Origin of the sequence: Streptomyces sp. NPDC021356 (assembly GCF_040641015.1) — a bacterium.
Classification (GTDB): Bacteria; Actinomycetota; Actinomycetes; order Streptomycetales; family Streptomycetaceae; genus Streptomyces.
Genome location: NZ_JBFACU010000003.1, coordinates 230,448 through 288,118 on the forward strand (window position 1 = coordinate 230,448; position 57,671 = coordinate 288,118).

The 57,671-nt window shown below is 70.8% G+C and carries 33 protein-coding genes and 1 pseudogene (2 of these 34 cut by a window edge); 26 read left to right on the forward strand and 8 right to left on the reverse strand.

The window, feature by feature from the left end:
- The 7 genes from AB0G56_RS05165 to AB0G56_RS05195 all read left to right on the forward strand — a co-directional run.
- Positions 1-743: the end of a TIGR02677 family protein gene (locus tag AB0G56_RS05165; RefSeq protein WP_360963851.1), read on the forward strand. 856 nt of this gene lie to the left of the window's left edge; the window shows 743 of its 1,599 coding nt (coding positions 857-1,599); its start codon lies off the left edge, out of view; the stop codon is at positions 741-743.
- Positions 740-2,023, forward strand: coding sequence for a TIGR02678 family protein (locus AB0G56_RS05170; RefSeq protein WP_360963853.1), 1,284 nt, complete (start codon positions 740-742; stop codon positions 2,021-2,023). The genes AB0G56_RS05165 and AB0G56_RS05170 overlap by 4 nt, the downstream gene beginning before the upstream one ends.
- A gap of 8 nt (positions 2,024-2,031) precedes the next feature.
- Positions 2,032-6,273, forward strand: coding sequence for a TIGR02680 family protein (locus AB0G56_RS05175; protein WP_360963856.1), 4,242 nt, complete (start codon positions 2,032-2,034; stop codon positions 6,271-6,273).
- Positions 6,270-7,673 carry a TIGR02679 family protein gene (locus AB0G56_RS05180; RefSeq protein ID WP_360963859.1) on the forward strand — a complete coding sequence of 468 codons (1,404 nt, stop codon included), beginning with the start codon at positions 6,270-6,272 and terminating at the stop codon, positions 7,671-7,673. Before AB0G56_RS05175 ends, AB0G56_RS05180 begins: the two co-directional genes overlap by 4 nt.
- Positions 7,674-8,412: 739 nt before the next feature.
- Positions 8,413-9,582: a DUF262 domain-containing protein gene (locus tag AB0G56_RS05185; protein ID WP_360963862.1), complete on the forward strand. Its 1,170-nt coding sequence runs from the start codon at positions 8,413-8,415 to the stop codon at positions 9,580-9,582.
- Positions 9,579-10,691: a DUF3696 domain-containing protein gene (locus AB0G56_RS05190; RefSeq protein ID WP_360963865.1), complete on the forward strand. Its 1,113-nt coding sequence runs from the start codon at positions 9,579-9,581 to the stop codon at positions 10,689-10,691. Before AB0G56_RS05185 ends, AB0G56_RS05190 begins: the two co-directional genes overlap by 4 nt.
- Before the next feature lie 16 nt (positions 10,692-10,707).
- The gene (locus tag AB0G56_RS05195; RefSeq protein WP_360963868.1) at positions 10,708-11,646 is read left to right on the forward strand and encodes a hypothetical protein; all 939 of its coding nucleotides are present in this window, start codon (positions 10,708-10,710) and stop codon (positions 11,644-11,646) included.
- A 708-nt stretch (positions 11,647-12,354) separates the two neighbouring features.
- Here AB0G56_RS05195 and AB0G56_RS05200 read toward each other — a convergent pair.
- Together AB0G56_RS05200 and AB0G56_RS05205 are read right to left on the reverse strand one after the other, a co-directional pair.
- Positions 12,355-13,884, reverse strand: a complete 1,530-nt coding sequence (locus tag AB0G56_RS05200) for a UDP-N-acetylglucosamine 1-carboxyvinyltransferase (protein WP_360963870.1) — start codon at positions 13,882-13,884, stop codon at positions 12,355-12,357.
- A 94-nt stretch (positions 13,885-13,978) separates the two neighbouring features.
- Positions 13,979-14,147 (reverse strand): annotated as a pseudogene (locus AB0G56_RS05205) (DUF4236 domain-containing protein).
- Between the two features lie 412 nt (positions 14,148-14,559).
- On the opposite strand from AB0G56_RS05205, the gene AB0G56_RS05210 reads away from it, so the two are divergent.
- From AB0G56_RS05210 to AB0G56_RS05220, 3 genes are all read left to right on the forward strand, one after another.
- The gene (locus AB0G56_RS05210; RefSeq protein ID WP_360963873.1) at positions 14,560-16,632 is read left to right on the forward strand and encodes a PIG-L family deacetylase; all 2,073 of its coding nucleotides are present in this window, start codon (positions 14,560-14,562) and stop codon (positions 16,630-16,632) included.
- 496 nt (positions 16,633-17,128) lie between these two features.
- Positions 17,129-19,846, forward strand: coding sequence for an aconitate hydratase AcnA (gene acnA / locus AB0G56_RS05215; RefSeq protein WP_360963876.1), 2,718 nt, complete (start codon positions 17,129-17,131; stop codon positions 19,844-19,846).
- Positions 19,847-20,294: 448 nt separating this feature from the next.
- Positions 20,295-23,579 (forward strand): GH92 family glycosyl hydrolase, encoded by a 3,285-nt coding sequence (locus AB0G56_RS05220; protein WP_360963879.1) that lies wholly within the window; start codon positions 20,295-20,297, stop codon positions 23,577-23,579.
- 101 nt (positions 23,580-23,680) lie between these two features.
- Here the strand turns inward: AB0G56_RS05220 and AB0G56_RS05225 are convergent, their stop codons facing one another.
- Positions 23,681-27,484 carry a GH92 family glycosyl hydrolase gene (locus AB0G56_RS05225; RefSeq protein WP_360963882.1) on the reverse strand — a complete coding sequence of 1,268 codons (3,804 nt, stop codon included), beginning with the start codon at positions 27,482-27,484 and terminating at the stop codon, positions 23,681-23,683.
- A 462-nt stretch (positions 27,485-27,946) separates the two neighbouring features.
- Between AB0G56_RS05225 and ngcE the strand changes: the two genes are divergently transcribed.
- The 9 genes from ngcE (at position 27,947) to AB0G56_RS05270 (ending at position 40,214) form a co-directional block, all read left to right on the forward strand.
- Entirely contained in the window at positions 27,947-29,392 is a 1,446-nt protein-coding gene (ngcE, locus tag AB0G56_RS05230; RefSeq protein ID WP_360963885.1) for an N-acetylglucosamine/diacetylchitobiose ABC transporter substrate-binding protein, read from the forward strand.
- 94 nt (positions 29,393-29,486) lie between these two features.
- Positions 29,487-30,413, forward strand: coding sequence for a sugar ABC transporter permease (locus AB0G56_RS05235; protein WP_360963888.1), 927 nt, complete (start codon positions 29,487-29,489; stop codon positions 30,411-30,413).
- A 2-nt stretch (positions 30,414-30,415) separates the two neighbouring features.
- Complete coding sequence (locus AB0G56_RS05240; RefSeq protein WP_360963891.1) at positions 30,416-31,339, forward strand: carbohydrate ABC transporter permease; 924 nt, start codon at positions 30,416-30,418, stop codon at positions 31,337-31,339.
- A 248-nt stretch (positions 31,340-31,587) separates the two neighbouring features.
- A complete protein-coding gene (locus AB0G56_RS05245; protein ID WP_360963894.1) occupies positions 31,588-32,787 on the forward strand; it encodes an ROK family transcriptional regulator in 1,200 nt (399 codons plus the stop codon).
- A gap of 134 nt (positions 32,788-32,921) precedes the next feature.
- Entirely contained in the window at positions 32,922-34,031 is a 1,110-nt protein-coding gene (locus tag AB0G56_RS05250) for a substrate-binding domain-containing protein (protein ID WP_360964257.1), read from the forward strand.
- Positions 34,032-34,290: 259 nt separating this feature from the next.
- On the forward strand, positions 34,291-35,082 hold the full coding sequence (locus tag AB0G56_RS05255; protein ID WP_360963897.1) for an ATP-binding cassette domain-containing protein: 792 nt from the start codon (positions 34,291-34,293) through the stop codon (positions 35,080-35,082).
- Complete coding sequence (locus tag AB0G56_RS05260; RefSeq protein ID WP_360963900.1) at positions 35,079-36,374, forward strand: sugar ABC transporter permease; 1,296 nt, start codon at positions 35,079-35,081, stop codon at positions 36,372-36,374. The genes AB0G56_RS05255 and AB0G56_RS05260 overlap by 4 nt, the downstream gene beginning before the upstream one ends.
- 217 nt (positions 36,375-36,591) lie before the next feature.
- Entirely contained in the window at positions 36,592-38,523 is a 1,932-nt protein-coding gene (gene dxs / locus AB0G56_RS05265) for a 1-deoxy-D-xylulose-5-phosphate synthase (protein WP_360963902.1), read from the forward strand.
- A gap of 167 nt (positions 38,524-38,690) precedes the next feature.
- A complete protein-coding gene (locus tag AB0G56_RS05270) occupies positions 38,691-40,214 on the forward strand; it encodes an amino acid permease (RefSeq protein ID WP_360963905.1) in 1,524 nt (507 codons plus the stop codon).
- Positions 40,215-40,301: 87 nt separating this feature from the next.
- Here AB0G56_RS05270 and AB0G56_RS05275 read toward each other — a convergent pair whose 3' ends face one another.
- Both AB0G56_RS05275 and AB0G56_RS05280 read right to left on the reverse strand, forming a co-directional pair.
- The gene (locus AB0G56_RS05275) at positions 40,302-40,673 is read right to left on the reverse strand and encodes an NTP pyrophosphohydrolase (protein ID WP_360963908.1); all 372 of its coding nucleotides are present in this window, start codon (positions 40,671-40,673) and stop codon (positions 40,302-40,304) included.
- A gap of 278 nt (positions 40,674-40,951) precedes the next feature.
- Positions 40,952-42,046, reverse strand: coding sequence for an LCP family protein (locus tag AB0G56_RS05280; protein ID WP_360963911.1), 1,095 nt, complete (start codon positions 42,044-42,046; stop codon positions 40,952-40,954).
- Positions 42,047-42,383: 337 nt separating this feature from the next.
- Between AB0G56_RS05280 and AB0G56_RS05285 the strand changes: the two genes are divergently transcribed.
- The 7 genes from AB0G56_RS05285 to AB0G56_RS05315 all read left to right on the forward strand — a co-directional run bounded on the left by AB0G56_RS05285 (position 42,384) and on the right by AB0G56_RS05315 (position 53,710).
- Positions 42,384-43,391: a hypothetical protein gene (locus AB0G56_RS05285; protein WP_360963914.1), complete on the forward strand. Its 1,008-nt coding sequence runs from the start codon at positions 42,384-42,386 to the stop codon at positions 43,389-43,391.
- A 40-nt stretch (positions 43,392-43,431) separates the two neighbouring features.
- Positions 43,432-44,997, forward strand: coding sequence for a hypothetical protein (locus tag AB0G56_RS05290; protein ID WP_360963917.1), 1,566 nt, complete (start codon positions 43,432-43,434; stop codon positions 44,995-44,997).
- 255 nt (positions 44,998-45,252) lie between these two features.
- A complete protein-coding gene (locus AB0G56_RS05295; RefSeq protein WP_360963920.1) occupies positions 45,253-46,392 on the forward strand; it encodes a CDP-alcohol phosphatidyltransferase family protein in 1,140 nt (379 codons plus the stop codon).
- Entirely contained in the window at positions 46,389-50,924 is a 4,536-nt protein-coding gene (locus tag AB0G56_RS05300; protein ID WP_360963923.1) for a glycosyltransferase, read from the forward strand. The genes AB0G56_RS05295 and AB0G56_RS05300 overlap by 4 nt, the downstream gene beginning before the upstream one ends.
- Complete coding sequence (locus AB0G56_RS05305) at positions 50,921-51,712, forward strand: rhamnogalacturonan acetylesterase (RefSeq protein ID WP_360963926.1); 792 nt, start codon at positions 50,921-50,923, stop codon at positions 51,710-51,712. The genes AB0G56_RS05300 and AB0G56_RS05305 overlap by 4 nt, the downstream gene beginning before the upstream one ends.
- Entirely contained in the window at positions 51,709-52,437 is a 729-nt protein-coding gene (locus AB0G56_RS05310; RefSeq protein ID WP_360963929.1) for a hypothetical protein, read from the forward strand. Before AB0G56_RS05305 ends, AB0G56_RS05310 begins: the two co-directional genes overlap by 4 nt.
- Positions 52,430-53,710, forward strand: a complete 1,281-nt coding sequence (locus AB0G56_RS05315) for a phosphodiester glycosidase family protein (RefSeq protein WP_360963932.1) — start codon at positions 52,430-52,432, stop codon at positions 53,708-53,710. The genes AB0G56_RS05310 and AB0G56_RS05315 overlap by 8 nt, the downstream gene beginning before the upstream one ends.
- A 137-nt stretch (positions 53,711-53,847) precedes the next feature.
- Here AB0G56_RS05315 and AB0G56_RS05320 read toward each other — a convergent pair whose 3' ends face one another.
- From AB0G56_RS05320 to AB0G56_RS05330, 3 genes are all read right to left on the reverse strand, one after another.
- A complete protein-coding gene (locus tag AB0G56_RS05320; RefSeq protein WP_360963935.1) occupies positions 53,848-55,977 on the reverse strand; it encodes a 3-hydroxyacyl-CoA dehydrogenase NAD-binding domain-containing protein in 2,130 nt (709 codons plus the stop codon).
- Positions 55,974-57,203, reverse strand: a complete 1,230-nt coding sequence (locus tag AB0G56_RS05325; RefSeq protein ID WP_360963937.1) for an acetyl-CoA C-acyltransferase — start codon at positions 57,201-57,203, stop codon at positions 55,974-55,976. The genes AB0G56_RS05320 and AB0G56_RS05325 overlap by 4 nt, the downstream gene beginning before the upstream one ends.
- A gap of 295 nt (positions 57,204-57,498) precedes the next feature.
- Positions 57,499-57,671, reverse strand: the 3' portion of a protein-coding gene (locus AB0G56_RS05330; RefSeq protein WP_360963940.1) for a ribonuclease D. 1,129 nt of this gene lie beyond the right edge of the window; the window shows 173 of its 1,302 coding nt (coding positions 1,130-1,302); its start codon lies off the right edge, out of view — the gene reads right to left on this strand; its stop codon occupies positions 57,499-57,501.

Genomic DNA, 57,671 nt, shown 5'->3' on the forward strand with positions numbered 1-57,671 from the left:
TGGGCTCGATCCCGCAGCTCCTGGCGGTCGTACGGCAGCTCAACGAGCGGCGGGCCGGACGCTCCGACCGTTCGGCCGACTTCCGTACCCTGGCGCGCTGGTTCGCCCAGGCGCCGGACGACGAGGTGCGGCACCGGCTGTGGCGGGTGGCGTTCGGGCTGCACTCCTCACGGCACCTCACCGTCGACGCCGACACCCTCACCGAACGGGCGGCCTCCCCGGAGCCGGCCTCCACCCCGTGGAGCGAGGCGCGACCGCTCAGAATCAGCCCCCAGTTGCGCCGCACCGGCAGCTACGAGCGGCGCGGCCGGCCGCGCCGGGTGGCCGATCGTGGCGAGGCGAAGCGCCGGCTCGCCGAGATCGCCGCCCGGCAGACGGAGGAGACCAGGAGGGCCCGGGACCGCCTCGTGACGGGCGGGCCGGTGCGGCTGTCCCGGCTCGGCGAGCTCGACCCGCTCGCCTTCCAGTTGTTCCTGCGGCTGCTCGGTGACGCGCTCGCCTCCTGGCGGCCGGGTACGACCACCACCGCGGCCACCAGCGGGGACGGTTCGATGGAGATCAGGCTGACCGTCCTCGACGACGGATCGACCGCCGAAGTACACACCTGCGAGGGGGTGTTCAGCGGCCCCGACCACCTGATCGACATCGTCGACCTCACGGTGGGGCCCGGCGACCGGACCGTACCGGCATCGGCACCCGTCCCCCGGCGGGACACCGCTCCCCGGCTCGCGGAGGACCGATGAGCGGCCCTCTCGCCGAGGTCCTCGACGGCCAGCGGCAGGCCGACCTCCAGAAGGCCGCACGCGCCCTGCTGAAGGAGCCGCTGCTCACCGCCGACGGGCCGTACGCCGACGAGTTCCGGCTGGTGCGCCGGCACACCGCCGAACTGCGGGAGTGGTTCGAACGCAACGTCGGCTGGGCGCTGCGCACGGACGCCGACGCCGCACGGCTGCGCAAGACGCCGGGCACCCTCACCGACGCCACACACCCGGCGCGCGAGGCCGCCCGCCGCGCCCTGCCCTTCACCCGGCGGCGTTATGTCCTTCTCTGCCTGGCCCTGGCCGCGCTGGAACGGGGCGAGGCGCAGGTGGCGCTCGGACGCCTAGCCGAGCAGGTCGTCCTGGCCGCCGCCGATCCCGAACTCGTCGCCGCCGGGATCACGTTCAGCCTGGAGCGGCGCGACGAGCGCCTCGACCTCGCGGCCGTCGTCCGCCTGCTGCTGCGGCTCGGGGTGCTGCGGCGGGTGGCCGGCGACGAGGACGCCTACGTCAGCGGATCGGGCGACGTGCTGTACGACGTGCGGCGGCGCGTGCTCGCCGGGATGCCCGCGTCCCTGCGGGGCCCCTCCATGGTCGAGGCCGAGGGCTTCGAGGAGCGCCTGGTGGAGATGACCGCGTGGACCGCGCTCGACAGCGACGAACTCAGGTTCCGGGCGGTCCGCTGGAAGCTGACCCGCATCCTCCTGGACGAACCGGTGCTGTACTACGACGACCTGACCGACGACGAACTGGTCTACCTCACCCGGCAGCGCGGCTTCATCACCGCCCGCATCCACGAACTGACCGGACTCGTCCCGGAGGTGCGGGCCGAGGGCATCGCCATGGTCGACCCGATGGACGACCTCACGGACGCGCGCATGCCGGAACAGGGCACCCACGGCCACATCACCTTGCTGCTGGCAGGGCACCTGGCCCGGGCGACCGGGCCCGTCGAACCGGCAGAGCTGGCGGCCCGCGTACGGGAACTGGCCGTTGAGCACGGCGGATTCTGGTCCAAGTCGGCGCGGGAACCGGGTGCGGAACCCGAACTCGTCGAGCAGGCGCTGACCAAGCTGGTGGCGCTGGGACTCGCCGAACGCACCGAACGGGGCGTCGTACCGCGGCCGGCCCTCGCGCGGTACGCGGTCGGCGAGCCCGTCGTCAGGGAACCCGGACGGCCACGCCGGCCCGCCGCCACGACCTCGCAGCCAGTGCGGCCCATGCAGTCAGTGCAGCCCGTGCAGCCCGTGCAGGACGAAAGGTGAACCGCTCCGTGACCGCGCTCCCCGGCCCCCAGTACTCCGGGCCCGCGTTCCCCGCTCCCGCGCCCGGCCGGTGGCGACCCCTGCGCATCGGACTCGTCGACCTCTTCCACTACGACGTCGAGGAGTTCTGGTTCCGCGACGGCCGGCTGCTGCTGCGCGGCAACAACGGCACCGGCAAGTCCAAGGTGCTCGCCCTCACCCTGCCGTTCCTCCTGGACGGCGACCTCTCCGCCCGCCGCGTCGAACCCGACGGCGACCCGGGTAAGCGCATGGAGTGGAACCTGCTCCTGGGCGGCGCGCACCCGCACCCCGAACGGCTCGGTTACACCTGGATCGAGTTCGGACGCCTCGACGGCGCCACCGGCGAGGCGTACTTCCGCACGCTGCTGTGCGGGCTGAAGGCGGTCGCCGGACGCGGCATCGCCCGCCACTGGTTCGCGGTCACCGACCAGCGCATCGGCGCCGGCCTCGACCTGCTGGACGCGACCGGGACGGCACTCTCCCGGGACCGGCTCGCCGAGGCCGTAGGCGGCCACGGCATGGTGTACGACACGGCGAAGGCCTACCGCAGGGCGGTCGACGAAGCGCTCTTCGGACTCGGGGAGCGGCGCTACGGCGCCCTCGTCGACCTCCTGATCCAGCTGCGCCAGCCCCAGCTGTCCAAGCGCCCCAGCGAGGCCGCCCTGTCCCGGGCGCTGACCGAGGCGCTGCCGCCGATGGACCAGGCGGTCGTCGCCGACGCGGCGGAGGCGTTCCGGTCGCTGGACGAGGAGAAGGAGGAACTGCGGGCGGCCCGCGAGGCCGAACAGGCGTCCTCGGCCTTCCTCGACCACTACCGCCGCTACGCCCGCCTCGCCTCCCGGCGCCGCGCCCGCCTGCCCCGCCGCGAACACGCCCGGTACGAGAACCTGCAACGGGAACTCGCCAGGGCACAGGCCGACCGGGACCGGGCCGTGGCGGACCGCGAGGAGGCCCGGGCGAGGGACACCGCCCTCGGCGAGCGGGCCGCGCGGCTGGCCGCCCAGGACGCCACGCTGCGGGCCCGGCCCGAGATGCGCGACGCCCGCGCGCTCGACCAGGCGGCGGACGACGCCGCCCGCACGGCCGGAGAGCTGAAACGGGCCGAGGCGGACCGGCGTACGGCCGCCGAGGCACACACCCGGGCCCTGGGCCGGCTCGCCACCGCGGACAACCGGCTCACGGCCGCCCGGGAGCTGCTGGACGGCATCCGGGGCCGGGCGGCCGAGAGCGCCACGGCCGCCCGGCTCGACGCCCCCAGGACGGAGGGAGCCCCCGACGCCGTCCTGCGACGGGAAGCGGACGAGGCGACGGCGAGCAGGCGGCGCGCCGTCGAGCACGTGACGGAACTCGCCACGCAGGCCGAGAAGGCGGAAGAACAGCAGCGGGCCGCGCGGCTGCGTGCCGACGAGGCCGACGAGGAGGCCGTGCACGCACAGGAGCGGCTGGCCGAGGCGGAGGAGAGCGTCGCCCGGGAGGCACGGGCACTGACCGCGGCCGTGCGGGAGCACCTCTCCGGATGCGTGGAGCTGCGGGTGCCCGGGCTGCCGGGAGTCCTGGACGCCGTACAGGACTGGGCCCGCTCTCTGGACGGCCCGCTGCCGGCCCGCACGGCGGCGACCGAAGCGCATCGCGCCGCGGCCTCCCACCTGGCCGACCGGGCAGCCGGACTGGCCCACCGTGAGACGGTGACGGCGGAGCGGCAGCGGCAGGCGGAGCAGGAACTGACCGACCTCGAAACGGGCGGGGAGCGCGGCCCGTCGGCCCCCCACACCCGCGCACCCGGTGTGCGGGACCGGGGCCCCGGCGCACCGCTGTGGCGCTTGGTCGACTTCCGTCCGCACGTCACCGAGGCCGACCGTGCGGGACTGGAAGCCGCGCTGGAGGCCTCGGGACTCCTCGACGCCTGGGTGCGGCCGGACGGCTCCGCGGTCGCCGCGGACGGCCACGACGTGCTGCTCGACCCGGTCGGACTGCTCGGCGGAACCGGCCTCGACCGCGCCCTGTGCCCGGCGGTCGACCCCGCGGACGCGGGTGCCGCCGCCGTGGGGGAGGAGACGGTCGCACGCCTGCTCTCCTCGATCGGACTGGCCGCGGGCGGCGTGCAGCACGCCCCCGGCGAAGCCCCTTGGGAAGGCAGCGGCCACGACACCTGGATCTGCGCGGACGGGCGCTTCCGCGTCGGAGCGCTCATCGGTAGCTGGGTCAAGGACAGCGCCCAGTACGTGGGGGAAGGAGCGCGGGAGCAGGCGCGTCGCGTCCGCATCGGAGAACTGCGCGCCGAGATCGACGGCTTGGCGGCGGAGCGCGAGCAACTGGCCGAGGAGTCCCGCGTCGTGGCCGGAAGCCGTGCCGTGCTGGACGCCGAGCTCGCCGCACTGCCGGGCGACGACGACCTGCGGCACGCCCACGCACGCGTCACCGCCGCGACCGAAGCGGTCCGCCGCGCCCGCGCCCGGCGGGACGAACGGGCCGCGGAACTGGCTCCGGCGGCACAGCGGGCCGACCGCGCGACGGCCGAACTCGCCGACACCGCAGCCGCCCTGAACCTCCCCACCGAGCCCACGGCACTGGGCGCCGTGCGCCAGGCGCTCGCCGACCACACCGCCCTCCTCGCAGCTCTGTGGCCGGCACTGCGCGAACGAGCGGAGGCCGAGCGCGCGGTGACCGGTGAGCGGGAGGAGACCCAGCGGGCCGAACTCCTCGTGTCCGAGCTGGCGGAGCGCGCTGCGCAGGCGGCCCGGACGGCTGCCGCGGCGGACGAACACCTCACGACGCTCCGCTCCACCGTCGGAGCGGCCGTCGCCGAGCTTCAGCGGCAGTTGGAGGAGACGGCCGAGGCAGCCCGGGCATGCGAGCAGGAACAGCGGCAGGCCCGGGCGGCGTTCGGTGACGCCGACCGGCGGGCCGGCCGCGCCGAGGGACGCATCGAGCGGCTCGCCGAGGAGGTCACCGAAGCGATCGCCGCGCGCGAGGAAGCCGTCGCGGCGCTCCAGCGGTTCGCCGCGACGGGACTGCTCGCCGTCGCGCTGCCCGATCTCGCCGTACCGGACGACGGCGCGGGAACGTGGGCGGCGACCCCCGCCATCGCCCTCGCGCGGGCCGTGGAGTCCCACCTCTCCTCTGTCGATGACACCGACGCGGCCTGGGAACGCGTGCAGAAGCGGCTGAGCGAGGAGTTCGGCAGGCTCCAGGACGCGCTGTCGCGGCACGGCCACACCGCCACCGCCCGCCCGAGCGAGGACGGCATGCGGGTCGACATCGTCTACCAGGGCCGGGAACGGGCCGTGCCCGAACTCGCCGAGGCCCTGGCCGTCGAGGTCGCGGAACTGACCCGCATCCTGTCCGCACGCGAGCGCGAGATCCTCCAGACCCATCTGATCACCGAGGTCGCCGGGACGCTGCAGGAACTGATCGGGGCGGCCGAACGGCAGGTGGCCGCCATGAATCGGGAGCTGGAGGAGCGCCCGACCTCCACAGGTATGAAGCTGCGGCTGGTGTGGCGAGCGTCCCGCCGAGCCCCGCAAGGACTGGCCCAGGCCCGCGAACGGCTGCGCCAGTCCGCCGACGCGTGGTCGCCCGAGGACCGGGCCGCGGTCGGCGCGTTCCTCCAGGAGCAGATCGCCCGCCGGCAGGCCGACGACAGCGCCGGCAGCTGGCTGGAGGACCTCACCGCCGCCCTCGACTACCGGTCCTGGCACGAGTTCGGCGTCGAACGCCACCAGCACGGCAAGTGGGTGCCTGCCACCGGCCCCGCCTCGGGCGGGGAACGGGTACTGGCCGCGTCCGTGCCCCTGTTCGCCGCCGCGTCCTCCCACTACGCGAGCGCGCGCGGCGCGCACGCCCCGCGCCTGGTCACCCTGGACGAGGCGTTCGCCGGCGTCGACGACGACTCGCGCGCCAAGTGCCTCGGGCTGCTGCGCGCCTTCGACCTCGACGTCGTGATGACCAGCGAACGCGAGTGGGCCTGCTACCCCCAGGTGCCGGGCATCGCCATCGCCCAGCTCGCCCGCGTCGACGACATCGACGCCGTGCTGGTGACGCGGTGGGAATGGGACGGCAGCGAACGGCGGCGCGGCACGGAGCCCGGTGCCCGACCGGACGCGCTCGGGGCGTCTGTCGGCACCGCCGACTCCGGCGAGAGGGCCGACAGGCCGGTGCGTCCCTTCGGTGAGCCAGGGTGGACCGCCGTCGTCGACGGCACCGACGGGCAGGGGCCCCTGTGGACGTGAAGCATTCGGAGACCCTGCCTGACCGCGACGGATGCCTGGCGGCGGCCGGACGCACAACACCGCCGGACGCCACCGCGGACGCGGTGCCGACCGGGCCGCCACCGGCAGAAGCCGAGACCGACGTGGATACCGAGCGCCTCGGACGTCTGCTCGGCGATCCCGGGCTTGCCTGGTTCGTGGACCGCGTGCGGCAGCGCATGGCACGGGGCCGGCCGCTCACCGGCTCCGTCACCCTCTCCGACCCCGACGCATCCCAACGGCGCGCTGCCGAACGCCTGCTGGGACGGGCACCACGATCCAGCGGCTCCCTCGGCATTCGCCTCGCCACCGTGGACGAGATCCTGCGGCGCTGCGGTGTCAGCCCCGACGGACTGGCGGTGGCCGTCGTCGCCCTCACCGGCCCGGTCGTACTCCAGGCCGAGACAAGGAACAGGGAGGAGCAGGCCTGGGAGGAGGCGTACGCCCCGCTGGGCATCCTCGACGCGGCGCTGGCCCACTGGGCCGAGCGGATCCGCCGTGACGGTCTCGTACGGCGCCTCGCCCGTACGCCGGAGGCCGCGGGCCCGCTGGTTAAGGCCGCTGTGCGCGCGCTGCGTTCGTTGCCCGCGTCGCCCCCGACAGCGCGGGCGACGTTCGCGGCACGGAACCTCTCGGGCGCCCATGCGCTGGACGAGGGGACGCCGCTCGCCACTCTCGTCCTGTCCGGCATCCGCTGCCTCACCGGCTTCCCCGACGGCTCCGGTGCCCAGTGGCGGCGGGAGGCGTGGGCCTCGGCGGGCTTGCTCAAGGACGACCTGTCCTCGACCGTCCTCACCCTCAACCTGCGCGGTACTCCACCGCTCGACTGGATGGCCGACGCGGGGGAGCCGACGGTGCTGACGCTCCGTTCCCTCGCCGGTCGGGCACCGGTAGCCTCCGTTCCCACGACGGGAACCGTTCACGTCTGCGAGAACCCGGCCGTGCTGTCCGCCGCCGCCGACTCCCTCGGCCCGGCGTGCCCGCCCATGGTGTGCCTCCAGGGGCAACCGTCGGCCGCCGCGCTCACCTTGCTGCGCGAACTGTCCACGCGTGGCACCCGCCTGCTCTACCACGGCGATTTCGACTGGGGCGGTGTACGCATCGCCGCGGCACTGGCGAGAAGCGTCCCTTGGCGGCCGTGGCGCTACACGGCCGTCGACTACCGAGCAGCAGTGCCGGCAGTAGCCGGAGCCCCGGGCCTGACGGGCCCGCCCGCCGCGACGCCCTGGGATCCTGCCCTGGCCGTCGCGCTTGCCGAGTGCGGTGTCCGGGTCGAGGAGGAAACGGTGCTGGACGACCTGCTCACAGACCTTGAACCGGCTTGCTCTGAGGCGGCTTCGAAGCGCGGCGGGCGCAGAATCGGACGAGTACCGAGTCATTGAAAGGCGGAGCTCTGTCACCTCGGAAGCGTTCCGGGGACGCGCCATGTGGAATCGCGCGGCGACCGGAAGCCTTCGGTTCCCGGACGAAAGTCCCAGAGAAGTCCCACAGGCGCGCCGCTTTCCGCACCGTCTTCGCCGCGTGGTCAGCAGAGTCGGCCAAGTTCCGGAGTGTGCGGGAGACCCGGCTGAGGAACTCCACAACGTGGTCGGCGAGGTTGTCCTGCTTGGTGCTGGTGCGGAAGGTGGTGCTCTGGGTCATGGTCGGCTCCTCGAAAAAGGGGTGCTGGGTGTGCTGCGGCCACTGTGGCACTGGGGACTGGCATGTCGGGCGGAAACAGGACATCTCCCACCCGAACCGGGCAGGGAGCTCTGGCGCCAGGTGACGCAGCGCCGGGCGGTCAGCGGCGGCCGATGGATCACGCCTCATGCCCCCCGCGGCACGAGAAGGGCTCGGGCAGCCCTTCGGGTCCTCTTCCAGGTGAGCCGGGGGTGAGTACCGATGGCCAGCAGAGCACGTGAGCCTCGACCAGGGCCCGGACCTTCTGCTGGGCGTCGGCGTACGACGACATCCTGCCCGGCACCGGCCCTCTCGCCTCGGACCCTCTTCCCCGTGCCCTTTTCGACGGCAGCGGACAGGTTGAAGCACTGAGCGAGGTCCTCAAGGACTCCACGGGGCTAGACATGGGCTGGGCCCTGATTCCCCACGCGTCCGAGGGAGTCGCCCGGCTACGATCAACCCATGACGACCTCGGACATCCCAGAGCTGCCGAAGATCACGGAGGAGCACTTCCTCGACACGGGTACCGGAGTCGAGGCGGAGACCGAGGTGGAGGAAGCGCCACCGGCGATTGCGCGGCCGTGGAATCCGGAACAGATCCGGGTCAACACCAAGCAGTTCTCGCTGCGTAACGCCCTGGACATGATCGAGGACGGATCCCTGGAGCTGGCCCCGGATTTCCAGCGCGGCATCGTATGGAAACCGGTGCAGAAGTCCCGGCTCATCGAGTCGGTGCTCCTGCAGATCCCGCTTCCCGCCTTCTACTTCGCCGAGGACACCGACGGGCTCATGCGCGTGGTCGACGGCCTCCAGCGCCTGTCGACCATCCGCGACTTCGTCCGCGGGGGAGACGAGCGCGGGTTCGAGCTGAAGGGCCTGGAGTACCTCCAGAGCGCGGTGGAGGGCAAGCGTTTCGAGGACCTTCCCGCACCGTGGAAGCGGCGCATCTACAACACCCAGATCGTCACCAACGTTATCGACCCGACGACGCCGTCGGATGTCATGTACGACATCTTCAAGCGCATCAACACGGGCGGTACGCCGCTGAACGCACAGGAGATCCGGCACTGCATGAGCAAGGAGCGCAGCCGGACCATCCTGCGGGTGATGACCTCCACCGTGGAGTTCAACGCGGCGACCAACAACATGGGGGGCCACATCCGGATGAACGACCGGGAGATGGCCCTGCGTTTCGCCGCATTCTGGCTGATGGGTACAGACGGCTACGCGAAGTACGCCGCGATGGACCCTTTCCTCCAGCGCACCACCATCATGCTGGACAACGTGAAGGACGTGAACGACGCCAGAGTGGAAGACCTCCTGGGGGCGTTCCGCAAGGCCATGGTGAACGCCCGTCTGGTCTTCGACGAGCAGGCGTTCCGTAAATGGCCGCTGGACTCGTCCGGCCGGAACCCGATCAACCGGGCACTCTTCGAGGCCTGGTCGATCACCCTCGCCAAGTACGAGACCGAAGACCTCGGACGGCGCCGCGAGGCGATCGTGGATGCCGCGCGTTTCCTGATGACGAACGACTACCAGTACCTGGAAGCCATCACCTCCTCCACGGGTGACGTCCGCCGGGTGATGCTCCGGTTCGACGTCACCGCCCAGGCTGCGGAGGCCGGTAAGTGATCACCTCCCTGCGCGTCCGGCACTTCAAACGCTTCACTGACGCGTCCTTCGCCTTGCGCCCTCTCACCGTCCTCACCGGACTCAACGGCACGGGGAAGAGCACCACCATCCAGAGCCTGCTGCTGACCCGCCAGCTCGCTGACGCATCGGCTGGCCGAGTGGTACAGCTCAACGGACCCTACGGACTCGCCCTGGGCGAGGCACACGAGGTGTTGCACCCCGATGCCCCAGACTCCACCATCGAGATCCAGATCGGCGGCGACGGCAGTCAGGTGCCGAGTGTGCACCGCTTCACGGTGCCCGACGAGCAGGCGCTCTACCTGCGGGTGGCCGATAACAGCGGGCCACCACCTGCCGAACTGCGCGGCCAAGGAGCCGCGTTCACCTATCTGTGCGCCGAGCGCCTCGGTCCCCGCGACCAACTCGGCGTCTCCGCTGAGCATCCCGATCGCATCGGAGTCGGTGTGCAAGGGCAGTACACCGCGCAGTTACTCGCCCTGCACGAGACCCGGGCGGTGCGTGAGCCGCTGCTCCACCCGACGACCCGGAACACCCACAACGTTACGACCTTGCGCACACAGGTGGAGACCTGGGCCTCCGACATCATCCGTCCCATCAAGATCATGGCGCAGTGGCCGCCAGGCATCACGGCGAGCACCATCCGTTTCCAGGAACCAGGACTGCTGAGCGAGCCGATCCGCCCGACCAACATGGGCTTCGGATTCTCCTACGCCCTGCCGGTGATCGTCGCCGGTCTCCTCACCGGTCCCGGAGACTTGCTGATCGTCGAGAACCCAGAGGCGCACCTCCATCCCGGTGGTCAGTCCAAGCTGGGCCGCTTCCTGGCCCGGGTCGCCGGAGCTGGAGCTCAGGTGATCGTGGAGACGCACAGCGACCACGTGCTCAACGGAGCTCGGCTGGCCGTGGCGGAGGAGCGGAGCCTGCGGCCCGAGGACGCGGTCGTGCACTACTTCGGCGAGGAGGAAGCCGGTTCCGCACCCATCGAGTTCACGGCGAAGGGCGAACTGACCGAGTGGCCGCAGGGCTTCTTCGACCAGATCGAACAGGACCTGGGGAGGCTGGCACGTGCCAGGCGCAGGGGGCGGTAAGCAGTACCGGATCGTCGTGGACGAGTCATCCTTCGACTTCCGAGGGCTGACGGAGGTGCGGTTGACGGACCTGCTGGACGAATTCAGCGACACGCTGGAGGAGTTATCCGAACAGCAGGCGGTCGCAGTCTCGCCGTTGTGGATGGAGGTGGAGTGCGCGGACGACCGTGAGCTCTACGACGTTCTGTACGAGGGGGAGACGCCGCGTGCCGGACGGGACGCGCGGCTGAGAATGATCCGTCTCATGGACCGCTGCCCCACCTGGGACACGGACGTGCCCGGCCTGCCCGACCACGTCGAAGTGGCCGGCGACGGCCGGGACCTCGCCTGGTCCCTCTGCTACGCCTGGTGGCGGACGCGGCAGCGGCACCACGTCGCATGTCTGGTCTTCCCGGCCGGAGACCGCCGCGGCTGGCTCCCGGTCTCCGCGATCGACGGAGCTACGGGTGAGGGGGCGACCGAGGAGGTCTTCCACTTCGTCGAGGCGCCCGCGCTGTCCGAGTTCTGGCGCTCCCTCTTCGAACGGGAGAACGTCACGGAGCAGGACTTCTTCCACCGCGCCCGCCAGAGCTTCCCGCAGCTGGTCTTCGCCGGCTCCCTCTCCTTCCGCAAGTTCGACGGCACCTACGCAGAGATGCGTGACTGGGTCGTACGGCTCCTGAGCGTGGTGCACGACCACTTCGCCGACGCCCTGGCCCTGCACTCGGGGCAGCCGCACCAGGTGCAGGCGGAGCTGGGCCGTTTCGGCCTGGACCTGTCCCCGGAGAGTCCCAACACCCGGTCCAAACCCTCGGTCATGAAGCAGCGGGACGTCGAGCACGAGGGCGAGACCTACCGGTGCGAGTGGCATGGCAAGAAGGAACGACACCGCAATCGCGTCCACTTCAGCCTGCCCCAGCCCCGTCTCGGCGATCGCATACTCATCGGCATCTTCGTGGACCACCTGGACACCTGAGCGCAGGAAGGGGGAAGCGCGGCTCCGCACTGCGCGTACACGTCCCCGGTACCTCGTACAGCCCGGTTCGTCAGCGCGTCCTGCCTGGTCGGTGACGTGTCACGCCCGCCACCGTGGTGGGCGTGACCCATGAAACCCCGCAGCATCGCGCGAGGCACCCTGTGGCGGCCCCGACTGGCAGACCGAGATGCGGGCCTTCGTCGCCCTGATCAAGGAGTGCCGGGCCCTGGGGTTCCAGTGGGTGCTCATCACGGGTGCGAACGACGGCCGAATCTCCGCACCAGCGCATCGAGCGATACCGGCTCACCAGGCCCGACCGGCCTCGTCAGGAGGAAGAGCGCGCCAAGTCACTGGTGTTCGTGGCGGCCACTCACACCCGCGATGAGCTCGTCGTTACTTGGAGCGGCAGCCCGAGCCGCTTTCTGCCCGAAAGCGCGACTCGTACGGCAAACAACGCCGCAGGACTCCTCTCACCCGAGGGCCCTGGCAGGGGCGGCGGCCTGACGGAGGGAGCGGCCGGAATTCTTGCAAGGCCCGTGTCCTCGACGCCATCCGGGCCAGTCGACGCGATGATCGGGCACCGGAGACCGGGTAAGCCCAGCTCCGGTCAAAAGTCCCAGGAACGTCCCAAAGGCGCCGCCACCTCCCTTCCCGCCTTGCATCCATGCACGTCAAACAGGGGGGTGACGACGCTTTTCCTGAAGGCTTTCAGATGTCCCGGAAGATCTCGATCTGCGCCCCCACGGAGTTCAGCCGCTCCGCCAGGTCCTCGTACCCCCGGTTGATGACGTACACGTTGCGCAGCACCGATGTGCCCTCGGCGGCCATCATGGCCAGGAGGACGACGACGGCGGGGCGCAGGGCGGGCGGGCACATCATCTCGGCGGCGCGCCAGCGGGTGGGGCCCTCGACCAGGACGCGGTGCGGGTCGAGCAACTGCAGGCGTCCGCCGAGGCGGTTGAGGTCCGTCAGGTAGATGGCGCGGTTGTCGTAGACCCAGTCGTGGATCAGGGTCTTGCCCTGCGCGGTGGCCGCGATGGCCGCGAAGAAGGGGACGTTGTCGATGTTCAGGCCGGGGAACGGCATCGGGTGGATCTTGTCGATCGGCGCCTCCAGCTTGGAGGGGCGCACCGTGAGGTCGACCAGGCGGGTGCGGCCGTTGTCCGCGACGTACTCGGGGCTGCGGTCGTGGTCGAGGCCCATCTCCTCCAGGACCGCCAGCTCGATCTCCAGGAATTCGATCGGGACCCGGCGGACCGTCAGCTCGGACTCGGTGACGACGGCGGCGGCCAGCAGGCTCATCGCCTCCACCGGGTCCTCGGAGGGGGAGTAGTCGACGTCGACGTCGATGACCGGCACGCCGTGCACAGTGAGCGTGGTGGTGCCGATGCCCTCGACCCGCACGCCCAGCGCCTCCAGGAAGAAACACAGGTCCTGGACCATGTAGTTGGAGGAGGCGTTGCGGATGACGGTCACGCCGTCGTGGCGGGCGGCGGCCAGCAGCGCGTTCTCGGTCACCGTGTCGCCGCGCTCGGTCAGCACGATCGGACGGTCCGGGCGGACCGACCGGTCCACCACGGCGTGGTACTGCCCCTCGGTGGCGGCCACGTCCAGGCCGAACCGGCGCAGCGCGATCATGTGCGGCTCGATGGTGCGCGTACCGAGGTCGCAGCCGCCGGCGTAGGGCAGCTTGAAGTGGTCCAGGCGGTGCAGCAGCGGGCCGAGGAACATGATGATGGAGCGGGTGCGGACGGCGGCCTCGGCGTCGATGGCGTCCAGGTCGAGGTCGGCCGGGGGCACGATCTCCAGGTCGGTGCCGTCGTTGATCCACCGGGTGCGTACACCGATGGAGCCCAGCACCTCCAGGAGGCGGTAGACCTCCTCGATCCGGGCGACCCGGCGCAGCACCGTGCGGCCCTTGTTGAGCAGCGAGGCGCACAGCAGGGCGACGCACGCGTTCTTGCTCGTCTTCACGTCGATGGCGCCGGACAGCCGGCGGCCGCCGACCACGCGCAGGTGCATCGGGCCGGCGTAGCCCAGAGAGACGATTTCGCTGTCGAGCGCTTCACCGATGCGGGCGATCATCTCAAGGCTGATGTTCTGGTTGCCGCGCTCGATGCGGTTGACGGCGCTCTGGCTGGTGCCGAGCGCCTCGGCGAGCTGCGCCTGCGTCCAGCCGCGGTGCTGCCGGGCGTCACGGATGAGCTTGCCGATGCGTACGAGGTAGTCGTCTGCCATGAGGTTGAGGTTATCTCAGATATGAGATGGCACCTCTCGGGGGGTCCGTTCGGGTGAGGTGCCGTCAGTCTTCCCTGCTCACAAGAGTTTGCGGTCACCCGAACAGGTCAGGCAAATCAACCGATGTCGTATGACATCCCCTGTTGTGGTGGGTGTGTCGCGGTCCGTCTCTTCCCGCCGACGGCGACGGACCAGGAGTACTTGTCGGTGCTGAGCCGCACTCCGGGAAGAATTCGAAAACCCTTGCGGAACGTCGGCGGCATGCGGTGCCTCCTTCCTGGCCGCCATGCCCTGAGGCGTTGCACGTCCACTGCCACGTGCTCTCCGGATACCCCGCCTCGGCCTACTGATGGCCGGGCGACGGGAGTTCGCCGCCGACCGGGCGGTCCCGGGCTTCTTCCAGGCCATCCGTCGGCCGGCGCGTCGAGACGAGTACGCCCGACGTCCGCAAGCCGTGCGGACGGCCTCTCACCGTCGGCCGACGGTGCACACCCCGCGACTCGGCGCATGTGTTGCGGATCACCGTGCGCCGTGAAACCCGGCATTCTTCCCGCCGCTCTTCTTCCGTGAATGGGGTGGTGGGGACGGCTGTCCCGCGCGTGAACGGGGTCCGAACGAGTGAGTCGTCCGACAGATGTGAGGCCGTTGCCCGGGCGACGTACGGTCATGGGCTCCATGGCAGGAGCCATGGCGGCCGCGCTGGTCGGCTGTTCCGGTGCGAGGAAGCCGAAGCCGGCTTCGAACAGCACCGAGCCGCTGACGCCGCCCGTTGCCACCCGGGTCGGGTTCGGCGCGGCGGGACGCCCGGTGGTGATGCAGGTGGTCGCCCACCCGGACGACGACCTGCACTTCATGAACCCGGACACGCTCGGCGGACTCGACCAGACCGTCCCCCTGGTGTCGGTGTACGTGACCGGCGGCGGTTCGTACGGCGTCAACGCCGTCCCCGGCCGGCCCAAGCCCCTGCCCAATGTCCCCGCCTACGTCTCGGCCCGCCGGCAGGGTCTGCGCCAGGCGTACGCGGCGATGCTCGGGCTCGGCCTCTTCGCGCCCTGGACCCGGTCCACCCTGACCGTGCCGGACGGCGGTGAGGTCGAGGTGCAGAGCCTCGCCCACCAAGGCAGGCGTGTCGATCTCGTGTTCCTCAGCATCGACATGCACACCCGGGTGGGACCCCACACCCAGGTCGGTATGACGCAACTCTGGGCGGACTCCAGCGCCCAGATCGCCACCGTGGTCGTCCCGGGTTCTCCGGTCACCGGGTTGCGCCACTACAGCCGGGACCAGTTGATCGACACCCTCACCCATCTCCTCGACCGGTTCCGGCCCACGGTCATACGCACGCTGGACCCGGACCCCGACGTGCAGGTGCACGACGCGCACCACCCCAGGGGCAGCGATCAGCGCGGTTACTCGGACCACCCGGACCACACCGCGGTCGCCCTGTTCACCTGGGCCGCCATGACCCAGTGGGTGGGACACCGCACATCCTCCGGGGGCAAGGCCCCGGTGTTCCTGACCGAGGTGTACCGCGGCTACTACAACCAGCGGTGGCCGGTCAACCTGCCCGGCACCCTCGTCCAGCAGAAGGCCCGCTATCTCGACGACTACGGCGGCAGCCCCGACTGGCACTGCGGCAATCCCAGCGGTTGCGGCGACTACAGTGTCGGATCGGGCGCCTCACTGCGCGACAAACGCAACTGGGTGCGCAGCACCCACTACCGGTACCCCACCTCCGGACCGCAGGGCGTCGCCGGACCGGGAGGCGAGCTGACCGTCTACGGCGTGCTCGGCATGCGGGCCGCCCGCTGGACGCGCAGCACGGCGGGCAAGACAGCATGGAGCGCCCCGGAAGACCTCGGGGGCGGCCCGCTGGCCCCGGCGCTGAGCGTCGTCACGATCTCCGGCAGGCGGGATGTGTTGTTCGGGCTTCGCTTCTCCGGGCTCGGCGCCGCGTCGGCCGACAACACGCGGGAAGTCGTCTTCCTCGAGCAGCGGTCCGCCGGGGGGCCGTTCCCTGACACGTGGAGCAGCCTCGGCAACCCCGAGCGCAACCCGGTCCGTGGCCGCCGGGTCGGGCCGCCGACGGCGGTCCTGGGCCGCGACGGCCGCGTCCACGTCTTCGCGCGGAACGCGTCCAAGGGCCTCAGTACGCGGGTCCGGGACACGGCGGGGCACTGGTCGCCGTGGCAGAACCTGGCCGGCGGCCAGGTGCAGGAGGGGCTCACCCCCGCCGTCGACGGCACCGGTCGCATCCATGTCTTCGCCGCCGGGCGCGGCGCCGTCCACGAGTGGGCCCAGTCCGCCCCCGAAGCCGCGGTGCGCTACCGCGGTCCGCTGCGGCTGAGCGCGCCACCCGCCGAGGCGCCGTCGGCCGCGACCGCGGCGGACGGCTCGCTGGTGCTCGCCTACCGGGTACCCGAGACCGCGCAGATCCTCGTCGAGCGGCTGACCGGGAGCGGCCGGAACTGGCAGCCCCTGTCGGCCGTACGGCAGACGGGCTTCGGGCCGCTGGCGCTGCTGCCCGGCGCGGGCCGCGGCGCCGGGCCGATCCTGGCGGTACGGACCGACACCGGCGGGGCTCTGCTCGCCGAGCCCGGGCCCGGCACCGTACCCATGGGCGCCCCGACGACCGCCTTCTGTGTCGGCAGGCCCGCGTTGGTGCCCGTGCGCCCCCATGGCGTGGGCAATGTGACCGGCTCGGTGCTGGTCGCGCTCGGCGCGGGTGCGGCACCGGTCACGCTGTAGACGCCCCGCAGCGGGACGTGCGGTCACAAGAACGCATGGCGGAAGGGATGGCAGGTCGCGTCGGCTCGACCGTGGACGGGCCGGATGCCGTCGGTGACGGGGTTGCCGGAGGAACTGGAGCCGGCGCTGATGCCGGCAGTACTCGCCGGGCGACCGCCTGGCCCGGGCGAACGCGCTCGATGCCGTGACCTCGGCGTGGCGAGTCTGGCTGGTCCGGCTCCCACCGACGGCGTGGCAGCGGCGTGGGGAGCCCCGACGGCAGTGGCGGTCCGCGTGTGTGTCGACCGCGGCGGCTGCGAGAGATCAGCCACCGGCCGCGCATGACCTTCCGCCCCCCATGTACTAGAGTTATCTCGACATCGAGATATCTGCCGAGGAGCGCCACCGCCGCCACCCTGGTAAGGATTACCTAACTTAGGCCTACCTTAGTGGACTGGCCGAGATGGTGTGGCGGCAGGATCGTGGTGGTACGCGCACATCAATGAAGGAGACTGTCGTGTCGGCGAACAGCTTCGACGCCCGCAGCACGCTGCAGGTGGGCGACGAGTCGTACGAGATCTTCCGGCTTGACAAGGTCGAGGGCTCGGCCCGACTGCCTTACAGCCTGAAGGTCCTGCTGGAGAACCTGCTCCGCACCGAGGACGGCGCGAACATCACCGCCGACCACATCCGCGCCCTCGGCGACTGGGACTCCCAGGCCCAGCCGTCGCAGGAGATCCAGTTCACGCCGGCCCGCGTGATCATGCAGGACTTCACCGGTGTCCCCTGCGTCGTGGACCTCGCGACCATGCGCGAGGCCGTCAAGGAGCTGGGCGGCGACCCGGCGAAGATCAACCCGCTGGCCCCGGCCGAGCTGGTCATCGACCACTCCGTCATCGCCGACAAGTTCGGCACCAACGACGCCTTCCAGCAGAACGTCGAGCTGGAGTACGGCCGCAACAAGGAGCGCTACCAGTTCCTGCGCTGGGGCCAGACCGCCTTCGACGAGTTCAAGGTCGTCCCGCCCGGCACCGGCATCGTCCACCAGGTGAACATCGAGCACCTGGCCCGCGTCGTCATGGTCCGCGACGGCAAGGCGTACCCCGACACCCTGGTCGGCACCGACTCGCACACCACCATGGTCAACGGCCTCGGCGTCCTCGGCTGGGGCGTCGGCGGCATCGAGGCCGAGGCCGCCATGCTCGGCCAGCCGGTCTCCATGCTGATCCCGCGCGTCGTCGGCTTCAAGCTGACCGGCGAGCTGAAGCCCGGCACCACCGCCACCGACCTGGTGCTCACCATCACCGAGATGCTGCGCAAGCACGGTGTGGTCGGCAAGTTCGTCGAGTTCTACGGCGAGGGCGTGGCCGCGACCTCCCTCGCCAACCGCGCCACCATCGGCAACATGTCGCCGGAGTTCGGCTCGACCGCCGCGATCTTCCCGATCGACTCCGAGACCATCAACTACATGCGCCTGACCGGCCGCCCCGAGCAGCAGCTCGCGCTCGTCGAGGCGTACGCCAAGCAGCAGGGCCTGTGGCTGGACCCGACCGCCGAGCCGGACTACTCCGAGAAGCTCGAACTGGACCTGTCCACCGTCGTGCCGTCCATCGCCGGCCCCAAGCGCCCGCAGGACCGCATCGTCCTGGCGAACGCCGCCGAGCAGTTCAAGCAGGACGTGCGCAACTACGTCGACAGCGTCGACGAGGCGGGCGTGGAGTCCTTCCCGGCCTCCGACGCCCCGGCCGTCCACCCGAACGGCGCCCCGTCCAACCCGGTCCCGGTGACCGCCCCCGACGGCACCACCTACGAGCTGGACCACGGCGCGGTCACCGTCGCCGCCATCACCTCCTGCACCAACACCTCCAACCCGTACGTCATGGTCGCTGCAGCGCTGGTGGCCAAGAAGGCGGTGGAGAAGGGCCTGACCCGCAAGCCGTGGGTGAAGACCACCCTGGCGCCCGGCTCCAAGGTCGTCATGGACTACTACGACAAGGCCGGCCTGACCCCGTACCTGGACAAGCTGGGCTTCAACCTCGTCGGTTACGGCTGCACCACCTGCATCGGCAACTCCGGCCCGCTGCCGGAGGAGGTCTCCAAGGCCGTCAACGACCACGACCTGGCCGTCACCTCGGTCCTGTCCGGCAACCGCAACTTCGAGGGCCGGATCAACCCCGACGTCAAGATGAACTACCTGGCGTCCCCGCCGCTGGTCGTCGCCTACGCCATCGCCGGCTCCATGAAGGTGAACATCACCGAGGACGCCCTCGGCGTCGACCAGGACGGCAACCCGGTCCACCTGAAGGACATCTGGCCCTCCGAGGCCGAGGTCAACGACGTCGTCGCCAACGCCATCGGCGAGGACATGTTCTCCAAGTCCTACGCCGACGTGTTCGCCGGCGACGCCCAGTGGCAGTCGCTGCCGATCCCCACCGGCAACACCTTCGAGTGGGACGCCGAGTCCACCTACGTCCGCAAGCCCCCGTACTTCGAGGGCATGGGCCAGGAGCCGGAGGCGGTCGAGGACATCACCGGCGCCCGCGTGCTCGCCAAGCTGGGCGACTCGGTCACCACCGACCACATCTCCCCGGCCGGCGCCATCAAGGCCGACACCCCGGCGGGCCAGTACCTCACGGAGCACGGCGTGCAGCGCCGCGACTTCAACTCCTACGGCTCGCGCCGCGGCAACCACGAGGTGATGATCCGCGGCACGTTCGCCAACATCCGCCTGCGCAACCAGATCGCGCCGGGCACCGAGGGCGGCTACACCCGCGACTTCACCCAGGAAGGCGGCCCGGTCGCCTTCATCTACGACGCCTCGCGCAACTACATCGAGCAGGACATCCCGCTCGTCGTCCTCGCGGGCAAGGAGTACGGCTCCGGCTCGTCCCGTGACTGGGCCGCGAAGGGCACCGCGCTGCTCGGCGTCAAGGCCGTCGTCGCCGAGTCCTACGAGCGCATCCACCGTTCGAACCTGATCGGCATGGGCGTCCTGCCGCTGCAGTTCCCCGAGGGCCACACCGCGTCCTCCCTCGGTCTGACCGGCGAGGAGACCTTCTCCATCACCGGCGTCACCGAGCTGAACGAGGGCACCGTCCCGCGCACGGTGAAGGTCACCACCGACACCGGCGTCGAGTTCGACGCGGTCGTCCGCATCGACACCCCCGGCGAGGCGGACTACTACCGCAACGGCGGCATCATGCAGTACGTGCTGCGCAGCCTGATCCGCAAGTAGGCGGCACGGCAGGACAGCAGAGGGCCGCACCCCCGGCGCCGGGGGTGCGGCCCTCGCCCGTACACGGCCCGGGGTGCAACCCTCGGTACGACAGGAAGCACGACGGTCTTCCACCCCGCACGGAAACACGCTCGGGCGGACCCGGCGGCACGTGGGCCGTGGCCGCCGGGTCCGCGAGCCGGGCAGGTGAAGGGGGGAAGACATCTGCCCGGGTGGTGCTGGCTTGGGTGAACCATGGTGCGACAACGTTGTCTGGATGGTCTGTACATGACTCTACCGTCGTAACCGACAACGATGTCAAGCAACTTGGGGCGCGCCCACCCATGTGAGTGTCGGCGCGCGCCGGGAGAGCACGCGGTCTTCCGTTGTACCACCGGCGCGCGCTACTGTCCCTGCGGCTTGAGTGATCCCCGGTGCGCGACCCGTCCGAAGGAGGAGGGGCCGCGTCATGCGCTTCCGTCCCCTGTCCCTGCTGCTGGCCGCCGCACTCGCGGCCGGCGGTGCCACCCCCGCCCTCGCGGCGACCACCGCCCCCGGGAGATCCAGCCCCGCCCTGGTCAAGGACCCCACCCGGTACGTCGATCCGCTGATCGGCACGAAGAACGGCGGTGACACCTTCCCGGGCGCCGTCACCCCCTTCGGCATGCTCTCCTTCAGCCCGGAGAACACCCGCGGCGACGCCACCCGCACCACGGCCCCCGGCGGATACCACTACGACGCCACCCGCGTCCGCGGCTTCAGCCTCACCCACATGTCCGGCACCGGCTGCGCGGGCGGCAGCGGCGACATCCCGTTCTTCCCCTACGCCGGACAGGTCACCACCTCACCGGCGAGCGACACCAAGGACGCCGTCTACGCCTCCGACTTCCAGCACACCGACGAGACGGCCGAGCCCGGGCACTACAAGGTCGGCCTCGCCTCCGGTGTCACCGCCGACCTGACCGCGACGGCCCGCACCGGCTCGGCGCGCTTCACCTACCCCGCGGACAAACCCGCCTCGCTGCTGATCCGCACCGCCAACTCCGAGGTCGGCTCGACCGACTCCTCGGTCACCATCGATGCGGCCACCCGGACCGTCTCCGGCTCCGTGACCTCCGGGAACTTCTGCGGCTACCTCGACCCCGAGGGCCAACGCGCCTACTACACCCTGTACTTCACCGCCCGGTTCGACCGCCCGTTCAAGGCGACCGGTACCTGGCAGGACGACAAGGTGACCCCCGGCGCGACCTCGGCCACCGGCGGCACCGGCGGCTTCTCGCACGGCGGGCGGCCCGTGGCCGGCGAGGGCGCCGGCGGCTACGTCGAGTTCGCCCCCGGCACCGGCCCGGTCGGCGTCAAGGTCGGCATCTCCTACGTCAGCCAGGCCGGCGCCGCCGCGAACCTCGCGGCCGAGAACCCGCCCCGGCGCTCCTTCGACTCCGTGCGCGACGCGGCCCGCCGTGCCTGGCGCGAGCGGCTGGGCGCGATCCAGGTCGGCGGCGGCACGGACGACGAGCGCACCACCTTCTACACCGCGCTCTACCACGCCCTGCTGCACCCGAACGTCATCAGCGACGCCGACCGCCGCTACCGGGGCGCCGACGGCAAGGTGCACACGGTCGGCCGCGGCCACCAGGCGCAGTACGGCACCTTCTCCGGCTGGGACGTCTACCGCGACCAGGTGCAGCTGCTGACCCTGCTCAGCCCGCGCACCGGCTCCGACATCGCCCAGTCGCTGTACGAGCTGGCCGGGCAGAACGGCGGCACGTGGGACCGCTGGCTGCACGGCGCGAGCGGCACCCACGTCATGAACGGCGACCCCTCGCCCACCGCGCTGGCCGGCATCCGCGCCTTCGGCGGCACCGACTTCGACCTCAAGGGCGCGCTGGCGTCCCTGGTGAAGGCGGCCACCGTACCGACCGCGCAGGACCTGTCCGCCGCGGGCAAGCCGGTGCTCTCCGCCGGTCAGCGGCCGTCCCTGGACAAGTACCTCAAGCTGCACTACATGCCGTCCGTCTCCAACGCCTGGGGCGGCGCCGCCGAGACCCTGGAGATGTCCACCGCCGACTTCTCCCTCTCCCAGCTCGCCGCCGCGGCCGGGCAGAAGAAGACCGCGGACGCCTTCGCGGGCCGCGCCCAGTGGTGGCAGAACAACTTCAACATCGCGGCCACCCCGACCGGCGGCTACATCGCCAACCGCAAGGCCGACGGCAGCTGGGTCACCGGCTTCACCCCGGACACCGGAAACGGCTTCGTCGAGGGCACGGCCGCCCAGTACACCTGGATGGTCCAGCACAACCCGGCCGGGCTGTTCGCGGCCATGGGCGGCAAGGACAAGGCCCTCGCCCGGCTCGACGCCTTCTTCCACACGACGGACGGCGGCTGGGCGTTCACCGGCGGCGGTGGCGACAAGGCGGCCATGGACAACGAGCCGTCGATCAACGTCCCCTACCTGTACGACTACGCGGGCGCGCCCTACAAGGCCCAGGAGACCGTCCGTGCCGCCATGCGGCAGCTGTGGACGACCGAGCCCGGTGGCATCCCCGGCAACGACGACCTCGGCGCCATGTCGTCCTGGTACGTCTTCTCCGCCCTCGGCATGTACCCGCAGGTCCCCTCCCGCTCCGAACTCGTCCTCGCCTCCCCGCTGTTCGAACGCGCCGAGATCCACCGCCCGCACGGAGGCGACATCTCCATCCGCGCCCGGGGAGCGGCGGCCGGATCGCCGTACGTCCAGTCCCTGAAGGTGAACGGCCGCACGAGCGAGCGGCCGTGGCTGCCCGCCTCCTTCGTCCGCGACGGCGGACGCCTGGACTACACCCTCTCCTCGACCCCGAACCGCGCCTGGGGCAGCGACCCGGCCGCGGCGCCGCCGTCCTTCCGGCAGGGCGAGCAGCCGTACCAGATCGGCGTGGGACCGACCACGGCGACGCTCGCCCCCGGTGAGAGCACCAAGGTCTCCATCCGCGCCCTGTCGCTCAACGGCGGGCAGGGCCCCGACGTGCGCTTCCGGGTCCAGGCACCGGCCGGCGTCACGGCGAGCCCCGCCGAGGGCACGGTGACCGGCGGATCCCAGGAGATCACCCTGAGCGCCGGGAAGGACACCGCGCAGGGCTTCTACGACGTGCTGGTCACGGTGACCTCGGGCGAGCAGTCCTACGAGCAGCCCGTCGCCCTGACCCTCGCGGCGCCCGGCACCCTGCTCGCCGCCCGGAACAACACCGGTGTCTCCGACGACACGGGCGACCACGACGAGGCCGACTACGACGGCGGCGGCTGGAGCTACTCCCGGCAGGCCCTCGCCGCGGCCGGCCTCACCCCGGGCGGGCAGGGCACGGTGGACGGCCTGGCCTTCACCTGGCCCGACTCGCCCAGCGGCCGTCCGGACAACGTGTCGGCGGCGGGCCAGACGATCACCCTGTCCGCCCCCGCGTCCGCGCTGTCCTTCGTCGGCAGCGCGGTCAACGGCAACCAGCAGGCCAAGGCCACCGTCACCTACACCGACGGCACCACGGCCGCGGTCGACCTCGCCCTCACCGACTGGACCGTCGGCGGGGGCGGCGGCTCCGTCCAGTACGGCAACACGGTCGTGGCCAAGACGGCGTACCGCAACGTCGCAGGCGCGGACAAGGACCCCGTCGCCACCTACGTGTTCGCCACCCGGGCCTTCCAGGCTCCGGCCGGCAAGCAGATCCGGTCGGTGCAGCTGCCGTCCGACACCGACCTGCACGTCTTCACCCTCGCGGTGAAGTGACCGCGTGAAGTGACCGGCTGAGCCGTACACCGGCAGCACGAAGGGGCGGGCCCGAAAGGACCCGCCCCTTCTGTTGTGCCCTGCCGCACACCGCGTGTGCGTCAGGCCAGCAGCTCCACCTCCGCCAGCGTCGCGGAACCGTCGAGCACCAGCCGGTACTTCTGGTAGGTGCCCGGCGAGGCGATCGTGAACGGACGGGTCTGCTTGTCCCAGGCGAAGGACTCGCCCGAGCGCCGGTCCACGGTCTTCCAGTGCGTGCCGTCCGAGGACGCCTGGAGCGTCCAGCCCGTCGGGGCCTTGGTGCGGTCGCCCGACGACGTCAGCGTGTACTGGACCGCCTTGGCGGAGCCGGTGACCGGCAGGTCCACCGTGCTCACCGTCGCGTCCGTCGACGAGGTGTCGTCGAACAGCGCGCCGTCGCCCTTGAGCACGTCCGCGCGCGGCGTCGGAGCCTTGTCGCCGGTCGTGATCGACACGGGCGCGGCGTTCTCGCCCGTGCCCCACTTCGACGGCCGCGACCCCATGTCGAACTCCAGGACGCCGCCCTTGGAGAGCAGGGAGTGCGGCAGGTTCGTGGAGTTCCACTTCTTGCCGTTGAACCGGACGCCCTGCACGTAGATGTTCTTCGCGCTGTTGCGGGGCGCCTTCACGACCAGGTCGTGGCCGTTCTCCAGGTGGACGGTCGCCTTGGTGAACAGCGGGGAGCCTATGGCGTACTCACCGCTGCCCATGACCAGCGGGTAGAAGCCGAGCGAGGAGAAGAGGTACCAGGCCGACTGCTCGCCGTTGTCCTCGTCGCCGTGGTAGCCCTGGCCGATCTCGCTGCCGACGTAGAGCCGGGAGAGCACCTCGCGGATCTTCTCCTGCGCCTTCCACGGCTGCCCGGCCGCGTCGTACATGTACGTGACGTGGTGGGCGACCTGGTTGGAGTGGCCGTACTGGCCCATCCGCACGTCCCGCGCCTCGGTCATCTCGTGGATGATCCCGCCGTAGGAGCCGGCGAACTCGGAGGTCGCCGTCTCCGGGGTGGCGAAGTACGTGTCGAGCTTGTCCGCCAGGCCCTTCTGGCCGCCGTACAGGTTGGCAAGGCCCTTGCTGTCCTGCGGGGCGGTGAAGGCGTAGCCCCAGCCGTCGGTCTCCGTGTAGTCGTAACCCCACACGCGCGGGTCGTACTTCGCGGAGTCGACGCGCCAGTCGCCCTTGGCGTCCTTGCCCTGGAAGAAGCCGGCCTTGGGGTCGAACAGCTTCACGTAGTCCTGGGCGCGGTTGAGGAAGTACCGCGCCTCGTCCTGGTAGTGCTTCTGGCCCGTCTTCTTGTAGAGGGCCTCGCCCATCTTGGCGATGCCGTAGTCGTTGACGTAACCCTCCATGGCCCACGACAGGCCCTCGCCGGTGGCGGTGCTGGTGTAGCCGAGGAAGGGCGAGGTGCTCATGCCCTTGCGGCCCACACCGGAGGACGGCGGCACCACGGTGGCGTTCTTGAGGGCCGCCTCGTACGCCGCCTTCGCGTCCATCGGGACGCCCTTGACGTACGCGTCGGCGAAGGCGACGTCCGAGGAGGTGCCGGTCATCAGGTCGGCGTAGCCGGGGGAGGACCAGCGTGAGGTCCAGCCGCCGTCCTTGTAGCCCTGCACGAACCCGTCGACCATCTCACCGGCCTGCGAGGGCGTCAGCAGCGAGTACGCCGGCCAGGTGGTGCGGTAGGTGTCCCAGAAGCCGTTGTTGACGTACACCTTGCCGTCGACAATCTTCGCGCCCGTGTGCGTCGGCGTGTCCTCGCTGGTCATCGCCGAGAACGGGGAGGCGTACCGGTCCTTGCCGCCGACCTTCTCGAAGCCCGAGTTCGGGTACAGGTACAGCCGGTACATGCTGGAGTACAGCGTGGTCAGCTGGTCCGGCGTGGCGCCCTGGACCTCGACCTTGCCGAGCAGCTTGTCCCAGGCGCGCTGGGCGTGCTTCTCGACCTGGTCGAAGGAGGTGCCGGCCGGGATCTCCTGGCGCAGGTTGTCCTCGGCCTGGTCGACGCTGATGAGCGAGGTGGCCAGGCGCAGGGTGACGGCGTGGTCCTTGCCGGTGTCGAAGCGCAGGTAGCCCTTGACCCCGGAGGAGGAGCCGTCCTTGACGGGCTTGTCGAAGACGCCGTAGACGAAGAGCCGGGTGGCGCCGGTGGACAGCCCGGACTTCACGTCCGAGTAGCCGGTGACGACGCCGTGCTCCTTGTCCAGGGTCAGGCCGCCCTGGTCGGTGACGTTGTCGAAGAGGACGCTCGCGTCGTCACCCGGGTAGGTGAAGCGCAGCGCCGCCGCGTGGTCGGTCGGGGCCATCTCGGCCTTGAGGCCGTTCTCGAACCGCACACCGTAGTAGTAGGGGTGCGCGGTCTCGTTCTCGTGCCGGAAGGGCAGCGCGCGGGCGGTGCGGTCGGTGTCCGGGGTGCCGGACGCCGCCGACGGCATCACCTGGAACGTCTGCCGGTCGCCCATCCAGGGGCTCGGCTCGTGGCTGGCGGCGAAGGCCTGGACGGTGGGCAGGTTGTCGCTGTTGTTCGCACGTGCGTATTCGTACAGCCAGCTCTGCGATCCCGCGTTGGTGACCGGGGTCCAGAAGTTGAAGCCGTGCGGCATCGCGGTCGCGGGGAAGTTGTTGCCGCGCGAGAAGCTGCCGCTGGAGTTGGTGCCGCGGGTGGTCAGCGCGTAGTCGGCCAGGTGGGCCTTGGGGCGCTCGGGCGCGGCCCGCTTGATCGACACGTCGTCCAGCCAGCCGCGGAACTTCGCCGGGCCGCTGGGGGAGTCGTAGGCGAGCAGCACGCGGTCGACGGTCTTGCCGGCCGCGACCGACCCGATCCGCGAGACCACGTTGTTCCACTGGTTGACGTAGAGCGTCTTGGCCGCGCCCTGCGCCTGCGGGCTCAGTCCGAAACCGTGCTGGTCGGTGGCGCCCAGCCGGCTCAGGTACGTGCCGTCGGTGAAGGCGAGGTCGACGGAGACGTTCGTGGCGTCGTAGTCGCGGTCGCCGTCGGCCATCGACGGGAAGAGCCGGTAGGACAGCTGGGTGTCCCGGGTGACCTTGACGTCGACGTCGAAGATCTTGTTGTACGAGTAGGCGCGGCCCTTGGCGGTGTGCCGGCCGGCGTAGCGCAGCGCGCGCTTGCCGGTGTAGCCCGCGCCGGCCTTGGCGGTCGGTGAGCCGCTCGGGCCGCGGTCGACGAGGGAGAGCATGTCCGGCGGTACGGTCCCGCCCTCGTCGCCGGTGGAGAACTGCACATCGGCGAGCTGGAGTATGTTCGAGCCGCCGTTGTTCTTCGTGATCTCCAGCCGGAAGTGCTGGTACTCGGCCGGCGCGGCGAGGTCGTACGTCTTCGTCTGGAACCGCTGGGCGAACGATTCGCCGGAGCGGGTGTCGACGGTCTTCCAGTCCTTGCCGTCGGCGGACGCCTTCAGCGTCCAGTCCTTCGGGTCGCGCTCCGCGTAGTCATTGGCGGACGTGAGGGCGTATCGGGTGATTTTCTGGGGTTTGTCGAAATCGAATTCCACCCAGCCGGTGGATTGGAACGCGAGCCACTTGGTGCCCGGATCACCGTCGACGAGGTTCTCCTTGACCTCGCCCGAGCCGGTGTTCTCGGCGCTGGCCCTGAGGTCGGTGACGTGGTCGTCCACGTTGCCCGGGATGCCGGTGCTGTAGCCGCCGTCCACGCCCGAGGCGCGCTTGCCGCCGTCCGGCGCGGTGTCGACCGTGCTCACCCAGTCCGGCGCCGGGTCACCGGACTCGAACGAGGACGCGAACTCCCGGTCGGCCGCCGGGGCCTTGCCGGGCAGGGCGACCGCCGCGCCCTGGGAACCTGCGGCCAACACGAAGGCGGCCGTGACGACGACCGCCGGACCCCATCTGTGCCGTACTCTGCGCTGCATACGAGGGCGCCCTCCCTGGTTCTCCAAGCGCCGGACAACGTTGTCAAATTCGGCGCAAGCACCAGTAGGGAGTCAAGTGCCCGGTGATGTCAAGGGCGTTGGGTGCGGCATTCGGGCGTGAAGTCCCGGATATTTCCGTCAAGGGCCCCACAGGGGGTTCATATTTCCGCGAGGTCTCAACTCGGATAAGACCGACAGTGAACCTTGCGTTCGATCTTGCTCCGTCCGCCTGAAGTGGACTATACCTGTCGGCGTCCGTGAAGCCGTTCGACCGGTCGGCGGTGGACCCGGGGGGAGCCGGAAAGGTGGTTCGACGTGCGAAACGCGTCGGCCTCCTTGTTTTCCCAGCGATCCCGGTAGATGACGCACGAAGTACTTATTGCACGACCCAGCTTGGCCTACCGCGGTGCCGGGGAGGATCCGGTTCACCGCCTGAGTCCTGGAGAAGGCGAGGACTTGCGCATGGGATCCACTTCCGCCGAGAACCACGGGGGCCTCGGCCGCCGTTCCCTGATCAAGAGGTCCGCGGCCCTCGGTCTGGTCTCCGTACCCGCGATGAGCTTCCTGTCCGCGTGCGCCAGCGGCGGTGGCGACGGACAGGACAAGGCCAAGGCGGGCAAGAAGACGGCGAAGAACCCGCTCGGCGTCAACGACACCGCGCAGATGGAATTCGTCCTGTTCGACGGCGGCTTCGGCTCGGAGTACGCGAAGGACGCCACCCAGATCTACCAGAAGGACTTCCCCAAGGCGAAGGTCAAGTTCACCACCACCCAGAAGATCCAGTCCACGCTCCAGCCCCGCTTCAACCAGGGCAACCCGCCGGACCTCATCGACAACTCCGGCGCCGAGCAGATGGACATGGGCGTGCTCGTCGGCAAGAGCCAGCTCGCCGACCTCACCCCGCTGCTGGACGCGCCCTCCTTCGACGACCCGAAGAAGAAGGTCCGCGACACGCTGCGGCCGGGCATCGTCGAGATGGGCCAGTTCGACGGCAAGCCGGTCTGGATCCTCTACTACGCCTACACGGTCTACGGCGTCTGGTACTCCCAGAAGGCGCTGGACTCGCTGGACGAGAAGTACCCCGAGACCTGGGACGAGATGATCAAGGTCTGCACGAAGGCCAAGTCCAAGGGCATGGCCGGCTGGACCTACGCGGGCAAGTACCCGTACTACCTCCCGTTCTCGCTGTACCCGATGATCGGCAAGGTCGGCGGGCGCGAGGTCCTGGACGCCATCGACAACCTGGAGCCGAACGCCTGGAAGCACCCGGCCGTCAAGGCCTGTTTCGAGGCGTACTACGAGCTGTACAAGAAGGGCTTCATCCTCCAGGGCACCCCCGGGCTCGACCACATCCAGTCGCAGACCGCGTGGGCCAAGGGCAAGGCGCTGTTCATCCCGAACGGCTCCTGGGTCGAGAACGAGTCCGCGAACGTCATCCCCTCGGACTTCAACCTCGCCGTCTCCGCGCCCACCGGCCTCGACAGCAACGACAAGATGCCGTTCGGCACGATCTGGGCCTCCGGCGGTGAGCCCTTCATCGTCCCGGCCAAGGCCGCGAACACCGAGGGCGGCATGGAGCAGCTGCGCATCATGCTCAGCGAGGCGTCCTCCAAGAACTTCACCGCCAAGGTGAAGTCGCTGACCGCGTACAACGGCGGCACCACCGGCATCGACCTGACGCCCGGTCTGAAGTCCGGCGTCGCCGCGCTGGAGAAGGCCGGCTCCAACGTGCTGAACCCGCGCATGCAGGACTGGTACGTGCAGCTGCAGAAGGAGAAGATCGGCGTGGCCGGTCTGGGCGAGATGATGGCCGGCCGCGCCACCCCGGCGGAGACCATCAAGAAGATCCAGGGCTTCGCCGACGAGGCCGCCAAGGACACGTCGATCAAGCACTACAAGCACCAGTGAGGGTTCGTCACCAGGGTCCGCCCGGCAGCCGCCGCCCAGGCCGCCGGACGGACCCTGGCGGCACCGTCCGCCCTTCAGATCGGGGTCGCTAGCAATGCAGCACGGCAAGTACCGGTTCATCGTGGGGTTCCTGGTGGTACCCCTGGGGCTGTACGCGCTCTTCGTCATCTGGCCGTTCATCCAGTCCATCTACTACTCGTTCACGGACTGGACCGGCCTGAGCCCCGACTTCAAGATGGTCGGCGTCGACAACTACAAGAGGATGTTCGACGACGAGATCTTCTGGAAGTCGCTGCAGCACAGCCTGCTGTTCGCCCTGGTGCTGCCGGTGGTGACGATCGGACTGGCGCTGTTCTTCTCCTTCATGATCAACGTCGGCGGTCGGCGCAGGAAGGGCGGCCCGGCCATCAGCGGCGTCCGCGGCTCCTCCTTCTACAAGATCGTCTACTTCTTCCCGCAGGTGCTGTCGATCGCCATCGTCGCCCTGCTGTTCGCCTTCGCGTACAACCCGGACAGCGGAGCGATCAACTCCCTGCTGCGCGGGATCGGGCTCGGCAGCCTCCAGCCGCTGTGGCTGGGCGACCCGAACCTCGCCCTGTGGTGCGTGATGGCCGTGCTCGTCTGGTCGACCACCGGCTTCTTCGTGGTCCTCTTCTCGGCCGCCATGGCCTCCATCCCGGCGGACCTGTACGAGGCCGCGCTGCTCGACGGCGCGAGCCGCTTCACCACCTTCTTCCGCATCACCCTGCCGCTGCTGTGGGACACCGTGCAGTCCGGCTGGGTCTACATGGGCATCCTCGCGCTCGGCGCGGAGTCGTTCGCGGTCGTACAGATCATGACGACCGGCCCCGGCGGCCCCGACTACTCGACCACCGTCATGGTCCTGTACGTGTACCAGAAGGCGTTCCGTGACGGTCAGGCCGCCTACGCCACCACGATCGGCGTCGCCCTGCTGGTCGTCACACTGGCCTTCTCGGCCGTCGTGATGAAGCTGGGCCGGCGCGAGCGGCTGGAGTTCTGATCATGGAAACCACCGAGACCCCCGCCCCCGTGCCGGCCGAGTCCGGCGTCGCCGTCACCAAGACCGGCGCCCCGGGCGCAAAGGAGCCCCGGAAGAAGAAGGAGGGCGGTGTCCTCAACGTCTTCTCGCACGGGGTCCTGATCATCTGGGCGATCATGGTCGTCCTGCCGCTCGTGTGGGCGGTGATGACGTCCTTCAAGTCCGACGGCGCGATCTTCAGCTCGCCCTGGGCGCTGCCCGACAAGCTGCACTTCGGCAACTGGTCGCGGGCGTGGAACGACGCGCACATGAGCGACTACTTCCTGAACACCGTCCTGGTGGTGGGAGGCTCGCTCGTCGGCACCCTCGTGCTCGGCTCGATGGCGGCCTACGTACTGGCCCGCTTCGAGTTCCCGGGCAACCGGTTCATCTATTACCTGTTCATCGCCGGAATGAGTTTTCCGGTCATTCTCGCGCTGGTGCCGTTGTTCTATGTCGTGAACAACATGGGGCTGCTGAACACCATCCACGGGCTGATCCTGGTCTACATCGCCTACTCGCTGCCTTTCACGGTCTTCTTCCTGACGGCGTTCTTCCGGTCGCTGCCCAGTTCGGTGGCGGAAGCCGCATTCGTGGACGGCGCCTCGCACACCCGGACCTTCTTCCAGATCATGCTGCCGATGGCGAAGCCCGGCCTGATCAGCGTCGGGATCTTCAATTTCCTGGGGCAGTGGAACCAGTACATTCTGCCGACCGTGCTCAACACTGATCCGGACAAGCGTGTGCTCACGCAGGGTCTGGTCCAGTTGGCCGTCAGCCAGGGCTACAAGGGTGACTGGTCCGGACTCTTCGCCGGCCTGGTGATGGCGATGCTGCCGGTCCTGGCTGCGTACATCATCTTCCAGCGCCAGGTGGTGCAGGGCCTGACGGCGGGCGCCCTGAAATAGCCTGCGCGGGCCCTACGGGACCCCGCCGATCCCAGCCGCCCCCGGCCCGCCGGGGGCGGCTTCCGCGTGCCCCCGCACCCCGCGGCGGCGACGGGTCCGGCGTGTCACCGCAGGTCTCCGTGCCGTTTCGTGTACCCGGAAATGGTTCAACCTCTTGACGGGAGGCAACCCGAACGGCTCATCTTAGAGTTCACTTGTTGGACATGGACGGGGCCTCGCCGAAGCGGCCCCGCGCTCAGGAGGTCGTCGTGGAGACTCCAGGGTCGCAGTCGTCACTGCACCGAGCCAACCTGGAGCGGGTCGTACGTGCCGTGCGTCTTGCCGGATCCCTCACCCAGGCGGAGATCGCGCGGACCACGGGTCTGTCCGCGGCGACGGTCTCCAACATCGTGCGGGAGCTGAAGGACGGCGGGACGGTCCAGGTCACGCCCACGTCCGCGGGGGGCCGCCGGGCGCGCAGCGTCTCCCTGAGCGGGGACGCCGGGATCGTGATCGGCGTCGACTTCGGGCACACCCATTTGCGGGTCGCGATCGGGAACCTCGCCCACCAGGTGCTCGCCGAGGAGTCCGAGCCGCTGGACGTGGACGCCTCCGCCGGCGAGGGCTTCGACCGGGCGAAGCAGCTGGTCAACCGCCTGATCGTGGCGACCGGCGTGGACCGCTCGAAGATCGCCGGGGTGGGCCTCGGCGTCCCGGGCCCCATCGACGTGGAGTCGGGCACGCTGGGTTCCACGGCCATCCTGCCGGGCTGGGGCGGCATCAAGCCCGCCGAGGAGCTGCGGGGGCGCCTCGGCGTGCCGGTGCACGTGGACAACGACGCCAACCTCGGCGCCCTGGGCGAGCTGGTGTGGGGCAGCGGGCGCGGGGTGCGCGACCTGGCGTACATCAAGATCGCCAGCGGTGTGGGCGCCGGCCTGGTGATCGACGGGAAGATCTACCGCGGGCCCGGCGGCACGGCCGGCGAGATCGGGCACATCACGCTCGACGAGTCCGGCCCGGTCTGCCGCTGCGGCAACCGCGGCTGCCTGGAGACCTTCACCGCCGCACGGTACGTGCTGCCGCTGCTGCGGCCCAGCCACGGCACCGAGCTGACCATGGAGGGCGTCGTCCGGCTGGCGCGCGAGGGGGACCCCGGGTGCCGGCGGGTGATCGCCGACGTGGGCCGGCACGTCGGCAGCGGAGTCGCCAATCTCTGCAACCTCCTCAACCCGAGCCGGGTGGTCCTCGGCGGTGATCTCGCGGAGGCGGGCGAGCTGGTCCTCGGTCCCATCCGGGAGTCGGTGGGCCGCTACGCCATTCCCAGCGCGGCGCGCCAACTCTCCCTGCTCCCCGGGGCACTTGGCGGCCGTGCCGAGGTGCTGGGGGCGCTCGCCCTCGCGCTCAGCGAGATGGGCGATTCCACCCTTTTGGACGGCACTATGACGGTGGCGGCCCCTGCCTTCACTTAGACAACGTATGGCACCGTTGTCATCTCGTTAAGGATTTACTTCTTGACGTCGCACGTGTGGCCGAGTTGACTTCCAGCCACCTCGGCCGCAACGACGCGGCCTCGTCAGGGAGGTTTGAGGAAGTGAACACGCGTATGCGTCGTGCGGCCTTCGCCGTTGCCGCTGGTGCCATGGCCGTCTCGCTCGCCGCCTGTGGCAGTGCCAAGGAGTCCAAGGACAGCGACTCCTCCAAGTCGTCCGCCCCCGCCGCCAATAAGGGCGACGACATCAAGGTCGGTCTCCTGCTGCCGGAGAACAAGACCGCGCGGTACGAGCAGTTCGACAAGCCCTTGATCGAGAAGAAGGTCAAGGAACTGACGAACAACAAGGCCAAGGTCTTCTACAACAACGCCCAGCAGAACGCGAACCTGCAGAGCCAGCAGGTCGACACGATGATCACCAACAAGGTGGACGTGCTCATCGTGGACGCGGTCGACGCCAAGGCCATCAAGAACTCCATCCAGAAGGCCAAGGACCAGGGCATCAAGGTCGTCGCCTACGACCGCCTGGCCGAGGGCCCGATCGACGCCTTCACCACCTTCGACAACGAAGAGGTCGGCAGGGCGCAGGGCGAGGCGCTGCTGAAGGCCATGGGCGCCAAGGCCACCAAGTCGAGCAAGATCGTCATGATCAACGGCTCGGTGACCGACCCGAACGCCGCCCAGTTCAAGAAGGGCGCGCACTCCGCCCTCGACGGCAAGGTGACCATCGCCAAGGAGTACGACACCAAGGAGTGGTCGCCGGACAACGCCAACTCCGAGATGGAGGCGGCCATCTCCGCCATCGGCGCCAAGAACATCGCGGGCGTCTACTCCGCCAACGACGGCATGGCCGGCGGTGCCATCACCGCCCTGAAGGCCGCGGGCGTCAACGTCCCGGTCACCGGCCAGGACGCCGAACTCGCCGGTGTGCAGCGCATCCTCGCGGGTGAGCAGAACATGAGCATCTTCAAGTCCTACCCGACGGAGGCGAACGTCGCCGCCGAGATGGCGGTCGCCCTCGCCAAGGGCACCAGCCTGGACTCCATCGCCAAGACCAAGGTGAACAGCGACAGCGCCAAGGACGTCCCGGCGCTGCTGGTCCCGGTCATCTCCCTGACCAAGGACAACGTCAACCAGACGGTCATCAAGGAGGGCTTCTACACCGCCGCCCAGATCTGCACCGGCAAGTACAAGGCCGACTGCGACAAGTACGGCGTCAAGTAAGCGGCCCGGCCGGGACCGCGCACAGCGGCCCGGTCCCCTCCGCGCACCGGCGGCCCACCCCCCGGCCCGCGTACGGAACAGCCTCGGCAGAGGCCTCCCGCACCGGACCCCGGCCGCCCCACGGCTCCGCCGGCGCCCCGCGCACCATTCAGCCCCGCAAGCTCGGTGCGGGGCGCCGGACGGAACATCCCCGGGTCGCTCCCGACCCACCCACCCAGCATTCCTGCACAACCTCCCGCCGGGTCAGGCGGCGAAGGAGATGGTTCACGTGTCCGCTACGCCCGTGCTGGCGTTGCGCGGGGTCTCCAAGCGGTTCGGTGCCGTTCAGGCGCTCACCGACGTAGAGCTTGAGGTCCACTCCGGTGAGGTGGTCGCCCTGGTGGGCGACAACGGCGCCGGAAAGTCCACGCTGGTCAAGACGATCGCCGGCGTGCACCCCATCGATGAGGGCGCCATCGAATGGGACGGCAAGCGCGTCCAGATCAACAAGCCGCACGACGCCCAGAGCCTGGGCATCGCGACCGTCTACCAGGACCTCGCGCTGTGCGACAACATCGACGTCGTCGGCAACCTCTACCTGGGCCGCGAACTGAAGCGGTTCGGCGTGCTCGACGAGGTCGAGATGGAGCGCCGCTCCCAGGAACTGCTGCGCACCCTGTCGATCCGCATCCCGAGCGTGCGCATCCCGATCGCCTCGCTCTCCGGCGGCCAGCGCCAGGTCGTGGCCATCGCCCGGTCCATGCTCGGCGAGCCCAAGCTGGTCATCCTGGACGAGCCCACCGCCGCGCTCGGCGTCGAGCAGACCGCACAGGTGCTCGACCTGGTCGAGCGGCTGCGCGAGCGCGGCCACGCCGTCATCCTCATCAGCCACAACATGGCCGACGTGAAGGCCGTGGCGGACAAGGTCGCCGTCCTGCGCCTGGGCCGCAACAACGGCGTCTTCGAGGTCAGGACGACCTCGCAGGAGGAGATCATCTCCGCCATCACCGGCGCCACCGACAACGCCGTGACCCGCCGTGCGGCGCGCGCGAACGGGGAGGTATCCAAGTGAGCATCGACAAGACCTCCGCCGGCGCGCAGGACGAGCAGGCCGTCGAGGCCCCCGAGGCCGCGGCCGCCGCGGTGACCGCGGTCGACCCGCGCCTGCTGGTGCGCGAGCAGGGCCTCGCGGGATACGTCGGCGAGTTCAAGCGGAAGATGAAGGCCGGTGAACTGGGCTCGCTCCCGGTCATCCTCGGCCTGATCGTGATCTGCGTCGTCTTCCAGAGCCTCAACTCCCAGTTCCTGTCCGCGCAGAACCTGAGCGACATCACCGTCACCATGGTCGGCACGGGCATGATCTCCGTCGGCATCGTCTTCGTGCTGCTGCTCGGCGAGATCGACCTGTCCGTCGGCTCCGTCAGCGGCGCCGGCAGCGCCCTGGCCGCCGTGCTCGCCGTCAACCAGGGCTGGCCCGAGTGGGCCGCGGTGCTCATCGCCGTCGCCGCCGGCGCGGCCATCGGCGCGGCCCACGGCTTCTTCTTCGCGGTGCTCGGCGCGCCCGCGTTCGCCGTCACCCTGGCCGGCCTGCTGTTCTGGCTCGGCTTCATGCTCAAGATCCTGGGCGAGAACGGCACCATCAACCTCGACAGCGACGGTCTGATCGGCAAGCTGACCACGTACTTCTTCGCGGACGTGGCCGCCGCCTACGGGCTGGCCCTGATCGTGGTCGTGGTGTTCTTCGTCACCTCCTTCCTGGGCAACCGGCGCCGCGAGGCCGCGGGCATCCCGTCCCGGCCGCTGAGCGACACCGTCCTGCGCACCGTGCTGCTCGCCGTGATCTCCTTCGCCGCCGCCTACATGTACAACCAGTACAAGGGTCTGCCGCTGGCCACGGTGATCTTCCTGGTGTTCCTGATCGGCTCCGACTTCCTGCTGCGCCGCACCGCCTTCGGCCGCAAGATCTTCGCGCTCGGCGGCAGCGTCGAGGCGTCCCGCCGCGCGGGCATCAACGTCACCGCGATCCGGATCTCCGTCTTCGGCATCTCGGGCGGCTTCGCGGCCATCGGCGGCCTCTTCCTGGCCTCCAAGATCGCCTCGGCCAACCAGAGCGCCGGCACCGGTGACCTGCTGATGAACGCCATCGCGGCGGCCGTCATCGGCGGCACGTCCCTCTTCGGCGGCCGCGGCCGCACCTGGAACGCGCTCCTCGGTGTGCTGGTCATCGTCTCGATCCAGTACGGCCTCCAGCTGGAGTCCATCGCCGAGCCGGTGAAGTACATGATCACCGCGGCGGTCCTGCTGGCCACGGTCGTCATCGACTCGGTCACCCGCAAGACCCAGAAGACGGCCGGCCGCGCCTGACCGCGACCGACCCGAACACCTGTGCCCGGCGCCGACGCGGTGCCGGGCGCAGGTGTTCGGGGACGGCCGTCGCGGCCGTGCCATGGAAGGGCCCGCGCCGGGGTACAGCCGTTCGCGTGACCTATGACCCACCGCCCGGCCACGGGGCGCTCAGGCGGAACATTAGACTCGACGAGCCCGGCAACAGCTCGATCAGCTCTACTGCAAGGAGGCACGGGTGCCGCTGCTGACCCGCATCAGGGGACCGCGCGATCTGGACCGGCTCAGCATGGAGGAGCTGGACCAGCTGGCGCAGGAGATCCGGACCTTCCTGGTCGACGCCGTGTCCAAGACCGGCGGTCACCTCGGCCCCAACCTCGGGGTGGTGGAGCTGACCATCGCCCTGCACCGGGTCTTCCACTCGCCCAAGGACAAGGTGCTGTGGGACACCGGCCACCAGTCCTACGTGCACAAGCTGCTCACCGGCCGCCAGGACTTCTCGAAGCTGAAGATGAAGGGCGGCCTGTCCGGCTACCCCGCGCAGGGCGAGTCCGAGCACGACGTCATCGAGAACAGCCACGCCTCCACCGTCCTCGGCTGGGCCGACGGCATCGCCAAGGGCAACCAGATCCTGGGGCGCGACGCCCAGGTCGCCGCGGTCATCGGCGACGGCGCGCTGACCGGCGGCATGGCCTGGGAGGCGCTGAACAACATCGCCGCCGCCAAGGACCGCCCGCTCGTCATCGTCGTCAACGACAACGAGCGCTCCTACGCGCCCACCATCGGCGGCCTCGCCAACCACCTCGCCACCCTGCGCACCACCGACGGCTACGAGCGCTTCCTCGCCCGCACCCGCGAGGTCCTGGAGCGCACCCCGGTCGTCGGCAGGCCGCTGTACGAGACGCTGCACGGCGCCAAGAAGGGCCTGAAGGACTTCATCGCCCCGCAGGGCATGTTCGAGGACCTGGGCCTGAAGTACGTCGGCCCGATCGACGGCCACGACATCGAGGCACTGGAGTCCGCCCTCACCCGCGCCAAGCGCTTCGGCGGCCCGGTCATCGTGCACTGCCTCACCGAGAAGGGCCGCGGCTACCAGCCCGCGCTCCAGGACGAGGCCGACCGCTTCCACGCCGTCGGCAAGATCCACCCGGACACCGGGCTGCCGATCGCCGCCTCCGGCGCCGACTGGACCTCCGTCTTCGGCGAGGAGATGGTGAAGCTCGGCAAGGAGCGCGAGGACATCGTCGCCATCACCGCGGCCATGCTCCAGCCGGTCGGCCTGGACAAGTTCGCCAAGGCCTTCCCCGACCGGGTCTACGACGTCGGCATCGCCGAGCAGCACGGTGCCGTCTCCGCGGCCGGCCTCGCCCACGCCGGCGTGCACCCCGTCTTCGCCGTGTACGCCACCTTCCTCAACCGCGCCTTCGACCAGGTGCTGATGGACGTCGCCCTGCACAAGTGCGGTGTCACCTTCGTCCTGGACCGGGCCGGTGTCACCGGCACCGACGGCGCCTCCCACAACGGCATGTGGGACATGTCGATCCTCCAGGTCGTGCCGGGCCTCAGGCTGGCCGCCCCGCGCGACGCCGACCAGGTCCGCGCCCAGCTGCGCGAGGCCGTACAGGTCGACGACGCGCCCACCGTGGTCCGCTTCTCCAAGGGCGCCGTCGGCCCCGCCGTACCGGCCGTGGGCCGCGTCGGCGGCATGGACGTGCTGCGCGAGCCCGGCACCGACACCCCGGACGTCCTCCTCGTCTCCGTCGGCGCGCTCGCCCCGATGTGCCTGGAGATCGCGGCGCTCCTGGACAAACAGGGCATCTCCGCGACCGTGGTCGACCCGCGCTGGGTCAAGCCCGTCGACGAGGCCATGGCCCCGCTGGCAGAACGGCACCGCGTGGTCGTCACCGTCGAGGACAACTCCCGCGTCGGCGGTGTCGGCTCGACCGTCGCCCAGGCGCTGCGCGACGCCGGCGTGGACGTGCCGCTGCGCGACTTCGGCATCCCGCCGCGCTTCCTCGACCACGCCTCACGCGCCGAGGTCATGGCGGAGATCGGCCTGACCGCGCCCGACATCGCCCGTCAGGTGACCGGCCTCGTCTCGGAGCTGGACGGCCGCTTCTCCCGGACGGCCGCCGAGGTGGACGCGGCGGTGCAGCCCGCGCGCGACTGAACCGGCCGGCCCCCGGGACCACGTCCCAGAAGGACCGGTTCCGCCCCCTCCTACGGGTGGCGGAACCGGTCCTTCTGCGTGAACCTGCCAGTGCCGGGGCATACGCATCCCCAGCCCTCTCGATCACGTCGAGCCAGGTCGAGGCGACAAGCGTGGGAGGTAGGCCCGTGAGCAATTCGCTGTTCAGGACGAAGAACGTCGAGCAGTCGATCAAGGACACCGAGGAACCCGAGCACGCGCTGCGGAAGTCCCTGTCCGCCCTCGACCTGACCGTCTTCGGCGTCGGCGTCATCATCGGCACCGGCATCTTCGTCCTCACCGGCACGGCCGCCAGGAACACCGCGGGCCCCGCCGTGGCGCTCTCCTTCGTCGTCGCCGGCGTGGTCTGCGCCCTCGCCGCGCTCTGCTACGCCGAGTTCGCCTCCGCCGTGCCGGTCGCCGGATCGGCGTACACCTTCTCCTACGCCTCGCTCGGCGAGTTCCCCGCCTGGATCATCGGCTGGGACCTGGTCCTGGAACTCGCGCTCGGCACGGCGGTGGTGTCCGTCGGCTGGTCCGGCTACATCCACTCGCTGCTCGACAACGCGGGCTGGCACCTGCCCGCGTACCTCGGCGGCCGGGACGGCGCCTCCGGGTTCGGCTTCGACATCCTGGCCGCCGCGCTGGTCCTGGTCCTCACCGCCATCCTCGTCGTCGGCATGAAGCTCTCCGCACGGGTCACCACCGTGGTCGTCGCCGTCAAGGTGGCCGTCGTGCTCGTCGTGATCATCGCGGGAGCGTTCTTCATCAAGGGCGCCAACTACCACCCGTTCGTCCCGAAACCGCAGCCGGTGCCCGCCGGCAGCAGCCTCAAGGCCCCGCTCATCCAGCTCATGGTCGGCTGGGCGCCCTCGAACTTCGGCCTCATGGGCATCTTCACCGCCGCCTCCGTCGTCTTCTTCGCCTTCATCGGCTTCGACGTCGTCGCCACGGCCGCCGAGGAGACCCGCAACCCGCAGCGCGACGTGCCGCGCGGCATCCTCGGCTCCCTGATCATCTGCACCGCGCTGTACGTCGGCGTGTCGATCGTCGTGACCGGCATGCAGAAGTACAACCTGCTGTCCGTGGACGCGCCGCTCGCCGACGCGTTCAAGTCCACCGGCCACCCCTGGTTCGCCGGCCTGATCAGCTTCGGCGCCGCCGTCGGCCTGACCACGGTGTGCATGATCCTGCTCCTGGGCCAGGCCCGGGTGTTCTTCGCGATGAGCCGCGACGGACTGCTGCCCCGCTTCTTCTCGCACACCCACCCGCGCTTCCGCACCCCCTACCGCCCGACGATCCTGCTCGGCGTCGTCATCGCCGTCGTGGCGGGCTTCACCAGCCTGAGCGTCCTGGCCGAACTGGTGAACATCGGCACGCTCTTCGCCTTCGTCGTCGTCGCGCTCAGCGTGATCATCCTGCGCAACACCCGCCCCGACCTGCCCCGCGCCTTCCGCACCCCGTGGGTGCCGGTCGTCCCCGTCCTCTCGGTCTGCGCCTCCTTGTGGCTGATGCTCAACCTGCCCGCCGAGACCTGGGTCCGGTTCGCCATCTGGATGGCGATCGGCTTCGTCGTCTACTTCCTCTACGGCCGCTCGCACAGCCGCCTGGCGCAGCGGGAGAAGGCCGCTGCGGCCGACGGGGCGGCCACGCCGCCGGGCAGCGCCGTGTGACCGACCGGTCCGGACTCCGCACGGCCCGCCCCGGCGGAGCGGCCCCGTGCCGCCGCCGGGCGCGGTGACGGCACGCGCCGCGGGGGCTCAGTCGCGTACGGAGCGCGGGCCGGTGACCTCCGCGCCCAGCGCGGTGACGCGCCGGCGCAGCTCACGGTCGGCCGTGACGACCACGACGGGACGTCCGTCGGCCCGCGCCACGAGTTCGACGACGAGGTCGTCCCCGCTGCCGGGTGCGGCCTCGACGCGTACGCCGGTCACGGCGGCGACGTGGCGGGCCGCGCCCTCGACCACCAGCACGATCTCCGCCCGCTGGGCGACCCGCGGCACCCCGGCCGCCGCCAGCCGGTCCCGCAGCCGCTCGGCGGCCCCCTTCCGGTCCCGCCACCAGCCGTCGGGCACCGAGCCGACGACGTTGGCACCGTCGACGATCACCAGCAGGGGAGGGGTCTGGTCCATGGGGCCAGGGTCGCACGGCGGGCGGCCGCGCCGGTGGGCGGTTCAGTCGAGCCGCGATCCACTGCCGGCCGCCGCTGCCGACGGTGACCGGGGTACCGAGGCCCGAGCCGGTTCCGGAACGGAAGAGGAGGGTGCTGGCCGTCCCGGCGGCGGTGGTCGACCCCAGGGACGCTCGTCCGTCCCGATCCGCGTCGACGCCGGCGGCCGGCGGCCGGTCGGCGGCCGGCCTGCCCGCCGACGGATGAGAGCGGGCCAGGCGTGCCCGTCGCCGCCGGGGGTCAGCCCCCGGTCGCCGGGGACTTCTTGGCCGACGCCGGGATCTTGCTGTCCGAGCGGAGCGCCTTCCACAGCTGCGAGTCCTGCGGCTCGGCGGGCACCACCCGGTTGGGGTCGATCTTGTCGTACGCCACCGGCAGCATGAGGGTTTCCATGGTGGAAGGGTCGACGCCCTTCAGACTGCGGCTGAAATCGGCGAGCTTCGTCAGCGAGGCCAGGTCGGAGTCGGTGGTGAGGGCGGCCGTGAGCTTGTCGGCGATCTTGTAGGTCTTGGTGGGGCTGCCCAGCAGGTCCTGCTTCTTGACCTCGCTCAGCAGGGCCAGCATGAACTGCTGCTGCAGGCCGATGCGGCCGAGGTCGCTGCCGTCGCCGATGCCGTGCCGGGTGCGGACGAACTGAAGTGCCTGCGTGCCGTCCAGCCGATGGGTGCCGGCGGGCAGGTCCAGGCCGCTGGAGGAGTCGTGGATGTCCTTGTCGGTGGTGACCGTCACCCCGCCTATCGCGTCCACCAGCCCTTTGAAACCGGCGAAGTCGATCTCCATGTAGTGGTCCATCCGGATGCCGGACATCTTCTCCACGGTCTTGACCACGCAGGCCGGACCGACCTGGGAGTAGATGGAGTTGAACATCACACGCTTCGCGGAAGCCACCGTCGTGCCGTCGGCCTTCGTGCACTCGGGCCGGGTGACCAGCGTGTCCCGGGGAATGCTGATGCCGACCGCCTTGGTGCGGCCCTCGGGTATGTGCATCACCAGCGCGGTGTCGGAGCGGGCGCCGGAGACATGGCCGGTGTTCAGGCCCGCGTTGGCGCCGGCCCGCGAGTCGGAGCCGAGGATCAGGACGTTCTGGCCGGAGGTGGGCAGTTTCTGCGGCCGGTCGTCACCGAGGGCCTTGTCGATGTCGACCCCCTGGATGTTGCCGTTGAGGTCGCTGTAGAGCCAGTAGCCGGTGCCGCCGAGGGCCACGACGAGCACGCCCAGGGCGATGAGGACGTTCCTGCCGCGGTGCCTGCGCTTGGAACGGTCACGGTCTTCGCCGCCACGGCGCCGGGACGGCGCCTCGGGGTCGCGGTGCTGGGGCGTCGAGACATGGCTCATCCTGGTTCGAGTCCTCGTCGGTCATGGCCCCGCAGGGCACTGGCGTGTGGCTGGGACTCGGGTGGGGGGAGCTACCGGTCCGTACTTTGCGCGATCGATGCCGCACTATAGGCCAGGGGTGACTGATCCTGTATGGAATAGGGCGCATTTGTAAACGTCCAGGCAACAAATAGTATGCGGATCGCGCACATGACGGATCACGGATGGGGAAGGGCGTAGCAGGACCATGCGGGTCGGTACCGTGCGTGACCACGGACGAGGGGAACAGGGGGCCGGGGGCCAAGGGCCGGGACAGGTGTCCGGCCGGTCTCCCGAAGTACGGTCGGGGCCCTGGCTGTTGCCCGGCCACGACGGCCGTCTCCTGGTCTACGCGCTGGTGGACCAGGCCGTTCTGCGCTGGACGCAGGGACGCCCGGGCGACCCGGACTGGCGGGGGCCGGACGTCGTGCCCGCACCGGACGTCACCCGGCTCGTGGTGGTCCAGGGCGGCAATCGCTACGCGCACCTGCTGGGCCGCCGGGTACGCGAGGGCGAGGACGGCCGCCTCGCCGTCGACTTCGTCTACGCCATCCAGTACCAGGCGGGCCGTCCGGTGAGCGAGTGGCGGGAGGTCGGCAGTCCGCAGACCGCGAAGTCGCAGCAGCTGCCCGGCGTACCGGCCGCCGCGGTGGACACGGCGGGCACGCTGCACGTCTTCGCTCCCACGGCCGACGGCCGCATCGCACTGCGGCGCGAGGACGCCAACGGGCGCTGGGAGCGGTGGCTGGACCTGGGAGCGAGCGCCGCCCTGGACACTCCCGCCGCCGCGGTCGCTTCCACCGGCCGCGTCGAACTCCTGGCACCCGGGCGGGCCGGGCTCATGACGTGGTGTCAGGGCGCGCCGGGCGCGGCGCCGGAGCGCGGCCAGGACTTTCCGGTGGCCGCGCTGCCCGGGTCCGTGACCGGGCTGGAGACGTCGGCGGGCCGGATCACCTGGTACCTCACGGACGTGCACAACGGGGGCATCGTCGCCGTACGCGCCGGTGAGTGGCCCGTACCCCTGGGCGGCGACCCGGGCGACGGGCGCCACGCGGCGCTGGCGACCCTGCTGGACGGGCATCCGTGCACGGTCCTGGCCCACCGTGCCGCGGACGGAGGGGTCGTGCTCGGTGTCTGCCCCGCCGAGGACGAACGCGGCGGGGTGTGGTGGACCGAGACGGGCGTCGCCTGCCTGGGGGACCCCGCGCTGGCCCGGGACGCGCAGGGGCGTGTCGTGGTGCTCGCCGTGACCACGGACGGTGAACTCGCGCTGGCCCGTCAGACCGGCGATCCGGGACTGGTCCTGGGCGACTGGATCCGCATATGAGCGTGCCGGGACGGACTCCGGTGCCGAGGGGAGTGAAGGCGTGACCCGCAGGCCCGAGCGTGCGCAGGCGGCCGTCGAGGAGGCCGGGGGGGCGGGCGCGTACACGGTCGCCGTCGTCGTCGCGGAACCCGGGGACGCGGTGCCCCTGCTCGCACTGCAACCCCCGGGCGCCGAAGTGGCGGTGGTCTGCCTGCGGGGCGGGGAGAAAGACGCCCGTACGGCGCTGGACCGCGCCCTCGCCTCGGCCGAGGACCGCGGCTGCCGTCTGCTCGGCGGCGTCAGGGTGGTGCGGGGGGAGGGTGCGCAGGTGTTCCCCGCTCTGCTCGACGAGCTGCGGGCCGTGGCCCCGGACCGGGTGCACACACTGGACCCGGACCCCGTCCACACCGCCTTCGACCAGGAGAGCGGCGAGCCGTCGTACGGCGTCCCGGCCGCACACGCCGTCGCCGCCGCACAGGCCCTCGCCGCGGCGCGGACCCTGCAGCGGGAGACCGGGCGGCCGGTGTCCGTCGACTGCCACCGCGAGCGCGCCGACCCCCGGCTGGGCGCCACCGCCTGCCGGCGTCATCCGGCGCCGGCGAACTGGCTGTGGGCGGGCTTCGACGGGCGCCTGACCGCCTTCGTCCCGACGGCCGCCGGCGTCGTGCGCCGCTTCCAGCGGGTGCCGGGCGGCGGCTGGAGCGGTCCGGAACCCGTGGAGGGCGCGGGGGTCGTGCCGGGACTGCTGGTGGTGCCCGATCCGGCCGGACTGCCGCATCTGTTCACGCTGCGCAGGACCGTCCGCGCCGACGGCGCGGTGGACGTCGACGTCGTCCACGCGGCCCAGTACCGTACGTCCGAGCCGCCGGCCCCCTGGGAGTCGCTGGGCGGCCCGAACGCGGGTGCCTGGCGCAAGGGGCGCGAAGTCGGCTTTCCCGCGGCGGCGTTCGACGCCGCCGGCAACCTCTTCGTCTTCGTACGCAACTTCGGGCACAGCATCAGCTACCGCTGCCGGACGGCCGACGGCGGACTCACCCCGTGGCGGCACCTGGGCGGAGCCCGGGTCGCCGACGAACTCGTCGCCGTGTCCACCCCGTACGGCGGAGTCGAGGTGTACGGGCGGGCGCGGGACGCGGCGGGAGTGGTCCGCCGGTACCTGGGGCCGGACGGTGAGTGGGCCGAGGACCGCACGCCGCCGTTCGCCCCGCGGCCCGGCACCCTGGCTCCGGGGGCCGAGCCCGGCGCCGTGCTCTTTCGCGACCTGCGGACCGACGAGGCCTGCGTCTGGCGTTCGGGCGAGGCCCACCCGCTGCCGCTCGGTGACGCCGACGGGACGGGCCCGGTGGCAGCGGTCGCGGGGGTGCGCCTGGACGGCTGGCCGTACACGGTCCTGGCCCGCGGCGGTGCGGACGGGCGGTGCGCGGTGGGGGCGCACCCGGAGGGCAGGCCCGACGCGGGGGTGTGGTGGCAGGACTTGTGGCCGAACTCTTACGGGGCGCCGGCCGCGGCGGTGAGCCGCAGGGGGCTGCTCGCCGTCGCGACGCCGGCGCCCGGGGGAGGACTGCTGGTGGCCGAGCACCGGGCGGGAGCGGGCGGCCTGGGGTTCAGTGCGCCAAAATCGGTCTAAATCAACCGATTGACTGTCCGAAAGGATGCAGAAGTTTCCGAAATGCGAAACTAGCAAAAGGTTGTAACGAAAATTTGTGATCAAAGTCGCTGTTAGGACCAGGTAAGATTTGGTCGACAGGTAGTTGAAGCGTTGGTTAAAGTTCAGGCCGCCCATGTGATGGTCCTGTGCAACGGGCGGGCCCCTCACGGGCTCCCTGGGGCAGGCGCGGTGCCGCGGGGCACTCCGTCCTGTCTCGTTCCTGTCTGAGGGGTTATGGCCAAGCTGTCGCTGCGGGCTGTCCAAAAACTGACCTGCAAGAAGCGCGATGCCTGGTGGACCGTCTTCCTGGTCGATCCCGTGGCGACCAGGATGCTCCTCGTGGTGGCCCGCTTCAGGTTCATCACGCCCAACCGGGTCACCTGGGCCGCCCTGTTCATCGGCCTCGGCTCCGCCGGCTTCTTCCTGAAGGGCGACCAGAAGTCCCTGCTCATCGGTGCCCTGCTGTACCACCTGAGCTTCATCCTCGACTGCATCGACGGAAAGCTCGCCCGGCTCAAGGGCAACGGCACGGTGTTCGGTGGCTGGCTCGACTACGTCTTCGACCGTATCCGCGTGCTGTTCTGCGCACTGGCCCTGATGGGCGGTCAGTTCCTGCGCACCGACGACGAGCGCTTCCTCCTGGCCGCCCTGGGGGTGGTCTTCCTCGACATGCTGCGCTACGTCGACGCGCTGCAGGTCTACAAGATGCGCATGTCGATGCGGACGAAGATCGAGAAGGTCACCCAGGAGCGTGCGGAGGCGGAGCGCGCCGAGCAGGCGTCCCGGGCCGAGGGCTCGCCCCTGGTCTTCATGGAGGACCTGCTGCGCGAGAACCCCGGCTCCACCGCCGAATCCCTGCGCGCCGAGGCCGGAGCGGCCAACGTGGTCGACCTGCACGAGCAGTTCCGCGGCCAGTTCCCCTGGTACACCCGGATCCGGCGGGCCATGCTGCGCACCCGTATCCGACCGCACCTCATCAGCGGCATCGAGTTCCAGATGTTCATCTTCATCGTCGGCCCGCTCATCGGCCGGATCCTGTGGACCACCGCGGTCTCGGCCGCCCTCCTGCTCCTGTTCGAGCTGGTCATCATGTACAAGTTCTGGCTCTCCACCCGGGACTTCACCCGCGTCATGGAGGAACTGAGCCCGGCGCCGGCCTCGGCCGGAACCATCGCCGAGCACCTGCACCGGGGCCGTCACCGCCAGCGCCGTGCCGCCCAGGCCCTGCTCGCCGACGAGCGCTTCCAGGCACCCGAGCCGGACGACGACCCCGGCTTCCAGCCCTACCCGCAGCCGCAGCCGGTGTTCACCGAGACCATGCCCCTGCGCCAGGTCCGGATCGACTGGTCCGACCAGGAGGGGCACTGGAGATGACCATGCCGCCCGGCACCGACGCCCACGGCGCCCTCGTCCCGCATCCGGCCGCCTCCGGGTACGGCGACACCGCTGCCCACGCCGACCCGGCCGCGTACACCGTCACGGTCGTGATCGCCGCGTACAACGCGAGTGCCACCTTGGACCGGGCCCTGCGCTCGGTCCTGAACCAGACGCACCGCAACCTGGACGTGCTCGTCGTGGACGACGCCTCCACCGACGGCACCCTCGCGGTTGCCCAGGGCTACTCCGACAAGGACGGACGCGTACGGGTCGTCCCCCGCCCGCAGAACAGCGGTGGCGTCGGGGCGCCCCGCAACAACGGCATCGAGTACGCCCTCGGGCAGTACCTGATGTTCCTCGACGCCGACGACGAACTGCCCCACAAGGCCTGCGAGGTGCTCCTCGCCTCCGCCCTCGCCACCGGCGCCGAGATCACGGCGGGCCGGGCCCTGAGGGTGAACCTCGGCAAGGACGAGACGACGGTCTGGCAGCCGCAGCTGTACGGCAGCGACCGCACGATCCGGGGCGGCCTCACCGCGGCGCCCGAACTCTTCGACGATCCGATCGCCGCGGCCAAGCTGTACCGCGTCGACTTCCTGCACCACCACGGCATCCGCTTCCCCGAGGGCGTCTACTTCGAGGACACGTACTTCTCCACGGTCGCGGGCCTGTGCGCCCGGACCGTCACCCTGCTCGCCGCCCCCGTGTACCGGTGGATGTGGGAGCGGGACACGGACACGCCGTCCATCACCAACCGGCGCGGCGAACTGCGCAGCATCCGCGACCGGGTGCTGGTCCACCAGTGGGCCGACGACTACCTCGTCCGCCACGGTGCGCAGCAGCTCGTCGCGCACAAGGCGGCCAAGTTCCTCTCGCACGACCTCAGGCTCTACACCCCCGAACTGCGCGCCGGTGACGACGCCTTCCGGGAGGGCTTCGTCCGCACGACCGGCCCGTACCTGCGTTCGCTGCCGGCCGAGGCCTACGACCTGTGCGGGCCCCTGGAGCGGGTGCGGGCCTTCGGGCTGATGCACGGCAGGGTCGACGTGGCGCTGTCCGTGGCCGACTACACGCAGCGGCGCAGCGTCCTCAGTTCCGACCTGGTGGAACGCGACGGCAAGGTGTACTGGTCCGCCTCGCTGCTCGGCCGCCCCGACGCCGACCGCTTCCTCGACGTCACCGAACTCGACCTGGTCGGCACCCCACTGGCCGACGCCCGCCTGTTCAACCAGGCCACCCGGGTGGAGATCCAGGGCGGCGTCCTGCACGTCACCGGGTACATCCGCAACCAGTTCGGCCGGGTGCGGCCCAAGGACAAGGTGGAACTCACCGCCGTACTGCGCCGCCGCAGCCCCCGGACCGACCACACGTTCAAGGTCACCGGGGTGGAGATCGACGAGGAGTTCATCCGCTACCACACCACCGTCGACCTGGACGCGACGCTCGGCAAGGCCGCCCGGCCGGCCGTGTGGAACCTCTTCGTGCAGCTACGGCACGCCGGACAGCGCGCGACCACCACCGTCTGCGTGCGCGACCTCGACCTCGGACGCGAGCGTTACACCGGCGGCTCGGTGCCGTACGAGATCTACGAGACGGTCAGCGGCAACCTCGCGCTGCGCGAGGAGACCAGCGAGCAGCGCGAGGAGACCGATCCCCGCGGCACCCCCTGGCTGTGGTGGGCGGACCGGCGGCTGCCGGAGTCCGTCTCCCCGTCGCAGAACTACGGCGCAGCCGTCGTCGTGCACTGTCACAACGACGAGTACAACCTCTACGAGTTCCTCAGCTCACTGACCGCCCAGCGGGATTTCGAACGCATCCAGGTCGTCCTCGTCGACGACGGTTCGACCGACTCGACGCCCGCACGGCTCGCCTCCTTCGCCGCGCGGTACGCGAACACCACGGTCCTCACCCAGGTCGCCATGGGCATGAGGGCCGCCTTCGACCACGGTCTGCGCTATGTGAGCGCCCCCTACGTCATGTTCGCCCGAGCACGGGACATCCTGGGCCAGGACAGCGTCAGCCACCTGCTGCGCGCCGCCCGTGGCGCCAAGGCGGACGTGGCGGTGGGCGACAGCGACAACTTCCCCGGACCACGCCGGGACACCGACGCTCCGTGGAAGCGGTACTTCGGCAAGCAGGCCGCCGCGGTGACCCGCCTGGCGGACGCCCCGTACCTGGTCTTCTCCACCGGCCTGGGCGCGAAGCTGCTGAGGACCCGCCTGGTGCGCGAACAGCGGCTGCGCTGCGGCGGCGGGCCGGGCTACGAGGACGCCTGGCTGGCCGTGCCCGCGCTGCTGCACGCGCGCCACGTCACCGTCGCCGCGCAGGCCACCGCCTACGAACGCGACCAGGAACACAGCGACTCGCTGTTCGACCTGCCGTGGAACGACGCCGTCAAGGCGCAGGAACTGGCGCGGCTGTGCCGGCACCTCCTCGGGCGCGCCGAGAAGTTCGACCCGCGCACCGCGCGCCTGGCCCAGCGGTTCGTGGTGCGCACCTTCCAGCCCTACCTGCGCAACCTGCACCGCATCATGAGCCGGTCCGAGCTGGCCGGTGTCTTCCCCACCCTGCACGACGTCTACCTGCGCATCCCGGACGACCTGATCCTGCAGTACGCCGTGGCCCCGATGTCCCGGCTGCAGCACCACGCCGTGCGGACCGGGAACTTCGACCTGTTCTGCGAGCCGCACCAGGCCCCCGAGTACCGGCCCTGTCTGCACATCGACGACACCGGGCTGTACCGGAGGCTGGCCTCCGACCGGGTCGACACCTCGCTGCTGCGCGTGGACCGGCACAAGACGGTGCTGGAGACCTGCCACACCGACGCCGGCCGGGTCACCTTCGAGGGCCTGCTGGTGCTGTCCGGTGTCGACATCAGCCATGTCTTCACCAACCGGATCGAACTCGTCCTCACCGACGGCCGCACCGAGCGCGCCCTGGCCGTCGAACAGGTCTACCGGCGCGACCGCTGGCGCACCCGCGGGGAACGGGACTGGTACTCCGGCTGGCGTGCCGTCGCCCGTCCGGAGGACTTCGCCGGGCTGAACAACCGCGACCTCACTCTCGTGCTGCGCGTCCACGACGGCGACCGGCACCTGGACAATCCGGTCGACGCACGTCAGATGCTGCACCGCTTCAAGGGTGTGCACCGCGCGGGCCGGGCCACCGTGATCCTCGCCCTCGACGAGGACGAGCGGATCACGATACGCAGGGTGGCGGGGCTCCTGCCCCGTACCACCCACAGGACGAAGCGGTTCTTCGGCGCGCTGCGGTCCGCGCTCCCCGGCCGCCCCGGCTGGCGCACCCGGCTGCTGTACTGGCTGTACCACCTGTGGCTGCGGCGCAAGGACATCTGGATCATCGGCGAGCGGGAAGACACCGCACAGGACAACTCCTACCACCTGTTCAAGTGGATCCGGCAGAACGAGCCGAAGCGCCGGGTCTACTACGCCATCAACGGTGACGCCGCGGACCGGGCCAAAGTCGCCCCGCACGGCCGGGTCCTGGACCGCCTGTCCTGGAAGTACCGGGTGTACCTGCTGCACGCCACCAGGCTCGTCAACGCCTACGACCTGGAGGCCTACCTCGGCTTCCCCGGCCTGTCCAAGCGGGCGTTCCTCACCGGGTACGGCGACCTGCTGCGCTACAAGCGGGTGTTCCTGCAGCACGGCGTGGTCTACAACGACGTCGTGCGCTCCATCCACGCGCAGGTCACCAACGTCGACATGGTCCTCACCACCGGCCGCAGCGAGCGCGCCTACTACGCCGAACACTGCGGCTACGGCTACGACCGGGTCGCGGCCACCGGCCTGCCGCGCTTCGACGCCCTGGAGCCGGTGCGGGGCCGCCGGCGCATCCTCGTCATGCCCACCTGGCGGCGCGAGATCGTCGCCCCGTCGTACAACAAGGCGGCCAAGCCGGAGATCCCGTTCGCGGCCTCGGAGTACTACCGCTTCTTCTCCGCGCTGCTGCGCGACGAGCGACTGCTCAAGGCGCTCCAGTACTACGACGTGGAACTGGAGTTCATGCCGCACTACGAGATCCGGCCCTACCTCAAGCACTTCCGCATCGACCACCCCTCCATCACGGTCTCCACCACGGGACGCGACGTGCAGCTCGCGATGCGCGAGTGCTCGATGCTCGTGACCGACTACTCCTCGGTCTTCTTCGACGTCGCCTACATGGGCAAGCCGATCGTCTACACCAACTTCGACGACGAGACCTTCTACAACAAGCACTACAAGCGCGGCTACTTCGACCTGGCGCGCGACGGCTTCGGCCCCGCCTGCGCCACGGTCGACCACGCGGTGGACGAGATCGTCGCCATCATGGAACGCGACTTCCAGGTCGAGCCGCGCTACCGCAAGCGCGCCGAGGAGTTCTTCGTGCTGCGCGACACCCGCAACTGCGAGCGCGCGTTCCAGGTGATCGACAGCATGGACGCCACCGTGGCAGGCGACCCGGGCCCACCGCCCGGCCCGCTCGTGATGGGGCGTCCGGGGGACGACCAGGGGCCGGGGGGCCGATGACGTCCCCCGCCAGGATCTTCCTCGCCGGCGACTCCACGGTGGCCGGCCGGCCCCGCAGCATGGCGCCCATGGCCGGCTGGGGACAGGCGCTGCCGATCTTCCTGCGGCACGCCGAGGTGGTCAACGCGGCCCGTCCCGGGGCCAGTTCGCGCAGCTTCCTGGAGCGTGGACGACTCTCCTGGATCCTGCGGAACATCGCCGGGGACGATCTGATGCTGGTCTCCTTCGGCCTGATCGACATGAAGCGGGCCGAGGGCCGCTTCACCGAGCCCTTCCGCGGCTACCAGCACTTCCTGCGCCGGTACGTCCTCGGCGCCCGCGCCCGCGGCGCCCACCCCGTCTTCGTCACCTCCCACGAGCGCCGGGTCTTCGACCGGCACGGCAACATGGGCCGACCGCTCGGCCTGTATCCCGAGGCCATGCGGGAACTGGCCGTGGCCCTGTCCGTGCCCCTCGTGGACCTCAACGAGTGGAGCATCGCCCAGTGGCGCCGCCAGGGCCCGGAGGGCACCCGCGCCCTCTTCCTCCACCTGAGGCCCGGCGAGCATCCCAACTACCCCCGCGGCGTGGCCGACAACACGCACCTGCGTGGCCGCGGGGCGGTGGAGTGCGCCCGGTTCGTGGCCCGTGAGATGCGCTCCAAGGGCCTTCTCGCACCCGAGTACTTCCGCGATCTCGACACATGTGTCGCGGAGATGGCCGTGGCCTTCGCCGACGACCGCGTGGTCGAGCGCCTCACCAGGTCACGGGTGGGCCCGACACACGAGACAGAGATGGTTCCCTCATGAACGACTGGTACCCGATCGCCCGCACCTGGGTCGCACACCCTCAGTCACCGCAGATCGGCGGCGCACTGGAGCTGTACGCCGACGCCGACCCGTCGGTGCCGGTCGCGCCCGGTCAGGCGATCACGCTCACCCTGGCCGTCACGCCCACGGGAGGCGCGTACCGGACGTACGGCTATCTGCTCGACGACTTCCTCGGCCAGGCGGCGCGCATGGTCCGCCACCGCGGCATGAGCCACCTGGCCAACGGCCGCTACGCCACCTACGCCAGCGACGCCGAACCGCGCACCGTCAGCTGCCTGCTCAAGATCAAGGACGACGCGCAGGAGGGCGCGGTGCTGCTGCCCCGGGTGGTCGTCGGCCTGGTGCCCACCCAGGGCGACCGGCTGATCTCGTCCGCGGCGATCTCGGACGCGGGTTTCCGGGTGCGGCGGCACTGGCTGCCGGGCCAGAGCCTCAACGTGCACCCCGGCGGGCAGGCCGCGCTGCCCGCGGGCCACACCCAGGCGCCCGGACTGCGCTTCATGGGGGTGAGCCTCGCCCAGCACGGTGCGGTCACCTGCCTGCCCGACGGCAGCGTCACCTACCAGGCGGACCCCGTCCATCTCGGCTACGACCGCTTCGAACTCGCCTTCGAGGACGAGATGGGACACCGCGTGTGGTCGGAGGTCACCGTCTACATCGGCGACTTCGGCGCGTCCCCGGGCGCCGTGGTGGGCTATGGGTGAGACCGGCCGCAACGCGCTGGCCGCCACGGCGCTCTGCCTGGCCCTGGCGGCCTGCAGCGCCCATCCGGTGCCGGACGGCACCACCGCCGGGGCGCGGGCGTCCGCCGTCCCGTCGCCGTCCGCTCCACCGCTGCCCGCGGGGTTCGGCTACCGGGAGCTGACCCGGTGGCTCGACGCGGACAGTCCCGTGCGGCTGAGCGTCGTGAGCGTGGCACCCGACGCCAGGGTCCGGGTCACCGGTGTCCAGGGGCCCGGCATGAACCGGGGGCGGAAGGTCCGGGACCTCGCCGAGTCGGTGGGGGCGCTGGCGGCCGTCAACGGCACGTACTTCGACATCGCCGGCGGTCGTGACCACTCCGGCTACGAAGGCGACCCGATCGGCCTGTACGCCGAACACGGCACGGTGCTGAGCGAGGCGCTGGCCGGCCGCCCCGCGCTCCTGATCGGCCGTGCCCGCGGACGGCTCCTCGCCCGCGTGGCCGAGGTGTCGACCACCGGGCGGCTGCGGGCCGCCGACGGCGCCGGGCGGGAACTGGACGGGGTCGACCGGGCTCCGGGGCGCATCCTCGGCTGCGGCGGCGTCGGCGGGGACAGGATCGCCGCGACCGGACGGCTGCGGGGGACGCCGTACAACGGGCTGTGCACCGACGCCGACGAGGTCGTCTCCTTCACCCGGGAATGGGGCACCGACACGCCCGCCGGACCGCCGGGCAGCCGGGAGGCGCTGCTCTCGGCGAACGGAACGGTCCTCGCGGTGCGTTCGCCCGCCGGTGGCCCGCTGCCGGAAGCGGGAAGCGTGCTGTACGGGACCGGCACGGGTGCCGACTGGCTGCGCGCGCACGCCGGGACCGGGACGCGGGTGGCCGCGTCCATGCGCATCACCACTGTGGACGGCGAGGCTGTGGCCGGGCCGGTGGAGACCGCGGTGGGCGGCAGCGCGCGGCTGCTGCGTGACGGGGTGCCCGACGAGGATTCCCTCCGTCTCCTGCGGCCGAGCCGCGAACCGCGGACCGCGGCCGGCGTCACCGCCGACGGAACGCTGCTGCTGGTCACCATCGACGGCAGGAGAAGCGGCGTCAGTGTCGGTGCCACTCCGCGGGAGGCAGCCCGCCTGCTGCGGACGCTCGGCGCCGTGGACGCGCTCAACCTCGACGGCGGCGGTTCGACGACCGCTGTGTTCCGCGGACAGTTGCGCAACAGTCCGCGCGCCGCGTGGAACGCCGCGCCCACGGAACGGCGCGTGGCCGACGCGCTCGCCGTCCTGCCCGGCTGACCGCCCGTCACCCGCGGCGAGGCGGCCCGGGGACTTCGGGCCGATCGCCGCCCGAGCAGAACGCCCGGCCGGGAGAGTCCGGCCGGGCGTCCGGCTCAGCGCCCGGCCGCGGCCGGGCGCACAAAGGCGTCCGTGCGCTATGCCGGGACCGACGCCACGCCCGGCGCCAGGAACCGCTTGCCGTTGACGCGCTCGCTGACGCCCTCACGGTCCAGGTACGGCGTGATGCCGCCCAGGTGGAAGGGCCAGCCCGCGCCGGTGATCAGGCACAGGTCGATGTCCTGGGCCTCGGCGACGACGCCCTCCTCCAGCATGAGCCCGATCTCCTGCGCGACCGCGTCCAGCACCCGGGCCCGTACCTGCTCCCCGGTCAGGACGGTGTCGCCCTGTTCGAGCAGCGCGGCGACCTCCGGGTCCAGCTCGGGCTTGCCGCTGTCGTAGACGTAGAAGCCGCGCTTGCCGGCCTCGACGACCGCCTTCAGGTTCGGGGAGACCGTGAAGCGCTCCGGGAACGCCCTGTTGAGGGTCTCCGAGACGTGCAGGCCGATCGCCGGGCCGACCAGTTCGAGCAGCACCAGCGGGGACATCGGCAGGCCCAGCGGCTCGACCGCCTTCTCGGCGACCTCGACCGGGGTGCCCTCGTCGATGACGTTCTGGATCTCGCCCATGAAGCGGGTCAGGATCCGGTTCACCACGAACGCCGGGGCGTCCTTGACCAGGACCGCGGTCTTCTTCAGCTTCCTGGCCACCGCGAACGCCGTCGCCAGCGACGCGTCGTCCGTCTTCTCGCCGCGGACGATCTCGAGGAGCGGCAGGATCGCGACCGGGTTGAAGAAGTGGAAGCCGACGACCCGCTCCGGGTGCTTCAGCTTCGACGCCATCTCCGTCACCGAGAGGGAGGAGGTGTTGGTGGCGAGGATCGCGTGTGCCGGGGCGACCGCCTCGACCTCCGCGAACACCTGCTGCTTGACGCCCATGTCCTCGAACACGGCCTCGATGACGAAGTCCGCGTCCGCGAAGCCCTCGGCCTTGTCCAGGACACCGGTGACCAGCGCCTTGAGGCGGTTGGCCTTGTCCTGGCCGATCCGGCCCTTGCCCAGCAGCTTGTCGATCTCGGCGTGGACGTAGCCCACACCCTTGTCGATGCGCTCCTGGTCGATGTCGGTGAGGACGACGGGCACTTCGAGGCGGCGCAGGAAGAGCAGGGCGAGCTGGCTGGCCATCAGGCCCGCGCCCACCACGCCGACCTTGGTGACCGGGCGGGCCAGGTTCTTGTCCGGGGCGCCCGCGGGGCGCTTGCCGCGCTTCTGCACCAGGTTGAACGAGTAGATCCCGGCGCGCAGTTCGCCGCCCATGATCAGGTCCGCCAGGGCCTGGTCCTCGGCGTCGTAACCGGCCTGGAGGTCGCCGTCCTTGGCGGCGGCGATGATGTCCAGGGCGCGGTAGGCGGCCGGGGCCGCGCCGTGCACCTTGGAGTCGGCGATGAACCGGCCGCGCGCGACGGCCTGGTCCCAGCCCTCGCCGCGGTCGAGTGCCGGGCGCTCCACGGCGATCTCGCCCTTGAGGACGGACGCCGTCCAGAGCAGCGACTGCTCCAGGAAGTCCGCGCCCTCGAACAGCGCGTCCGCGATGCCGAGTTCGTAGACCTGCACGCCCTTGAGCTGGCGGTTCTGATTGAGGCTGTTCTCGATGATCACGGTGACGGCGTTGTCGGCGCCGATCAGGTTCGGCAGCAGGGTGCAGCCGCCCCAGCCGGGGACGAGGCCGAGGAAGACCTCGGGCAGCGAGAACGCCGGGAGGGAGGCGGACACCGTGCGGTAGGTGCAGTGCAGGCCGACCTCGACGCCGCCGCCCATCGCCGCGCCGTTGTAGTACGCGAAGGTGGGCACGGCGAGCTTCGAGAGCCGCTTGAAGACCTCGTGGCCGCCCTTGCCGATGGCCAGCGCGTGGTCGTGCTGCTTGAGCAGCTCCACACCCTTCAGGTCCGCGCCGACCGCGAGGATGAACGGCTTGCCGGTGACGCCGACGCCGACGATCGCGCCGTCCGCCGCCTCCTTCTCGACCTGGTCGATCGCGGTGTTCAGGTTCGCGAGCGAGGCCGGTCCGAAGGTGGTCGGCTTGGTGTGGTCCAGGCCGTTGTCCAGGGTGATGAGCGCGAAGCGCCCGGCGCCGAAGGGCAGGTCGAAGTGGCGCACGTGCGCCTGCGTGACGACCTCGTCGGGGAACAGCTCGGCCGCGCCCTTCAGGAGTTCAGCGGTGGTGCTCACTTGTCGCCTCCGGCAGCGCTCTCGAAGTGCGGGTTCTCCCAGACGACCGTCGCGCCCATGCCGAAGCCGACGCACATGGTGGTCAGGCCGTAGCGGACGTGCGGCTGCTCCTCGAACTGGCGGGCCAGCTGCGTCATCAGCCGGACACCGGAGGAGGCCAGCGGGTGACCGAAGGCGATGGCGCCGCCGTACTGGTTGACGCGCTCGTCGTCGTCCGCGATGCCGTAGTGGTCGAGGAAGGCCAGCACCTGCACGGCGAAGGCCTCGTTGATCTCGAACAGGCCGATGTCGGAGATGGACAGGCCGGCCTTGGCCAGCGCCTTCTCCGTCGCCGGGATCGGGCCGTAGCCCATGACCTCGGGCTCCACGCCGGCGAAGGCGTAGGAGACCAGGCGCATCTTGACGGGCAGGCCGTTCTCGCGGGCGAACTCCTCGCTCGCGATCACGGAGGCGGTGGCGCCGTCGTTCAGACCGGCCGCGTTGCCCGCGGTGACCCGGCCGTGCACCCGGAACGGCGTCTTGAGGCCCGCCAGGTTCTCCATGGTGGTGCCCGGACGCATCGGCTCGTCGGCCGTGACCAGCCCCCAGCCCCTCTCGCCGCCCTCGGGCGTGGTGCGGCGCACGGAGATCGGGACCAGGTCGGCCTGGATCTTGCCGTTCGCGTAGGCCTTGGCGGCCTTCTCCTGCGAGCGGACCGCGTACTCGTCGGCGCGCACCTTGGTGATCTGCGGGTAGCGGTCGTGCAGGTTCTCCGCGGTCATGCCCATGAACAGGGCCGACTCGTCGACCAGCTTCTCGCTGACGAACCGCGGGTTCGGGTCGACGCCCTCGCCCATCGGGTGGCGGCCCATGTGCTCGACACCGCCCGCGATGGCGACGTCGTACGCGCCGAAGGCGACGGAGCCGGCCACCGTGGTCACGGCGGTCAGCGCACCCGCGCACATGCGGTCGATCGAGTAGCCGGGGACCGAGGTGGGCAGGCCCGCGAGGATGCCGGCCGTGCGGCCGATGGTCAGGCCCTGGTCGCCGATCTGCGTGGTCGCGGCGATGGCGACCTCGTCGACCTGCTTCGGGTCGAGACCGGGGTTGCGGCGCAGCAGCTCCCGGATCGCCTTCACGACGAGGTCGTCGGCGCGGGTCTCGTGGTAGATGCCCTTCGGGCCCGCCTTGCCGAACGGGGTGCGGACGCCGTCGACGAAGACGACGTCCCTGACGGTACGAGGCACGATGGCTCTCCTCCAGGGTGCGGGATGGCACTGCTGCGGCGCGCGGCGCTGAGCGCGCGCTCAGCGCTCATGCTACTCGCGGGTAATGTGACTGCCCAGCCCCCCCGCCCCAAGCGGCGAACGTCACACCCGAAGGGCCCCGCGAAAAACAGCACGGGCGCCGCACGCGCCACGGAAAGGGGCACGGGGAACTGCGCGGGCACCCCCACGCACACGCGGCAGCCGCCCGGCACACGCGCGCGGGGAACTGCGCGGGCACCCCCACGCACCCGCAGCCGCCGCCCGGCACACGCCCCTACTGCGCCTGGGCGCCCTCGCAGCCGGCCAACGCGGCGACCAGGGCCGGCGTCGCCTGCTCCACCTGCCACGGCCGGGCGCCGTACCCGGCGAGGGCGGCGCCGACGGCGGCGGGATCGGCCGGCTTCGGCGGCTCCCAGCACAGCCGCCGCACCGCGTCCGGCGCGACCA

What these genes read in the sequence shown, in the direction of transcription:
- AB0G56_RS05170 (WP_360963853.1), top strand. Translation starts at nt 740, where the DNA reads ATGAGCGGCCCTCTCGCCGAGGTCCTCGACGGCCAGCGGCAGGCCGAC.
- AB0G56_RS05185 (WP_360963862.1), top strand. Translation starts at nt 8,413, where the DNA reads ATGACGACCTCGGACATCCCAGAGCTGCCGAAGATCACGGAGGAGCAC.
- AB0G56_RS05200 (WP_360963870.1), bottom strand. Translation starts at nt 13,884, where the DNA reads ATGGCAGACGACTACCTCGTACGCATCGGCAAGCTCATCCGTGACGCC.
- AB0G56_RS05210 (WP_360963873.1), top strand. Translation starts at nt 14,560, where the DNA reads ATGGCAGGAGCCATGGCGGCCGCGCTGGTCGGCTGTTCCGGTGCGAGG.
- AB0G56_RS05220 (WP_360963879.1), top strand. Translation starts at nt 20,295, where the DNA reads ATGCGCTTCCGTCCCCTGTCCCTGCTGCTGGCCGCCGCACTCGCGGCC.
- AB0G56_RS05225 (WP_360963882.1), bottom strand. Translation starts at nt 27,484, where the DNA reads ATGCAGCGCAGAGTACGGCACAGATGGGGTCCGGCGGTCGTCGTCACG.
- ngcE (WP_360963885.1), top strand. Translation starts at nt 27,947, where the DNA reads ATGGGATCCACTTCCGCCGAGAACCACGGGGGCCTCGGCCGCCGTTCC.
- AB0G56_RS05235 (WP_360963888.1), top strand. Translation starts at nt 29,487, where the DNA reads ATGCAGCACGGCAAGTACCGGTTCATCGTGGGGTTCCTGGTGGTACCC.
- AB0G56_RS05240 (WP_360963891.1), top strand. Translation starts at nt 30,416, where the DNA reads ATGGAAACCACCGAGACCCCCGCCCCCGTGCCGGCCGAGTCCGGCGTC.
- AB0G56_RS05250 (WP_360964257.1), top strand. Translation starts at nt 32,922, where the DNA reads ATGCGTCGTGCGGCCTTCGCCGTTGCCGCTGGTGCCATGGCCGTCTCG.
- AB0G56_RS05255 (WP_360963897.1), top strand. Translation starts at nt 34,291, where the DNA reads ATGGTTCACGTGTCCGCTACGCCCGTGCTGGCGTTGCGCGGGGTCTCC.
- AB0G56_RS05275 (WP_360963908.1), bottom strand. Translation starts at nt 40,673, where the DNA reads ATGGACCAGACCCCTCCCCTGCTGGTGATCGTCGACGGTGCCAACGTC.
- AB0G56_RS05280 (WP_360963911.1), bottom strand. Translation starts at nt 42,046, where the DNA reads ATGAGCCATGTCTCGACGCCCCAGCACCGCGACCCCGAGGCGCCGTCC.
- AB0G56_RS05295 (WP_360963920.1), top strand. Translation starts at nt 45,253, where the DNA reads ATGGCCAAGCTGTCGCTGCGGGCTGTCCAAAAACTGACCTGCAAGAAG.
- AB0G56_RS05300 (WP_360963923.1), top strand. Translation starts at nt 46,389, where the DNA reads ATGACCATGCCGCCCGGCACCGACGCCCACGGCGCCCTCGTCCCGCAT.
- AB0G56_RS05305 (WP_360963926.1), top strand. Translation starts at nt 50,921, where the DNA reads ATGACGTCCCCCGCCAGGATCTTCCTCGCCGGCGACTCCACGGTGGCC.
- AB0G56_RS05310 (WP_360963929.1), top strand. Translation starts at nt 51,709, where the DNA reads ATGAACGACTGGTACCCGATCGCCCGCACCTGGGTCGCACACCCTCAG.
- AB0G56_RS05315 (WP_360963932.1), top strand. Translation starts at nt 52,430, where the DNA reads ATGGGTGAGACCGGCCGCAACGCGCTGGCCGCCACGGCGCTCTGCCTG.